Below are 52,446 nucleotides of genomic sequence, written 5' to 3' on the forward strand. Positions count from 1 at the left end.
ATGGCGTGCTCGCCTACGTGGGAGAGGAACATGCGGTGGCTGCCGCGGGGGTCCCAGCTGAAGCGGTGCGGGTCGCGCATGCCGATCGCGTAGATCTCGCCGAGGGCCCCGGTCTCGTCGACGAACGGGTTGGCGGGCGGGATGCCGTACTCGCCGTTCGCGCTGTCGTGGCCGCGCGGGTCGATGCGCAGGAGCTTTCCGTGCGGGAGGGCGCGGTTCTGCGGGTCGCCGGTGGAGTTGCCCTTGCCGCCGTCGCCGACCGCGATGTACAGGAGCCCGTAGTCGGCGTCGCCGGGCTTGGCCGTCGGGTTGAAGTCGATCTGCTGGACGCCGTGGACCTGGCCGTTGAAGCCGATGCGGAGCAGTTCGCGGTGGGTGCCGGAGAAAGTGGGGGCACTCGGGTCGTCGGCGATCCACTCGGTGACGATGCCGTGGAAGCCGTTGCCGCTCGGCTGGTCGAAGTCCGGCTTGGCGTCTGTCAGTTCGGGCTTCTCGGTGTGGACGGTGTAGAAGCGGCCGTTGTGCCGGAAGTCCGGGTCGAAGGTGACGTAGCCGAAGCCGGTGCCCAGGCCCCGGCTGGCGTAGTACGCGGAGGAGAACTCCTTGTACAGGTCCAGGTAGGGGCGCTGCCCGGAGCCGTCCTTGTTCAGGGAGTAGAACATGCCGTTCTGGTCCGCGACGGCGAGGCGGTTCGAGCCGTCGGGGAACGGTGTCAGGTAGTTGATGCGGTTGTGTCGGATCAGCCGGTCGTCCTCGACCGGTCCGGGGCGCGGCTCGGACTTCGGGAGCTGGGCGAACTCCTCCACTTCCAGGCCGAGTCCGGAGGTGACCGGCTTGCCGGGAATGGGGTCGGTGACGGCGGCGGACGCGGCGTCGACGGGCGCCTCGGCCGCGCCCGCCGAAGCGGTCGCCGCCACTGGTGCCGCCACCGGCGCCGCCGTGAGTGTCGCGGCGACCAGGGCGCCGGTGAGGAGTCGGACGAGGAGTGGTCTCCTGCGTGGCCGGACGTGCGGGGCCGATGGGGTCAAGACGGGTCCCTTCGTGTGGGGGTGCGGAAGGTGCGCTCGGCGGCGGCGAGAACGGACGAGTGGATCACGACGCGGGGCGTCCTCCGGTGCGGCGGTACTCGGCCATGACCTGGCCAGGGGTCGCGGCACGGTCCGTGAACAGCAGGTCGTCCATGCGGCAGTTGCAGGGGTTGGCCTCGCGCATGTTCTGCGGGAAACTCCCGCCGATCTTGATGCCGCGCGGGTCGGTCGGCGACGCGCGGTCGGGCTCCGGCTCTCCGGCGAGCGCCCACGGGTCGTCGTCGCGCACGTAACTGCCGGGCAGGGCACGCCCGTTGCGGTACAGCGCCATCTCGCCCGTGTCGAAGTCGAACGTCGCGGCCAGATGCACCCACTGACCGTCCGGCAGGTGGGTGCGCCAGTCGCCGTCCGCCGCGAAGGTCTGGGACGCGGCGCCATCCACGCGACGCCCCAGGGCCACGAGCCGCAACTCGCCGTCTACGTCGATGAGTTCGAGCAGGGCGCGCACGTCGTGCCCGTTGGAGTCCCCGGTGAGGAGGCCCGACAGGCCGATGGCGTTGTAGCGGTCGGCGGGGTCGGCCGAACCCGAATTCGGGCTCGGGTTCTGCCCGGTGGTGCGGAACCAGCCCATCACGGTGGCCTGGCGCGCCCCGTTGAACGCGTGCAGGGAGGCCGCGCCACCCGGCTCGTACACACCTGCCTTCCAGTCGTCGTTGCCCGCCGCCTCCGGGGCGACCTGCCGGGTCTGCAGGACGTGGCCGCGCCGCGGGTCGGAGTCGTCGCGCACGCGCATCGCCGCGCCGCCGTTGACGAGCGACAGGGTGGTACCGGACGGCCCCACGTCGCGTTCACGCGTGGCGTCCGCGGGGTCCGGATGCTCGAAGTCGTAGCCCGCGACCAGGCTCCCCCGGACGCCCACCCCGGTGATCGAGGCCCCGGCATCCGGCACGGACGCGCCCGCGGGCGGGGTGACGAGCGCGGCGGCGAGCAGAGCCGCCCCCGCGGCCGTCGCGAGGGGCCACGATCTCGCTCTCAGGTGCGGCGACCTCGCCCTTAAGGGTCTGCGCGGGCGTGACGGCGTGACTGCGCGAGGCGTCATGTCCCCTCCCGGGAGCAAGCGGTGAAAGCGCTTCCTATGTGATACCTGGTGCAACGTACAAACATCGGGAGCCTGCGACAAGGGTGCGGACAACGTTGTCGAAACTCCCTCCTGGGAACGGCTCCGCCGGGCGGCGGGCCCCGGTCCCGCCCCCGGTGCCTCCCACGCCTCACCGGGGCGGGACTGGCTCAGTCCTGCTGCTCGACAATGCCCTTCAGCACGCTCGTCGCTCCCATGCCGTTGGGCCAACCGGCGTAGAACGCCAGCTGCAGCAGCGCCTCCTGCAGCTCCTCGCCGGTGACGCCGTTCTGGCGGGCGAAGCCGAGGTGGAACTGCAGCTGCTCCATCTTCCCGAGCGCGGTCAGCGCGGCGACGGTGACCAGGCTGCGGTCCCGCTTGGACAGGCCCTCGCGCTCCCAGACCTCGTCAAAGAGCACCCTGTCGGTGTAATGCACCATCCCCGGAGCGAAGTCGCCGAAGGCGTTCTTTCCGCCGGTCCAGCCGGTGCCCGTGTTCTCAGCCATGGTGTCTCCCTGTCCGTGTCGACGTGCGTCCGTGTGCGTCCGTCGATCTCTGTAGGTGCGAGGCCCATGACATCGCCGCGCCTGCCGGGCGAGGGAGTCCCCGGTGAGGGGCGTACTGACAGGGCATCCCTCACAGCGGCTTCCCGGACTAGCGTGAAACGCATGGATCGCACGGACGCCAGGAACGAAGCACGGGAGTTCCTCATGTCCCGTCGGGCGAACCTCTCTCCCGAGCAGGCCGGCCTGCCGGTCTCCGGTCACCGGAGGGTCGCGGGCCTGCGCCGCGGCGAGGTGGCGATGCTCGCGGACGTGAGCCCGGAGTACTACGCCAAGATCGAGCGCGGCCAGCTGGCCGGTGTCTCCGACGCCGTCCTGGAGTCGCTCGCCCGGGCGCTCCAGCTGGACGACGCCGAGCGCGAGCACCTCTTCGACCTCGCCCGCGCGGCCAATGGCGCGGCCCGGCCCGTGCGCAGGCGCAGGTCGAAGAAGTGGGTGCCCAGGGACAGCCTGACCCGTGCGCTGGACGCGATCGCCCTCGGGCCCGCGTTCGTGCGCAACGGCCGGATGGACATCCTCGCCGCCAACGCCCTCGGGCGCGCCTTCTACGACGAGGTGTTCGACGGGCCGGGGCAGGGCAACCTGGCGCGGTACTGCTTCCTCGACGAGCGGGCCCAGGTGTTCTACCCGCACTGGGAGGCCGCTTCGGACATCACCGTGTCGATCCTGCGCACCGAGGCCGGCCGGGACCCCCGGGACAAGCAGCTGCACGACCTGATCGGCGAGCTGTCCACGTGCAGCGACGCGTTCCGTACCCGATGGGGCGCACACAATGTGCGCCGCCACGGCTCGGGCACCAAGGAGTTCCACCACCACGAGGTCGGCGACCTCACATTGACGTACGAGGGGATGGAGCTGACCGCCGAGCCCGGGCTCTCCTTCCTCATCTACACCGCGGAGCCCGGCTCACCCAGCCAGGAGCGCCTGCAACTGCTCGCGAGCCTCGCCGCGACAACAACCACCGCGTCCACCGCAGGACCACCCCGGAGAAAGCACGAGAACACGAGCACATGACTGCCAACGGATTCGACCAGATCTTCCCGCTCGGCGAGAAGAACGACGCCTACGCCCAGTACTTCACCGGCCAGAGCTACCTGGCCCCGCTCGCCGCGGGAAGCGTCCCCGTCAGCAATGTCTCCTTCGAGCCGGGCTGCCGCAACAACTGGCACATCCACCACGGCACGAGCGGCGGCGGTGACCAGGTCCTGATGTGCACGGCCGGCAGCGGCTGGTACCAGGCCGAGGGCGAGGACCCCATCAGCATGGAGCCGGGCACGGTCGTCCGCGTCCCGGCGGGCACGAAGCACTGGCACGGGGCGAAGGCCGACTCGTGGTTCTCCCACGTCGCCTTCATCACCCCGGGCGAAGGCGTCAGCAATGAATGGCTCGAGCCGGTCACCGACGAGGTGTACGGCGAGCTGCCGAGGAACGGAGCGAACGCATGACCATCCTGAACGAGACGTACACGCTGTCCCATGGCGTCGAGATCCCCAAGCTGGGCCTCGGCACCTGGTTCATCGACGACGACAAGGCGGCCGAGGCGGTCCGCGCGGCCGTGGAGATCGGTTACCGCAACATCGACACCGCGCAGGCCTACGGCAATGAGCGCGGCGTCGGCGAGGGGGTGCGCACCGCCGCCGTACCCCGCGACGAGCTGTTCGTGTCGACGAAGCTCGCCGCCGAGATCAAGGACTACGACGAGGCGGTCGCCTCGATCGACGAGTCGCTCAAGAAGCTCGGCCTCGACTACATCGACCTGATGCTCATTCACAGCCCGCAGCCGTGGGACGACTTCCGCGGCGGGGACTACGCGGACGGCAACCGTGCGGCATGGCGCGCGCTCGAAGAGGCGTACCAGGCGGGCAAGATCCGCTCCATCGGTGTGTCCAACTTCCAGCAGCGGGACTTGGAGAACATCCTCCAGAGCGCGAGCGTCGTGCCGCATGTGAACCAGCTGCTCGTGCACGCGGGCAACACCCCCGCGGAGCTCCTGGACTACTGCGCGGGCAAGGAGATCCTCGTCGAGGCGTACTCGCCGATCGCCCACGGCGCGATCCTGGACAACGCCGAGGTCCGGGCGATGGCCGAGAAGTACGGTGTGTCCGTGCCTCAGCTGTGCATCTGCTACACCCTGCAGCTGGGCACGGTGTCACTGCCCAAGACGGCGAACCCCGAGCACATGCGCTCCAACGCCGAGGTCGACTTCGAGATCTCCGGCGACGACATGGAAGCGCTGCGGGGCCTGCGGGACGTGGACTACGGGGAGCACACGGTGTTCCCCGTCTACAGCGGCAAGTAGCGCCGGACGAGCTCCGCCTGTCTGGACATGGGCCCGGGCCTGCCTGCGCGCGCATGGCGCGCGCAGGCAGCGCCACTCCTACGCGGTGGTCCTGACGTCGATGAGGACCTTGCCCACCGCACCGCCCTCGACGGCCTCGTGCGCCCGGGCCGTGTCGCCCAACGGGAAGCGGACGAACGGCAGTCCGGCCTCGGCGCCGTCCCGCAGCGCACCGGCCGCGACGGCCTCCGAGACGGCGGCGACGCCGTTGCGCATCGAGTCGGCCGGGACCGTGTAGAGGGACAGGCCGTGCCAGTCCAGGTTCTTGCCGAAGGTGGCGCGCAGCGGCAGGCGCAGTTCGTCGCCGCCGTTGTTGGCGTAGAAGGCGATCGTCGCGTTGTTCCTGGTCACCGCCAGGTCCAGCTCGGCGTTGACCGCGGGGGCGACCTCGGCGACGAGGTCCACGCCGTCCGGCGCAAGCTCCAGGACGGCCTTGGCGGTGTCCTGCGTACGGTAGTTGACGATGTGGTGGGCGCCGGCGGCCTTCGCCAGGTCGGCCTTCTCCGGGGAGCTGACGGTCGTGATGACCGTCGCCCCGGCCCAACGGGCGAGCTGGATCGCGGCGTTGCCGACCGCGCCCGCTCCCCCGGCGATCAGTACGGTCCACCCGTCGAGCGCGCCGGGCGCCAGCCGGTCCGGCCCGTCGGCGGCGAGGGTGAGGGCCCGGTGCGCGGTGAGCGCCGGTACGCCCAGCGCCGCGCCCAGGTCGTAGCCGGCCCCCTCGGGGAGCGGCACGGCACGCTCGGCCGGGATGGTCAGGTACTCCTGGGCCGTGCCGCCGGCCGGGCGCCCGGCCGCGGACAGGTACAGCCACACCCGCTCCCCGATCCGCGCGGAATCGACTCCCTCGCCGACGGCGTCGATCCGGCCCGCGCCGTCCTGGTTCGGCACCTGGCTCTCGCCGTCCCCGAGACTTCCGGACACACCTGCCCGGACCTTCCAGTCGGTGGGGTTGACGCCGGAGACATGGACTGCGACGCGGACCTCGCCGGGCCCGGGGTCGGGGACGGGGCGCTCCTCGAGCCGCAGGACCTCGGAGTCGCCGTTGCTGCTGTACACGATGGCCTTCATGTTGTGGCCAATCACTACTGCGCTCGTCGTATTCCCCACGCGCGGGTTCGTGCGGTGGGACTCCCGCACCGGGCCGGACGCTTGAGGGTGGCGCGGCTACCTCGGGCGTACGGCGTACGTCAGGTGTGTCACGCGCGGCGAGGACTCCGAACGGACGGGCTCCAGCGCGACCTTGGACGCGTCCACGCCCTCGAACAGGCGGATCCCGGAGCCGAACAGCACCGGCGACAGCGCGATCGAGAACTCGTCGACCAGCCCCGCGTTCACGTACTCCAGGATCGTCTCGCCTCCGCCCGCGATCCGGACGTCACGGTCTCCGGCGGCGGCGCGGGCCTGGTCGAGCGCGGCCTCGATGCCGTCGTTGACGAAGTGGAACGTGGTGCCGCCCGCCCGCTCCCAGGGGTCGCGCTTGGTGTGTGTCACGACGAAGACCGGCGTGTGGAACGGCGGGTCCTCGGGCCACATCTGCTCGCCGGCGTCGAACATCCGCTTGCCCATGACGCTCGCGCCGGTGCGCTCGAACGTCTCGCGCACGATGTCGTTGTCGCGCCCCTCCTCGCCACCCTCGCCCAGCTTCAGATTCTCCCGGAAGAACCGCTGCGGGAAGATCCACTGCTGCAGCTCCATCCACTGACGTCCCATCAACTCGCCTAGGGACGCGGGTGCGATGAACCCGTCGAGCGACATCGACACACTGAAGAACACCTTCCCGGCCATCAGCGCTCCTCCCCCTTCCCTGCGAGCTCGGTGACGTAGGCCGCGAGGTTGCCGAGGGTCTGCCGGCCGGCCTCGACGGCGTGGTACTTCTCGACCGCTTCGTCGCGCTGTTCCTTGGTGGGGAACACGGTGCGCATCTCGATCCGCGTCGCCGCGCCGTCCGGCTCGAAGGTCAGGACCGATACGAAGGAGTTCGGGTCGTCGAGGTACTCGCCGTGCAGCAGCTCGATCCGCTCCGGCGGCGCGATGCGCTGCCAGCGGATCCACTCGGGGTAGTCGGTCCCGTCCGGCCCGTGCAGTACGAAGACCCACTCACCGCCCTCGCGCAACTCGAAGGCCGACGTGGTGGTGGTGAACCCCTCCGGACCCCACCACCGCGACAGATGCCGGACCTCGGTGAACGCCTCGAACACCAGCTCCCGCGGAGCGTCGATCCCCCGGGAGATCACGACCTCCCGGTCCGCCGTCACCGATTCCGGCGCCGACGTCGACGCCGACTCCGACTCCGACTCCGACTCCGCCCGTGTGTCTTGCCTCGCCCTTGCCATCGGTCACTCCCCCTGCCGTGTCTGCTTGAGGTCCTGCACGTAGGCGTCCAGCCGGTCGAAGCTCTCGCTCCAGAACCGCTCGAAGCCGCCGACCCACTCGTGGACCGGCCGCAGCCCGCCGGCGTCCAAGCCGTAGAGGCGCTGCTTGCCCGCCTCGCGGACCCGCACAAGACCCACCTCCCGGAGCACCCGGAGGTGCTTGGACGCCCCCGGCTGGCTCAGCCCCAGCTCCTGGGCCACCTCACCCACCGGCCGCTCCCCCGCCCGCAGCAGCGCGAGGATGTCCCGCCGCTGCGGTTCGGCGATCGCGTTGAAGACGTCCGACGTCGTCGCTGCTCGTGCCATGACTTCATCGTATGCCGATATGGGAATACGTCAACCCTGCCGGTGCCCGCCGGGCGGCCGCCACACCGTGCGGACGGCTACTTGAAGAGGGTCCCGGTCTTGTCTCCGATGGCGCGCTTGCGTTCGAAGTAGTCGTTGATGACCGTTCGGAACAGGTCCGCGTCCGGGCGGGCCCAGTTGCGCATCAGTTCGCAGCCGAAGGCGAGGGACGTGATCGGCTGTGCGCCCGCCTGCGTCATTCGTTCGATCGCCGTGGCGTGCGTGACCGGGGAGACTCCGCCGACCGCGTCGACGACCGGGTAGATCTCGAAGCCCTCGCGGAGCATGTCCAGCGTGGGGAAGGCGAGGCAGACCTCCGTCCAGAGCCCGGCCATCACGATCTTCTTGCGGCCGGTCGCCCCGATCGCGGCGCGGAAGTCGGCGTCCTCCCAGGAGTTGACGCCGGTGCGGTCGATCTCGGGAACGTCCGGGAGCTGCTCCGTGATCTCCGGGACGGTCGACCGGTTGACACCCATGCCCACGGCCACCGTGGACAGCACCGTGGGGATCTCGTACGCGCGGGCCAGCTTGGCCAGGGTGACGGCGCCGAGGTCGATCTCCTCGCGGCTCGCCGAGCCGATCGTGGCGTACTGGCCCTCCTGGTAGTCGATGAAGACCACGGCACAGTTGTCCGGTGTGAGCAGATGGTCGGCGGCGGTGTCACGGACCGGCTCGGGGGCCGTCTTGACGTGTGCGGCATCGGAGGTCATGCCTGTCCCCTTCTCGAGTCTGGGCAGACCGAGCGTACCCACGGCCGGGCGGACCCGGCCGAAGGCTTCCCGCGGCGCGCCGACTTCGGCGGAGGGGGGACGGCTCCCGATTCAGCCGAGCCGGCCTCGCACCCAGGTCAGGACCTCCGGAGTCACCGCGTCGACGACGTCGGACGTCTCCTCTTGGCGCTTCTTGACGTACTTGGCCCAGTAGGGGCACACCGGGACCACGCGCTTGCCGGCGGCGCGGACGTCGGCCAGCGCCTCCGTCACCAGGGTCGAGGCCAGGCCCTGTCCCGCGAAACGGTCGTCGACCTCGGTGTGAAAGAAGACCCGCTGGTCGTCACGGTCGCGGTACTCGGTCAGGCCGGCCTGTTCGCCGTCGACCGTGATGACGTAGCGCTGCTCGTCGGGGCGGTGCTCCACGACCGGAGTGGTGGCAGATGTCATGACGCTTGTCTCCTTGTGTTCCGCGTGAACGGCGTTGGTGTGTCGGTACGTTGGCGTGTCGGTACGTCGGCGTGTTCCCGGAGCGTCAGCGTCGCGGGCGGTTGCCGCGTGACTTGAGGCGACTGTTGGGCAGTTCGGGGGCCGGGAGGCGCGCCCCGGGGTAGCCGGAGACCGTACCGAAGCGTTCCGTCCCGGCCTCCCATTCCGTTCGCGCCGCAACGACGTCCTCGTGACTGCGGCCGATGAAGTTCCACCACATCACGATCTCCTCGCCGAAGGGTGTGCCGCCGAGCAGCAGAAGGCGCGTCGGGCCGCTCGCGTCGTTGGCGAGGGTGAGCGTGTCGGCGCCTGGGGGCAGATAGCCCAGCTGCGCGGACGGCACGGCCGTGCCGTCCACCCGAACGGCCCCTTCGTCGACCAGGACGCCGTGCTCGAAGGCCGGGTCCACGGCGAGGGTGATGTGTGCGCCCGGTTCGAGTACGAGTTCCGCGCCGAGCAGCGGGGAGTGGGTGGGGACCGGGGAGGTGTCTCCGGCCAGTGTGCCGAGGAAGACCCTGGCCTCGGCTCCGTCAAGGGTGACGGTCGAGGGCGCGTGGTGCCGGAAGGCCGGGGCGGTGTCGCGGTGGGCGTCCGGGAGTGCGATCCAGAGCTGGATGCCGCGCAGGGTCGTGGTGTCCGGGGTGGAGACCTCGGAGTGGCTGATGCCCCGTCCCGCGGTCATCAGGTTCAGTTCGCCGGGCCGCACCATGGCGTGGGTGCCGAGGCTGTCGCGGTGTTCGATCTCGCCGTCGAACAGCCAACTCGCCGTCTGCAGGCCGGTGTGCGGGTGCGGCGCTACGTCCATTCCGCCGGTGTCGGCGACCGCGTCGGGCCCGTAGTGGTCGACGAAGCACCATGCGCCGATCAGGCTCCGCTCCCGCTGGGGAAGTGTGCGCCGTACGGTCATCGCCCGGGGGCCGCCGAGCGGCACCTCGCGGGCCGGGAGCACCTCCACCCGCCGCTCGTCCACGGTGTTCTGATGTGGTGTCACGGTCGCGCGTCCCGTTTCGGTCGGCGCCTGCTCGTGTGCGGACATGATGCCCTGCCCCCTCTTTTTCGATCTTCCCCGTCACAAGGTGATTGAAAGGTAAACTATATTGGCGTGGACCGCCACTCCCACCGGCGGCCACCGACGAGGGAGGGCTCACCCATGACCAGCAGCACCGCGACCACCACCGGCGCGCAGGACCGGCGCCGCGTCTTCATCGACAAGCAGTCCCCGGACGCGTACCAGGCCTTCAGGCAGGCCGCCGAGACGGTTCGCGCCACGGCCGTCGCGGCGGGCCTGGAGCCCGAGCTGCTGGAGTTGATCAACGTACGCGTCTCGCAGATCAACGGGTGCGCCTTCTGCCTCAACACGCACACCCGGACCGCCCTGCGCGCCGGCGAATCCCCGCTGCGCCTCGGCGTGCTGCCGGGGTGGCGGGACGCGGACGTGTTCACCGACCGGGAGCGGGCGGCGCTCGGCCTGGCCGAGACGGTCACCCACCCGGACGACGCCGCCGCGCAGGAATCGGCGTACGCCGCGGCCCGCGAGGTGTTCGACGACGCCGAGATCTCCGCGGCGATCTGGGCCGCGATCACCATCAACGCCTTCAACCGGGTCTCCATCCTCAGCAAGCACCCGGTGCGCCGGGCGGCCGCCGTGCCGAGCCCCGCGGTCCAGTGACCTGATCCGCTCCACTGCGTCAAACTACGCAAAAGACACTCACGACACGGAGGGCCCACGATGGCCATCGAGATCACCGACTCCCCCGACGCCAACCGCTACGAGGCCCGGGTCGACGGGCAGCACGCGGGATTCGCCGAGTACATGCGCACCAAGGAGAGCGGGCTCGTCGTCTTCACGCACACCGAGGTCGACCCGGAGTACAACGGGCAGGGCGTCGGTTCGGCGCTGGCGCGCGCCGCACTGGACGCCGCCCGGGCCGACGGGCTCAGGGTGCTGGCCGTGTGCCCGTTCATCTCCGGCTGGATGGCCCGGCACCCCGACTACCAGGACCTCGCCTACCAGAGCCGCAGCAAGGTCGAGGACTGACCCTTCTGTAGGCGCCCGGTCAGGGAGCGGACCGCAGTGGTGGTGCCGGCTGCGTCATGCTGGGCGGCTGGAGCAGCGGCGAGGGCTCGGGTCCCGGGTCCTCGCTGTCGACGACTCCGGCGGCCGCCCGGTCGAAGCCTTCGGGCCAGCGGGTGTGCTCGCTGGCCAGCGCGCCGGTCAGACGTGCCTCGGCGAGCTCGGCCGTGCTCAGGTCGGTGCCGCGAAGGTCCGCCATGCGCAGGTCGGCGCGGCGGAGGACCGCGCCGCGGGCGTCGGCCTTGCGCAGGTTCGCCTCGCGCAGGTCGCTGCCGGTGAAGTCGGCGTCGCGCAGGTCGACTTGGACCAGCTTCGCGGCCCGTAGGTCGGCCAGTACGCAGCGGGCCCGGCGGAGGGTTCCCGTCGTGAGGTCGGCGTGCCGCAGGTTGACCGAGACCAGGGAAGCCTGGGCCAGGTTGGCGCGGTACAGGCCCGCCGCCTCCAGGCAGGCGCGGTCGAAGTTGACATCGGGGAACCACAGTCCGTCGCAGTCGGCCCGGCGCAGGTCGGTGAGGCTGAGGTTGACCCAGGAACTCTCCCGGCGCCGACACAGCACACCGAGCCCGGTCAGCGCCACCTGCGCGTCCGCGGCGCGCGTCTCCAGGGGCGCGATGTCGTTGATGGGTGTGTCCGCCGCGGGTGCCTCCGGGGCGGTGGGCGGCCAGGGCAGGTGGGTGCGCAGATATGCGGCCTGGATGGAGATGACCGCCTCCCGGTCGCGGTCCGACTGCTCCGCGATCCGCCACAGCGCGTGCAGCCCACCGATGCGCACATCCAGCTTGTCGCTGCCGAGCTGGTCGACAGCGCGGCTGAACCGGTCGGTGACGTAGCCCTCCTGCGTGGCACGCAACCCGTCCTGGCTCACCCGCAGTTGGCGCCAGGTGGCGTACGCGCCGAAGAGCAGGACCAGGCCGCCGACCACCTGCAGCAGTGTCGTACGGACATCGTTGACCGCCTTCAGCCGGTCCTGCGCGTCGACCTTCGCCCCGCCGAGATCGTGGCCGACCACCACGCCCGGCAGCACGACGAACATCGCGCCCAGCACGGCCAGCCCGGCCACCACCAGCAGACCCGCACCCACCCGACGTACGAGAGGCCCGCCTCTCCACGCCCGGCGCCCATGGTCCGGCTCCCCCATCCCCATGAACAGGAGACCTTAGGCGCCGCGCAAGAGTCGATCAAGAGCGTGAACCCGCGGCGGACGCACCGCAGTTGCTGTGCGGCCGCCCCCGCACTCCGCCGGCGTCCGGAGGGGTCGCTGCGCATACTGGGCAGGAACCAGCAGCGGTGCCGTCCCGCCGCCTGCCCCGCCCCGTAGAGTCCATGATGGAGGGATTCCCGCGTGACATCCGACGACAGGGCCGCGCACACCATCATGGGCGGTTCCCCGCAGGACATCGCCCGTATCGCCGCCACCGAAGGACTGGAGCAGCAATGACGACGACACGGACAGTCCAGGAGCACGTGGTCACCGACGCCGCCGGCGGCCCGTACGCGATCACCAACGGCCCGGACGGGGCCCTGTGGTTCACCTTGGTGCACAGCGGCCGCATCGGCCGGCTCGTCCCGGGGCAGGAGCCGGTGTTTCACCAACTGGACCCGGACAGCGGCCCGACCATCATCTGCACCGGCCCGGACGGCGCCCTGTGGTTCACCCTGTACCGCACGCACCGGATCGGCCGGATCAGCACCGCCGGGGAGGTGACCGAGTTCCCGCTGCCGACCGCGCAGTGCGGCCCGTTCGGCATCGCCGCCGGCCCTGACGGCGCGCTGTGGTTCACCGAGACCACCGCCGACCGCGTCGGCCGCATCACGACGGACGGCTCGGTCACCGAGTACCCGCTGCCGGGCACCGGCACCTTCCCCTCCGCGCTCGCCGCGGGCGAGGACGCGATGTGGTTCACGATGAACCAGGCCAACGCCCTCGGCCGCGTCGACATGGACGGCCGTGTCACGGTGCACGAGCTGCCCACGGAAGGGGCGGCGCCGGTGGGTGTCACCGTGGCCCGCGACGACACCGTCTGGTTCACGGAGATCGCGGCCGGTCAGATCGGGTGCAGGACACCCGACGGCCGGATCACCGAGTACCCGCTGCCCGACCGGTCGGCGCGGCCGCACGCCGTCACCACCGACGCGGACGGCACCGCGTGGTTCACCGAGTGGGGCGCCAACCGGGTCGGTTCGGTCACCTCCGACGGCACGATCACCGTCCACGACCTGCCCACCCCGGCCTCCGAACCGCACGGCATCACGGTGGGCCCGGACGGCGCGCTGTGGACCGCCCTTGAGACGGGCGCGCTGGCCCGCCTCGACCCGAGCGCGACGGACGCCTGAACCGCCAACGGCCATCGGATACCAGGTCGACGTTCACGACGTTGAGTCGACCCCCCGTCACGAGGTGTCACCCGTCACTGATTGAATGGGACATGCCACATACGGCAACCGGCCATTCACGGGGAACAACGGGGATTTTGATGAACAACACGCACGTCCTGTCCGCCCGCCGCACCGCCACCGCGCTCGTCTGCGCCGCCGCGCTGCTGTCGCTGACGGCCTGCAACAGCGGTTCGGACAAGGCCTCGGACGGCGACGGCAAGCCGTCGGCCGCCACCGACAAGCCGGCCAAGGCCGACGCCAAGCCGAACGGTGTCGACAAGCTCGCCGCGGCCGAGCTGCGCGCCAAGGGCCTGGAGACGAAGGCCGCCGCGGGCTCGGTCCACGAGGTCATGTCCCGCTCCGACGCCAAGGCCGACCTCCGCCTGTCCGCCACGGAGTGCGTCGGCACGGTCGACCTCAAGGACATGGGCTCCTTCGAGGTCATCCGCAAGGGCAACGACGTCTGGGGCAAGGTCGACGCCACCTTCTCGGCCTCGGCCAAGAAGAACGGCGCCGGCACGGTCAAGGCCGGCCAGTGGATGCACGGCTCGCCCACCACCTCCCTCACGAAGGTGCTCGTGAGCTACTGCCACGGCGAGCAGTTCGGCGCGCAGGAGAAGCCCTCCATCAAGCTGACGAAGGGCTCCGCCGCCGAGGTGGCGGGCCAGCCCGTCGCCACGGTCATCGGCACGGGCACGGCCCCGGGCAAGAAGGCCACGTACAGCGTCGCCACCACGGGCAAGCCCTACCTGGTGCAGCAGGAGACGCCGTACACCGACGGGACCGGCGACCAGACCATCACGTGGTTCGACTTCGGCGCGCCCGTCGGCGCGAAGGCACCGTCCGGCAAGGTCACGGCCGCGCCGAACATCTGATCCGTCGCGCCTCAAGCGCCGCTTGGCCGCGGGCTTCTGACGGTCAGTCGGGTACAGGTGTCCCGTTCACTCGGGCGCAGGTGTCTCGCTCAGTCGGGCGCAGGTGTCCCGTTCACTCGGACACTGGGGGCTCGTCCACACCGATCGCCGCCGTCGGACACATCGCCGCCGCCTCCCGTACGGAGGCGTGGTGTGCCGGGGCGGGGTCGGTGGTCAGAAGTGTCACGATGCCGTCCTCGTCGCGCTGGTCGAAGACGTCCGGCGCAGACAGGACGCAGGCGCCGGCGCCGCAGCACCTGTCCTGGTCGACGGTGAGTTTCATGGTGTCCGTCCGCTCCTCTCCCGGTCCGCGGGTCACCAGCTGACCGGGACTTCGCTCAGTCCGCCGACCAACAGGCCCTCCGTCTTTCGCAGTTCGGCTGCGGGAACCGCGAGGCGGAGGCTCGGCACGCGGGCCAGTAGGACCTCCAGGACGACCTGGAGCTCGGTGCGGGCCAGTGCCTGGCCCAGGCAGGAGTGCGGGCCGACACCGAAGGTCAGGTGGGGGTTCGGGGTGCGGGCGAGGTCCATGGCGTCGGCCCCGGCGAAGGCGCGCTCGTCGCGGTTGGCGGCGGGCATGCTGCACACCACCGTGCTGCCCGCAGGGACGGTCTCGCCGCCGATCTCCGTGTCCTCGCCGAGGTAACGGCGCAGCCCGAAGCCGAGGTTGCTGTCGAAGCGCAGGGACTCCTCCACGGCGGTGCGCACCAGCGACGGGTCGGCCAGGAGCCGCTCCCACAGGGCGCGGTCGGCGAGCAGCAGGGAGATCATCTTGCCGATGCTGTTGGCGGTGGTCTCGTGGCCCGCGACGAGCAGGCCCATGCCGGTGGAGACGAGTTCCTCGTCGCTCAGCCCGCCGCCCTCGACCTCGCTGCCGGCGCCTCCCGCCTCCTCGCTCTGCGTGATGAGGACGCTGAGGAGGTCGTCCGCCGGGGCTGCCCGCTTGGCGGCGATGTGCGCCGACATGTAGGCGACGAACTCCTCCTGGGCGGTACGGATTTCGTCGGCGCTGTAGCGGGTGACGCTGAGGAAACTGTCGGACCAGCCGGAGAAGCGGTCCCGGTCCTCGGCCGGCACCCCGAGCAGATCGCAGATGACGTAGACGGGGAACGGGAACCCGAGGCTCGCCCGCAGATCGGCGGGGGCTCCTTCGGCGAGCATGGTGTCCACGAGTCCCTCGGCGAGGCGGGCCATGCCGGGGCGCAGGGCGGTCATCCGCTTGGCGGTGAAGTAGCGGCCCACCTGGCGGCGCCAACGCTGGTGCGGTTCACCGCGGTTGGGGGTCCTGATGGCGGAGCTGCCGGTGGCGGCCGCTCCCCCGGCGCCCTCGGGTGCCATCCGGGCGGCGTTGTCCTGCTCGGTGGGGCGGCCGAATCGTGGGTCGGAGAGCAGGCCCCGGACGTCGTCGTACCGGGTCAAGTAGACGGCGGTGTCACCGCTGGGCAGCGTGGCGTGGGCGACGGGGCACCGCGCGCGCAGCTCCTCCCATACGGCGGGCGGCTCCAGCGGGGTGTCTCCGGACAGCGGCAGGCGGACGGGCGGCTGGACGTAGGGGTGTTCGGCCTGGTCGGTCATGGTGTGCGTCTCCTCGTGGGGGTGGAGGCGGCAGGTGGCGACGATGGGAGTGACTGCGACGGAAGGGGCGGCACGGCACGTTGCGGCGCACCGCAAAGTGCATCATGCACTTCCTGTGCATGATGCACTTTCCATGCATGGCGCACAACAGCGCATGATGCTTCAATCGCGTACCGGACAACGGCGATTGACACAGGGGGAGGTCGGCGTGGACGCACAGCGGGCGGGCGGCCGTATCGAGCGCGAACTGCTGATCCTGACGCGGCACTTGGAGCTGACCTCGCCGCGCCGCGTCCGCCTGGACCACAACGCCCTCGACCGCAGCGCCTACGTCCTGCTCAGCCGCCTGGAGGCGCAGGGGCCGATGTCCGTGCCCGACCTCGTCGACGCCTTCGGCCTGACCCCGTCCACGCTCACCCGGCAGACGACAGCGCTGCTGCGCGACGGTCTCGTGGAGCGGACCCTGGATCCGCGCGGCGGCATCGCCCGGCAGTTCCGGATCACCGACGAGGGGCGCGGGCGGCTGCGCACGGATCGCGACGCCATCGCGGCCGGCCTCGCCGACGTCCTGGGCGACTGGCCGGCGGACCGGCGGCGGCGGTTCGTCGAGGATCTCGAGCGGTTCAACACGGACATCGAGGAGCGCACGGGGCGCCCGTGGCCCCGCTGAGCCACCGGAAGCAATCCACCCCCTCTTGTCGAACCCTCCATTCCTGTGCGTAAGGTATGCCTCACCTTTCCTTTGAATGTTTGATAACTGCTCCGGGGGCACCATGCTTCTCCGACGGCGCGGCACTGCCGCGGCCTCGATCGTTCTTGCGGGTCTGCTGTCCCTGACGGCATGCGGCGGGTCCGGTGACGGCTCGGCGGGCGGCGGCGAGACCGCGGCCGCCGGCGGCGGCAAGGACTCGAAGTCCGTCGCTCAGGGCGGCGAGGACTTCGGCGACGCCGCCAAGAAGACCGCCGCGATGGGCACCGATGCCAAGCCCGGCCAGTGGCCGCGCACCGTCAAGCACGCCATGGGCAGCACGGAGATCAAGCAGCAGCCCAAGCGCGTGGTCGTCCTTGATGTCGGCGAGCTGGACAACGTCGTGTCGCTCGGCATCAAGCCCGTCGGGCTCGCGCCGAGCGAGGGCTCGCCCGAGCTGCCGTCCTACCTCAAGAAGGACGCGGGCCACCCGAAGAACGTCGGCACCATCAACAGCCTCAACCTCGAGGCCATCGCCGCGCTCAAGCCGGACCTGATCGTCGGCAGCCAGCTGCGCGCCGCGAACTCCTACGACGAGCTGTCGCAGATCGCGCCGACCGTCTTCTCGATCCGCCCCGGCTTCACGTGGAAGGAGAACTACCTCCTCAACGCTGCCGCCCTGGACAAGACCGCGCAGGCCAAGAAGAACCTCGCCGCGTACGAGAAGCGCGCGAAGGACCTCGGGGCGAAGCTCGGCGACGACAAGCCGACCGTGACGATGCTGCGCTTCATGCCCGAGGGCCTGATCCGCCTCTACGCGAACGACTCGTTCATCGGCACCATCCTCAAGGACGTCGGCATCCCGCGGCCGAAGAACCAGGACATCTCCGACCTGGCCGCCGAGGTCAGCGCCGAGAACATCGACCAGGCCGACGCCGACTACATCTTCACCGGTGTCTACGGCAAGCCCAACGCCACCGAGAAGGCCACGGTGCAGAAGAACCCGCTGTGGAAGAACCTCAAGGCGGTCAAGGACGGCCACGCCTACGATGTCCCGGACGAGACCTGGTACCTCGGTCTCGGCACGATGGCGGCCGACGCCGTCCTCGACGACCTGGGCCGGCACCTCACCAAGTAGCCCGTTTTTGACAGACATCTGAAAGACAAGAGAGTGAGCGCGGCACATGGCGCGAGCTACCCGCCGCCGTATCGCCTGGCTGCTGGGGTCTGCGGCGCTGCTGCTGATCGCCGTCCTGCTGAGCCTGGCCGTCGGCAGCCGCCCCATCGCACCGGGTGAGGTGGTACGGGCGCTGGTGCAGCAAGGCACCAGCCCCGACGCCCAGTTGGTGCGCTCCCTGCGGGTGCCGCGCACCGTCATCGGCATCCTCGCCGGGGCGGCCCTCGGGGTCGCCGGGACGGTCATGCAGGGCATCACCCGCAACCCGATCGCCGAGCCGGGCATCCTTGGCGTCAGCCAGGGTGCCTCGGCCGGTGTGGTGTGCGCGATCGCGTTCCTCGGTGTGCACGGCCTCACCGGGTACATCTGGTTCGCGTTCGCGGGCGCGGCGCTTGCGACGGTCGTGGTGTACGCCGTTGCGGCCGGTGGCTACCGCGGGGCCTCGCCCGTCAAGCTGGCGCTGTCCGGCGCCGCGATGAACGCGTTCCTGGCCGCGATCGTCTCCGGCGTCGTGACCACCGACGCGCACGCGCTCGACGAGTTCCGGTTCTGGCAGGTCGGCTCCATCAGCGGCCGGGACAGCGAGGTCATCGGCCAGATCTTGCCGTTCGTCCTCGTCGGCCTGGTGCTGGTCGCGGTCGCGGCCCGCGGCCTGGACGCACTCGCCCTCGGCGACGACGCCGCCCGCAACCTCGGCCACAACGTGGGCCTGCTGCGCATCCAGGGCGCGGTGGCCGCGACCGTTTTGACCGGCGCCGCGGTGGCCGCCGCCGGGCCGATCGCCTTCACGGGCCTGGCCGTCCCGCACATCGCGCGGGCCCTGGTCGGCACGGCACACCGGTGGGTGCTGCCGGTCGCGGCGCTGCTCGGCCCCGTGATGATCCTCGTCTCGGACGTGCTCGGCCGCATCGTCTTCCCGCCCTCGGAGGTGCCGGTGGCCGTCATGACCGCGATCCTCGGTGTGCCGTTCCTCATCGCGCTGGTACGCCGCCGGGCGGTGGTCGCCGCATGACCAGCACCACCACAGCGCCGAAGCGCCGGATCCGTCCGGCCGGACACACCGTGCTCCGCCCCGGCCGCTCCAGCTTCCTGGTCCACCGCAGGTCGGTCGTCGTCGCCGGCGCGCTCGCCGTGCTGCTCCTCGCGGCCGTCGTCGCCTTCCTGTGCGTCGGCGAGGCCTTCGTCTCCCCCGCCGAGGTCGTCAACGTCCTGCTCGGCAAGCCCAGTCCGGACCAGCTCGTCGTCGGGACGCTGCGGCTGCCACGGCTTACGGTCGGGCTGCTCGCCGGACTCGCCTTCGGGCTCGCGGGCGCCCTCGTGCAGACCGTCGCGCGCAACCCGCTGGCCAGCCCCGACATCATCGGCGTGACCCACGGCGCGGGCGCGGTGACCGTCGCGGCGATGAGCTTCGGCCTCGCCTCGTACACCGCGCTGCCCTACGTCTCGGTGGCGGGCGGCATCGGGGCGGCGCTGCTCGTCTACGTCTTCGCCTGGCGGCGCGGGATGCACGCCTCGCGTTTCGTCCTCATCGGCATCGGCATCTCGGTGGCGCTCGGCTCGCTGACCCAGCTGTTCCTCACCAAGGGTGACGCGCTCGTCGCCCAGCAGGCGAAGGTGTGGCTCACGGGTTCGCTCAACAGCCGCGGCTACGAGCAGGCGGCCCCGCTGGCCCTCGTCCTGCTGGTCGCGATCCCGGCGGTGCTGTGGGCGGCCCGTGCGCAGCGCTCGGCGTCCTTCGACGACGACACGGCCACGGCGCTCGGCATCCGTCTCAACCGGGTGCGGCTCGGCCTGACCGTGCTCGGTGTCGTGTTCGCCTCGATGGCGACGGGGGCCACCGGGCCGGTCGACTTCGTCGCCCTCCTCGCCCCGCAGATCGCCCGCCGGCTGACCCGGACCGCGCAGATCCCGCTGCTCTCCTCGGCGCTGACCGGGGCGCTCGTGGTCGTCGTCGCGGACCTGCTGGCACGGCAGCTGTTCTCGCCCGTCGAACTCCCCGTCGGCGTCCTCACCGCAGCGGTGGGCGCCCCCTATCTGATGTGGCTGATCGCCCGCGGCCGCAGCCGTTCCGGAGGCACCAAATGAGCCCGACCGACAGCCGTACGGCCGCCCCTGGCACCGTGCGTACGAGCCGGCTCACCGCCGAGTCCCTGACGCTGGCGTACGAGGACCGCACCGTCGTCGACGGCCTCGACCTGCAGGTGCCCGACGGCAAGGTGACCGTCATCGTCGGCCCCAACGCGTGCGGCAAGTCCACGCTGCTGCGCGCCCTGGGACGGCTCCTCAAGCCGCGCGCCGGCACGGTGCTGCTCGACGGCACCGAACTGGCCCGCACCCCCGGCCGCGACATCGCCCGGGCCATCGGCGTCCTCCCGCAGAGCCCGACCCCGCCCGACGGCATCACGGTCGCCGACCTCGTGGCCCGCGGCCGCCAACCGCACCAGAAGTGGTGGCAGCAGTGGTCGGAGGCCGACGAGCGGGCCGTCACGCAGGCCCTGGAACACACCAACACCACGGCACTCGCCGAGCGTCCGGTGGACGAGCTGTCCGGCGGCCAGCGCCAGCGGGTGTGGATCGCCATGGCCCTCGCCCAGGAGACCGAGCTGCTCCTGCTCGACGAGCCGACCACCTACCTCGACATCGCCCACCAGGTGGAGGTCCTCGACCTGGTACGCCGCCTCAACCACGAGCGCGGCCGCACCGTCGTCGCCGTCCTGCACGACCTCAACCAGGCAGCCCGCTACGCCGACCACCTCGTCGCCATGAAGGACGGCCGGATCGTCGCGGAGGGGCCACCGGCCGAGGTCATCACGGCGGACCTGGTCCACACGGTCTTCGGCCTGCACTCCGTGGTGGTCCCCGACCCGGTCACCGGCAGCCCGCTGGTGGTGCCGGGCGCCCCGTGGCGGGCGGCGGAGGACGCGGACGCCGCGCCCGTGTCCGGCTCGGTGCCCGGCCAGGGCACCAAGACCGGGAGCTGACCCGGCACACCACCGCGTCAGCTCGGGCAGGTCCCTCCGCTGCCCGGGCTGGTCCGGAACGGCTTCGGCGGCCGGTAGTCCTTCGAGCGCGGATACTCGAAGTTCTTGAGGAGCTCCGCCTTGGTGTTGGTGACGAAGTCGTCGTCGGCGCGCGAGTCCCACACGAGGAAGCCCATGCCGTTGCCCTGGTTCCGGTTGTTGGGGGCCGCCTTGTAGAACGTCCTGGCCTCGATGTTCGGGGGCTGAGGACTCCGCTGACCACAGGAATGTTCTTCTTGGCCAGGGCGCTCGGCGCGTCCTGCGAGTCCTGCTTGCTGTTGGGCGGCCCCATCAAAGCCACCAGCGAGGAGTCGTCCTCCTTCAGTCCGGGCCTCAGCCGCCGAGCACTCTGGTCAGGACCGGTCCGACGGTCTGCAACAGGACCTGCGCGGCCGCGGAGTTCGGCGCCGCCGCCGGCTGCGCGCGGATGCGGGCCGCGAGATTGCGCGTCTCGGGGCTCGGCGGCGCGCCGCCAGGACGGTCCCCCATGTCGTCGAATGTACCCCTCATCGGGTCCGGTCACCGGATCTGCGACACCTCAGGGGCCTCATAACTCCCGTGAACCACCGCGGAGTTGGAAGGCGCGAGGAGTCCGACGGACCTTCGACCATCCTGTCCCCCGGGTACACTCTGGCCACGAAGGTCACCGAGATCGGCAAGGTGCTGGAGCGGATGGCGAAGAACCCCCGCAACCACGCCTCACCGACCGCCCCCGCATAGGAGAAGGTCCGTGTCTCAGCCCGGCGAGCCGGCACCGGTGCAGCCCGTCCCCACCACCGCCGACGAGGCCCTGGCCGCCGCCCGGTCCCGGTTCGAAGTGCTGGACCTGGAGGGGAACCCGGCGTCGCTGCACGTGGTGGAGTTCGACATCGGCTTCCTCGTCCACGCTGTCATGGCCCCGCCGCCGCCCGGCGTCCCGGCACCACCCGGCGGCAGCCACATGGTGATCTCCAAGTCCGACGGAGCCGTCACCCACGTCCCCAACTTCCCTCCGGAATCCGCGATCGACCTCTACCGCAGCATGCGCCGGACCCACGGCTGAGGCGCGCACCCGAGGGCGGCCGGCCTGCAAGGCCGGGACGGTGTCGCCCGGAGAAGAGACAATTCCGAGGGTGAGCCCTGTATGGGTGAGGTCGTATCGCACGACAAAGAAGGTCGACTGATCCAGCTGCAGACGTATGTCGACGGAGTGTCGACCGGCCCGTACCGCCGGTGGTGGCCTGACGGGTCCTTGAAGTCAGAGGGAACACTCAGCCTGGGGGCTCACGTTGGCGAATGGCGTTCATGGCACTGTAATGGCCAGTCGGCAAAGCACGTCTACTCCGAACGCGGCTTGGACGTAAGCGGCCGCCAATGGGACAAGGAAGGCAACCTTGTCCAGGAGCACGGTGACTTTCACGAGGACGCCACCAGAGCCCCCGGAATCGTACGGCGCGATTGACGACGGGCCCAGGAGTGGCCGAACGTGGCCGGCGGCCTGCACTTGCCCGTGACCAGGTCGAACTCCTGAACAAGCACCTCACGGCTCTGCTGGCCCTCGGGGTTGAGCCACCTCTCGGCGGTCGCGAGCGCCTGCTCCTGGCTGATCACGGAGTTCCCTTCGGCGATTCGAGTCTTTCGAGACTACGGACGGGCGACGGCGGCGGCGCCGCGCCGGGTGGCCCGCTGTCAGGCGGTCGGGCGGGCATCGGCCGCAGGCTCGGGGGCCGGCTCAGGGGTCGGCTCGGGCCGTGCCGGGCGGATACGCAGCGCCTTCACGGCGCCCTCCGTGGCGACCAGGAGGATGCCCTCGGCGGAGAGGTCGGTTCCCGTGAGGGGTGTGGCGGAGACCAGGGCCGTGACGAGTTGTTCGTCGCCCTTCTGCGCGCCGCGATGCCACACGCGGACGTAGTCGGTGCCGCGGCTGAACCCGAGTGGCGCCGCGGCGCGTTCGTCGTCCGAGGGGCGTTGGATCCGGGTCGGGTCGGCGTCGTCGATGACAGCGCCGGTGGTGAGGTTCTGCACCAGTACGGCGGGGGAATCGGGGTCGTCCGACTTCAACGGGCTTGCGCCCGGCGTGCCTTGAGGCACCACGCTCACGGCGACCGGGATCGGAGCCTCGTCGACGCCGTCCGCCCCAGCCGTGGCCAGCTTCCCGACGGTCACGCCGGTCACGCCGGTGACCGGCACGCTCCACAAGGTGTGCCACGGAAGCTCCGGCAGCGACTGGCGCAGCACCGCCGCGTATTCCGGCAGCCCGTCCTCGACGAACGCGGTCTCCAGGAACGCCGCCCGCAGCATGGCGGGCGCCTGCGTGCGGGTGAGCAGCGGGGCGGTGCGCAGGTACGTGCGCCCCGGCGCCGCCAACTGCTCGTACGGCAGGGCCTCCACCGCGGCGCGCAGCAGCACCGGGTCGGCCTGGGCGAACAGGTTGGGGTCGGTGAGGAGCCGGGGCAGCAGTCCGGCCTCCAGGGTGTGTCCCGCGATGCGGTCGCGTACGTACTCGCCGGCCCTGGCCCAGTCCTGGTCGGGCACGGCCTCCAGCAGTTCCATGGCGATACGTGCCTGCGCCCCGGACACATCCGCGATGCCCGCCCGAACGGCCTCGCCGATGCCTGGGTGCTGGAGAGCCACGAGGGTCTGTTCGCCCTCGGGGATGTCCTCGCCGTCCCGCTCGACGGGGCGGATGAAGGGGGCGGCGAGCCGCAAGCCCCGCGCCATGTCCTCGCTCATGTCCCGCTCGGCGACGGCGGAGGCGAGTGGTGTCAGCAGGTGCACGGGCAGGCCTTCGCCCTCGGCGAGGGCGAGGGGCGCGAGCAGCTGCCGCAGGGTGCGGGGGTGGGCGCCGAGCCGCTGGGCGTGCAGGTCGAGCGCTTCGCCCACGCTGCCCGGCAGTTGGCCCGCTTCCACTTCGGCCGCCGGGTCGAAGCCTTCCGGGTGCGTCAGGATCGACTGCACGGCGAGGTGCACGGTGAGACGGCTGCCCGCACCGTCGCCCGCGTGCCGGGCGATCGCCTCGGCGAGGGCGCGCCGGGCGGCGGGCTCGGTCGTGAACGGCAGTGCGGGCGCGCCGAATTGGGGGTTGAGGAGGGCCTCGGCCTGCAGCACGAGCCCCTCGGGGTCGAACCACTCGGGGGCGTCGAGGTCGATGATCCGGGCGACGCCGGCGGGCAGCCCCTCGGCGAGTTCGGCGGCCAACTCGCGGGGCACGTCGGCGAGCAGGCGTACGGATTCCACGGCGGCGAGAGGCTTGAGCACGTCCCGCACGAGTCGCGCGGGCTCTCCGGCTCCCCGCACCGGCCCGGCCTGGTCGACATCCGGCACCACGATCGTCACCGGCCGCCCGGACGCGGCGAGTTGGCCCAGTTCGGGGTAGATGTCGGCGGCGCGGGTCGCGGACAGCTCGTAGTGGTCGGCGAGCAGCCACAGGGTCTGCGCCGCCGTCAGCCCCGCGACGCTGGGCACCGCGGGCGCGGGCAGGTCCGGCGGCACGGTCGCCGGGTCGAACGCGTCGAGGTCGAGCCCCTTGCGGTACTCCGGGTCGCAGAGCATCAGGAAGCCCGTGAGCAGCCGCGAGCACCCGGTGCCCGGGCTGCCCGTCAGGATGACGACCCGGGGCGCGCCCGGCCACTCCATCCGCCACGCGGCGAGCACCCGCAGCGCGGCGTTGCGTCCCCCGATGTACGGGTGCGGCTCGTAGCCGGCATGGGCCCGCTCCGGGGCCTGGGTCGGGCTGGTCATCGTTCCCCCGTTGTCCTGTCCGTCCGACACCGTCACGTCGTGTTTGACCGTACGGCGTTCATCCTACGAGGGCCGCACGGGCCGAACCACGCCCCGTCCGTCGCTTGTTACCCAGGTGTCGCGCTCACCTGCCGCCCGGACGCGGGCCGTTGCGGGTCCGCGGCCGGGGCCGTGCTCGATCATGGGTGGATGACTGCCTTCTACCATGTGTGTTTCGTCGTCCCGGACATCGAGCGGGCGATGCGGGACTTCCGGCGCTCTGCCGGGGTCGAGTGGAGCGAGCCCGCGTCCGACCGGCTCGGCGAGTGGGACTACGGATCGTGTTCACCACGGGCGGGCCGCCGTTCATCGAGCTGATCGAAGGGCCGCCGGGCAGCCCCTGGGACGCGCCCGAGGGGGCCCGGTTCGACCACATCGGCTTCTGGACCAGCGATGTACGGGAGGGTTCCCGGCGGCTGGAGGCGGAGGGCCTGCCCGTGGACTTCTCCGGCTGCCCTTACGGTCGGCCCTTCGCCTATCACCAGGTGGACAGCATCGGCGCGCGGATCGAACTCGTCGACCTGGCCAGGCAGGCCCCCTTCCTCGACCGCTGGCACCCGGGCGGGGAGGCGATGCCCGCCGTCGACGAGGACACCCGAGGCTGACCCCCGACAGGTGTCACCCTTCGGCGTCGGGACCGAAGAGTGTGGCGAGGGCTCGGTCGACGACCGACTCCACGTCCTCCTTGCCCGCCGGCACGAGCGCGTACGTGCCCAGCAGGAAGCGCCGCAGGACCGAGGTGTCGAACTGGACGACGGCCATCCCCTGCGGCGCGTGCAGCTCGACGACGGTACGGGCGCGGCCGCACGGCCACACATGGACGTCCCCGGTCCCGGTCGGCAGGCGCAGGCCGTCGTCGAGGAGGGTGCGGGCGAAGGCCCATGTCACCTCGATCCCGTCGAGGGTGGCCTCAGCCGGGAACACCAGCTGGAGGGCGAGGGGGTCGGCGGACTTGTAGCGCAGGGTGACGGTGACACTGCGCTCGGGACCCTGACCCTCGGCCACGACGAGGCGGGCGCGGGCGGACTGTTCGAGCGTGACGGGCAGCGTGGTCGGCATGGCAGGCCCCTTTCAGTGCTGCGTGTTCCAGGTGCCCGTTCGACGCGGCGGCGGGGTGCGGGATTACGGCGTTTGCGAAAAACCTTGTTGTGACCTGTGCCACTCACCCCTCCCATAATCCGACATTTGTGGCTTACGGTTTCAAACTCCTCCTCATTTGCCTCATTCGCCTCATTCTCGTCGCCCTCCTCGTTCCCCTCGCCCGATCCGCAGTCGGGCGGAGGCCCGGATGTGCATCTGACCGAATGAGCGCCTGAATGAGCAACGCCGACGTCGGACGGAACGGAAGACTCCTGCCATGACCGACGGCCCCGCCGCCGCGCCGATGCCCCCCGCCGCCACGGAGGGCGGCCTCAGCCCCGCCGCGTACGCGCGGATCTACGAGGCGGAGCAGCCGCACCTCGTCGCGTACGCCCGCTCGCTCACCGGCAACGCCTGGCTCGCCGACGATCTCGTCGCCGAGGCGCACTTCCGGGTCTGGCGGCGCCTCGCGGCGGGGCACGACATCGACAACGTGGCCGCGTACCTGACGACGACCGTGCGGAACCTGGCGGCCTCGGCCGGGCGCGGGGCGGCGCGCGAGACACCCCTCGATCCGCACGCAGGACTCGAACCGATGCAGGTGTCGAGCGACGCGTACGGTGCCGGGGCCTACGGCGACCAGGACCCGGCCGCCCGCGCCTCCGCCGTGGACCTGCTCTCCCAGGTCCTCGGGCAGCTGCCGAAGCGCTGGGTGAAGGCCCTGTGGCTCTCCGAAGCGGAGGGTCAGCCGCTGGAGGCGGTGGGCCGGGGCATCGGCGCGGGCAGCGGGGCCACGGCCGTGCTGCTGCATCGTGCCCGGGAGGGCATGCGGCAGGGGTTCCTGCGCGCGCACCCGGGGACCCCGGACGATCCGGCGTGCGCGAGCCACTGGGACCGGATGCCCGCGCATGTGCGCGGCAGCGCGTCCGCGCGCCAGTCGGAGAAGCTCCTCGCACACACCGACGACTGCGACGACTGCCGGGCGCGGCTCGCGGTCCTGCTGCGCGCCAACGACCGGCTGCCGGCCCTGGTGGGTCCGGCGCTCCTGATCTTCGTGCTCGGCGGGGCGGGGAAGTTCCTGGTGCCGCTCATGGCCGGTGCCGGGGCCGGTGCCACCGGCGCCGCCGCGGGCGGACACGGCACGGGTACCGGGCTGCTGCACGGCGTACGACATGCACTGACCGGCGGGGCGAAAGCGCAGGGAGCCGTCGCCGGGGTGCTCGGTGTGTCGGTGGCCGGTGCCGCCGTCGCGGCCGGTCTCATGCTGACGGGGAACGGTGACACGGTGCCGCCGCAGCGGTCGGCGGCGGTGCAGAGCGAGACACCCGGTGGGCGGGATGATGCTCCGTCGTCTCCGTCGTCCCCGTCGTCCCCGTCCTCGCCCTCCTCCTCGCCCTCCTCCTCACCTCAGCCCTCGTCCCCGTCGTCGGAGCCGTCAACTTCCGGTTCGCGTGAGCCCGTTGCTCCGGAGGACCGGTCGCAGCGGGCGGCCGGATCGGGGGCGGAGGCGGAGGTGGCGCCGGAAGGCTCTGAGGGCACGGAGAAGCCCGCCGCTCCCAAGGCACCGGCCGAGCCGCAGGACACCGAGGCCCCGAGCGACCCGGCCACGCCGACCACTCCCCCGGATCCGCCCGCCGCCGAGCGGGCGATACCGGAGGACGCTCCGGCCGAGCAGCGGCCCGACACACCTACGCCGACTCCGACACCGACACCGTCCACGGATGCGCCGACTCCGACTCCGACGACCGAGCCCACCACGCCGACGAGTCCCGCACCCACCACACCTGAGCCCACGGAGCCTGCCGAGCCCACCACCCCCGCCCCGCCGGAGACCAGCGCACCCTCCCCCACCTGCACCCGCTGGCTCGGCCCGATCTTCATCTGCCACACCCACTGACACCGGGGTCAGCCGAGCAGCCCTGCCTCCTGCGCCAACACCGCCGCCTGGACCCGGTTCGTGCAGTCGGTGCGGGTGAGGATGCTGCTGATGTGGGCCTTCACCGTGCCGGAGCTCAGGTGGAGTTGGGCGGCGATCTCGGCGTTGGACAGGCCGGTGCCGAGCAGCCGCAGAATGTCACGCTCGGCGGGTGTCAGGCCGGCGATCCGGTCTGCCGCCGCGTCGCCGGTGCGGCCCATGCGGGTCCGGAAGTCGACGAGTTGGCGGGTCACCTGCGGGGCGAGGACGGGGTCGCCCGCGGCTGCACGGCGTACGGCGTCGATGAGTTCGCGGGGGCCGGTGTCCTTGAGGAGGTAGCCGTAAGCTCCGGCACGCAGGGCGCTGGTGACGGTCGGCTCCTCGCCGAAGGCCGTCAGCATGACCGCGCGGGTGCGCGGCGCGTGGCGGGCGATCTCGGCGACGGCGGTGATGCCGTCCCCCGGCATGCGGATGTCGAGGAGGGCGACGTCGATGGTGTGCACGCGGCAGGCCTCGACGGCCTCGCCGGCGTTCTGCGCCTCCGCCACGATGCGGATCTCGTCGTCGTGCTCGAGGACCAGCCGGACCCCGGTGCGCATCAGCGCCTCGTCGTCGGCGATCAGGACTCGGATCATCGGCTCAGTCTAGAACGGCCATGATCAACAGGGCGATGGTGCCGCCGATCGTCGGCAGCAGCACCAGCAGCGCCGCGCAGCCGCCTCCCAGGATGCGGGGCCATGTGAGGACTTCCGTGGAGAGCGGGGGCCGGGAGCCCGCTCCGTCGGACAGTGGCTTCGACGAAAGGGCGTACGCGGACTGCGCGTCGGGCCGCACGGGTATCCGGGCGGAGAGGGCGAAGCCTCCGTCCGGGCGTGGACCGGCGTGCATGGTGCCCCCGAGCAGGCTGATCCTTTCGTGGAGGCCGACGAGTCCGCTGCGGTTCCCGGCTCCGGGTGAACGGGGCGTCGGCGGGGCGCCGTTGACGACTGTGATCACCACCGTTTCACCCACGCCCCCGCCCCTTCCCCTGCCCTGGCTTTCACCTTCGCTGCCGTCTTCGCTCTGGAACGTCACGCGTACACGCGCACCAGGCGCATGCTTCAGCGCGTTGGTGAGTCCTTCGCGGGTGACGCGGTGGACGGCCTGCCGGGTGCGGGCGTCCGCGTCCGGCAACTCGTGGCCGTTCCAGTGCAGTTCGACGTCGACGCCCGCGTTCCGGGATTCCACGACGAGGGCGGAGAGGTCCTCGCGGGTTCCTCTCTCGCCGATGTCCTCGCCTGACCGGTGGCGCAGGACGCCGAGGATGCCGCGCAGTTCGTCCATCGCGGTTCCGGCGGTGGTGTGCAGCAGTTCGGCCTGCGGGGCGAGCGGGGGTGCCTGCTTCTCGGCGGCGAGTTGGAGGGCTCCCGCGTGCACGGAGATGAGGCCGATGCGGTGGCCGAGCAGGTCGTGCATCTCGGCGGCGATGCGCGTGCGTTCCTCCATACGGGCCGCCTCGTCGGTGAGGAGGCGAGCCTGTTCGAGGTAGGCGTTGCGCTCCCGCAGCAGCCCCAGCAGCGGGCGCCGGTGCCCCATGACCCTGCCGGACAGCGCGGGCAGCAGGACGAACAGTGCGGCGAGGCCTGCGCCGGTGACCAGGTACGGCAACGCAGGCAACTCGCTCTGTGCCTGACCGACGACCGCCAGGAGCACGGAACCTGCCGCGGTCGCCCCGACCGCCGCCCAGGCGCGCCGCGCGGAGGGGATGCGGCGTACGGCGGACCACACGACACACGGCACCACCACCGTCGCCCACACGTTCTCCCCGGCGAGCACTGGCATGCAGCCAAGGACCGCGAGGGTCGGGTACCTGCGCCGCGCGGGCACGAGCAGCGCCGCCCACACACCAACGAGGGCCACAGGGACGGGGTGAGCCGGTGGGATCAGAGGCACCGGCACGAGCGAGCACACCAGGACCAGGCCGGCGAGTACCGACTCGATCACGACCGTTCGCCGGGGCGCGGCCCGCACCGCGTTGCGGATCGCGGCGGCCTCGCGGCGTACCCGCGCCCACGACGGTCGCGTTACCGGGCTCATGACTTCCTCCGTGCCAATCCGCACGAATCCGCGCGAATCCGTGTGGGCCGCTGTGAATCACTGTGAATCCGTACGGATTCCGTTCTCAACGGCTGATCGTTTCACAGGTGTTGGCGTCCACTCCGGCCTCAGGCGGGCCGTGCCGCTCCGCCGGGCACCCGGAGCTCCGGCTCCGCACGCAGCCCGTCGACGTCCACGCCGCTCTCGGTCAGCACCCGCTCGATCTCCGCCGCGGACCCGGCGTCCGTCCCGGTCTCGTCGAGCAGCGCCGCCAGGAGGTGTGTCGTGCCGACGGTGGGCGAGCCGTGGTGGGAGGCGGTGAACTGGGTGACGTGCAGGAGCCGCCGCTCGAAGTCGGCGGGGCCGCTGACCTCCGCGGGTTCGCCCTCCTCGACGCCGGTGGTGGGCAGCAGGACACGGGCGAGGGTGTCCTGCCGGGCTCCGTGCCGGCGCAGGAGTTCCGCGCCTCGGTTCGCCGACCGCAGCTGCTCGGGCAGCTCACGCCCCGCGACGCGCAACGACCGGTCCAGCGCGAGGATGCCCAGCAGTGTGTCGACGGCCCGCGTGTGCGGCTCGCCCCGCCGCACCGTCACCCGTGGCGCCTCCGAACGCACCGCGCCCACGAGCGCGGAGCCGAACCCCGCGCCGCCGCCGAAGACCCAGGCGGCGAACTTCCGGGCCAGCGGATTGCCGCTCTTCCCGAACGTCCCCGCCTTGCGCAGGATGAACACCGCGGTGGGCTCCGGCACTTCGTCGCTCCCCCGCAACGCCTCCAGCGCGATCGCGGCGGCCGCGACATCCAGCTTCTCCACGACCATGGCCTCGCGGGCGCGCGTCCCGGGCAACTCGACCAGGGCGTGCGCCACATGACGTACGCGCACCGAAACCGTGCCCTCGTCCCGTGCGGCCTCCAGTGCCTTCCGCAGACAGGATCGCAACGCGCCGGTCATGGGCGGGAGTTGAACGGGCCCCGGGACCCACCCCTCCTTCTCCTCCTTTGCCTCCTTCCCCTTCCTCTCCTTCTTCGCCTTCTTCTGGTTCTCCCGACGTCGCCGTTTGGCCTCCTCGTGCCGGACCTCCCGCCACAGGGCGTCGATCTCCCGCTCGTCGTCCGGGCTCCCCGCCGCGCCGTCCCCCACGTCGGCACTGACCCACACGGACGTCCCCCGGCACCCGATCGACCCGCCGAGCGAGCCGGAGGCCCGCATCCCGGGGGCGATCGCGGAGCCGACGGCCGAGTCGCCCGACACGAGCGCGTACAGGACGCTCTCCGTGCCGAGGTCCTCGCGTTCCTGCCTGGCCGCCGCGCGCACCGCCTCCAGCAGCAGATTGAAGACGTCCTTCTCGAACTCGGTGGCCAGGCCGATGTCATGGGTGGACGTTCGCTGGTCCATGGTGGCTTCCCCTCCGTGGCGTCACTGGTGGCGACGGTGGTGTCTGCGGTGTCGCCTGCTGAGAAGGACGCTAGCCCGGGGTTCTCCGGCTCCGCGTCGGCCGACCGTCCAGGGTTCCGGTCCGATCGGCCGGGATGTGCGAGCCACCCATGGGCCCATCGGCCCGGGGGCGGCTCAGCCCATGTCCGCGTCGGCGGTCACCGCATCGACCACGTCCCTGAGTTGGGCGCGCGCGGTGATGCCGAGCTTCGGGAACGCACGGTAGAGGTGTGAGCCGACGGTGCGCGGGGACAGGTAGAGCTTCTCGGCCACCTCGCGGTTGGTCAGGCCCCGCGCGGCGAGCCGCACGATCTCCTGTTGCTGGGCGGTGAGTGTCGCGAAGGCGTCCGGCTCCGCCGGTCCGCTCCGGTCTCCGGCGGCCCTGAGTTCGGACTGGGACCGCGCCGCCCATGGCTGCGCGCCCAGCCGCCGAAACACGGCCTCGGCCTCGACGAGCGGCTGACGGGCGTCGGCGATCCGCCGTCGGCGGCGCAGCCACCGCCCGTACGCCAATCGGGCCCGGGCCTGCTCGAAGGGCCGGCGGCCGAGCGCCGGGTTGTCCAGGGCGGCGGCGAAGTGCCGCTCGGCGTCGGCCTCCTCGTCGGCGGGGGTGAGCACCGCCCGGCTCAGCTGGACGAGGGCACTCCTGCGAGGGGCGAGAGCACCCGCGTACGCCAAGGACTCCTCGACTCCGTCGACGATCCCGGTGGCCTCAACCTCGTGGTGTGTCCGGGCCGCGGCGGCCGCCAGCTCGAGCAGTGCCGGGTACGAGAGGTGGTAGTGCGCGGCGGTGCCCCGGCCGTCGAAGAGCATCCGGTAGTGCTGGTAGGCGGTTTCGTGGTCGCCTTCGGCGGTGGCGGCGGTGCCCAACGCGCGGTGGGCGAGGACGAGGACGGAACGGCTCTCGTTCGGGTCGACCAGCGACAGGGCGTGCCTGGCCCGGTCGCGGGCTCCGGTCACGTCCCCGCGCAGGGCCCGCAGCAGCGCCTCGGTCGAGACGGCACAGGCCACGGCATGGTCGAGGCCCGCACCGGACGCCACGGCTTCGAGGTCGGCGCAGGCGCTTTGGGCGCGGGCCCAGCGCCCCTGTTCCAGGTAGGCGAGGGCGGCGACCCCTCCGAGGCCGTCCGGCAGCGGTTCCTGCGACTTCCAGGAGGCGAAGGCGTCGTCGAAGGTCCGTGCCGCCGTGTCGGTCTCGTCGAGCAGCCAGGCCGCGACGGCGAGCAGGGTGAGCGTCTCCGGCTCCTTGCGGGCGGCCACGGCCAGGGCGGGCAGTTGCGATACGAGGTGCGGGTCGGCCGCCTGCGGGTGTGCGACGGTTCCGGCCCAGGCCGCGAGGAGGCACTCCCGGTCGCCGGACTCGGGGCCGGGGTGAACGGGCAGCAGGCGTTCGATCTCGTGCAGCTGGGCCGTGTCACCGGAGTAGAAGCGGACCACCGCGGCGGCGGCGAGAGCTTCCAGCGCCGCTCCGGAGGCCCCACGGTCCGCCAACACGGCGGCGGGGCGCATCAGTTGACCGAAGGCGGCGCTGTGCGAGGCGGTCAGGGACATGAGCCGGCCGACCTGGAGGTCCGCGAGGGCCGCGGTCTTCGGATCGTCGGTGCTGGAGCGGGTGCGGGCGGCGAGCCGTTCGACCGCGTCGAGTCGGCCGGTGAGGACCGCCGTCGTGGTCGCGGCGGTGAGCAGCCGGGTGCTCTCGCGCCGGTCGGGGTGGAGTTCCGCGGCCCTCTCCAACATGTGCGCGGCGGCCGCGTGGCCACTGCGCCGTCGCGCCCGGTCCGCGCCGGCCTCGAGTGCGGCCGACACCCGCGCGCTCGGTCCGGAGGTGGCGGCGGCGAGGTGCCAGGCATGCCGGTCGGGGTCCTGCTCGCGGAAGAGCTCGGCCAGTTCGAGGTGTGCCGCTTGCCGCTCGTGCGCGGGGGCCGCCTGATAGACAGCGAGGCGGGACAGCGGATCGCCGTGCCGCAGCCGTCCCCCGCCCCGCCGTACGAGCCCGGCCTTCTCGGCGGGAGTCCACACCGGGTCGGCGACGTCGGGCAGCCAGGACCGCACCGCCTGTACGGGGTCCTCGGTGTGCGCGGTGGCGAGGCGGACCACGGCGCGGCGGGTCGCGTCGGGGAGGGCCGCCAGCTCGTCGGCGTAGAGCCGCTCCAGCCTGTCGCTGACCGGCAGCGGGCCGTCGGGGCCAGGCACACCGTCGTCACCGGCGGTGGCACCGGTGGTGGCGCGGGCCAGTTCCACCAGCGCGAGCGGGTTGCCCTCGGCCTGGTCGAGGACGCGGTCCCGGACGAGTCCGGCCGGCACCCGGGGCTGGAGGTCCAGCAGCCGCGCCGCCGCGCTCCGGTCGAGCGGTGCCAGTTCGAGGACCGTCTCCCTCGCGGTGGTGTCTCGCGGCACACCGTCCCGCGCGACCAGAAGGGTCACGGGTTCGTCTGCGGACAAGCGTCGAGCGGCGAAGGAGAGGGCGTCGAGCGAGGCCGGATCGACCCACTGCGCGTCGTCCACGACCACCAACAGCGGCTGTCGAGCGGCGAGTTCGGACAGCAGGGCCAGTACGGCGATCCCGATGAGCATGGGATCCGGCGCCCGGTCCGTATCCGCCTCCCGCTCCGCCAGACCGAAGGCGGCATGCATGGCTTCGCGCTGCCGCGACGGCAGTGTCTCCATGCCCTCGCGAACCGGACGCAGCAGCTGGTGCAGGCCGGAGTACGGCAGGCCGCTCTCGGACCGACTGCCGTGTGCCCGCAGCACCCGTCCGCCGTCCGCGGCGAACCGCTCCGCGACGGCTTCCAGCAGGGTGGTCCTGCCGCTGCCGGGCGCTCCCACCACGGTCACCAGCGGGCCCTTCGGCCCCGGATTCCGCACCGCCGCGAGCAGCGTGCGCAGCTCCGCGTCCCTGACCACGTCGTCCACCAGCCCTCTCCGCCTCCCCCACATCGTACGAAGACGGGCCCAGTACAGGTGCAAGTGCAAGTGCAGTCAGGTGACCGATACCGCCGAGGCATCCCCCGCCCGCAGGGTGGACGGCACCCAAGGCCACCACGGCGACGAGCCACCCGAGCCACCCGAGCCACCAAGGAGAGCCATGTCTCCCCACGCCTCCCCCACGACCGGCACCGCAGCACCGACAGTCACCACCCTCGAACTGGGCGACGTTCAGATCCACCGCGTCATGGAGTTCTCCGACACCACCCCGATGACGACCGATGTCTTCTTCCCCAACAGCAGGCCGGAGGAATGGCAGCGACACACCGACCTCCTTGCACCCCACCACTGGGACCCGCGGAGCGACCTCACCCGTGCTGCCACCCAGTCCTGGGTGCTGCGCAGCGAGGGCCGGATCATCCTGATCGACACAGGCGCGGGCAACGACAAGTACCGTCCGCTGCAACCGATCTGGTCCTACCTGAACACCGGATACCTGGAGAATCTCGCCGCCGTCGGGGTGCGCCCGGAGGATGTCGACCTCGTCGTCAACACCCACCTGCACGACGACCACGTCGGCTGGAACACCCGGCTCGAGGGCCGGGACTGGGTTCCGACGTTCCCCAACGCGACGTACCTCATGCCGCGCCGCGACTTCGAGTACTGGAAGCCGGAGAACCTCCACAACACCGTGTTCGGCCGGGGCAATCAGAACGTCTACGAGGACAGCGTCGAACCGGTCGCCGACGCCGGCCTTGTGGAGACCTGGGACGATTCGTACACCATCGACTCCCACCTCCGTCTCGAGTCGGCCCCCGGCCACACACCGGGCACCTCGATCATCCATCTGGAGTCGGCGGGCGATCGGGCGATCTTCGCGGCCGACCTTCTGCACGGTGCGATCCAGGTGCACGAGCCGCACATCAACAGCTGCTTCGAGGAGGACGAGGACGGCGCCCGCGCCAGCCGTGCGCGCATGTTCGCGCACGCCGCCGACACCAACGCCCTCGTCCTCCCGGCCCACCTGCCCGGCCACGGCGCGTTCGAGGTGCGCCATGAGGGTTCCGGTTTCCGGCTCGCCAACTGGGCGCCCTTCTCCCTCACTTGATCAGCGGTCAGGCGCCTACTGCGGGCCGACCTCCGGGGCGACCGCGCGGCTCACGCAGTCGCGGAGCAGGGCGCGCCGCTGGTCGTGCACGCTCGCGGGTTCCTCGGCGGAGGCGGCGTAGACGTTGCTCACCGGGGACCAGGCCATGGACATGGCGATGACCATGGCCATCACGTCGAAGGGGTCTCCCTGGCGGATGCGCCCGGCGGCCTGGGCCTCCGCGATGGCGCCGAGCTTGCGGTCGTCGTACTGGTCGTGGTCCGCGACGAGGTGCCCGGTCGGGCGCCGCTCCAGGCGGGCCCAGGTCGCGAGCCGGATCAGATCGGGGCGGCCGAGGTACTCGTCGTAGAGGCGCACCGCCCAGTCGGCGAGGTCCGTGGCGTCGATGGCGACGACATTGGTGATCCGCTCCAGTGAGGCGAAGAAGATCGCGTCGAAGAGCTGTTCCTTGTTGCCGAAGTAGCCATAGAGCTGCGCCTTGTTGGTGCGCGCTCCGGCGATGATCCGCTCGACGCGTGCGCCGGCGATGCCGTACTGGGCGAATTCCTGTGTGGCGACGTCGACGATGCGCTGGTACGTCGCCGCTCCGCGGCTGCTGGATGGCTGGTCGGGCATGACCGCACCGTAACAGACAGACTCGTCTGTTTGCTTCTCGGCCCGCATGCACCTATTGTCAAACAGACCGAACAGTCTGTCTGAGGGTCTGGCCAAGGAGTGTGCGATGCGTTCCACGACGGGATGGCGAGCGGACGGCGCGACGCGGACACTGCGCCGCGCGCCACTGGAGCGCCGGGACCTGCGCCCGGACGACATCGCGATACGCGTCGACTACTGCGGCGTCTGCCACACGGATCTGCACGCGCTGCGGGCGCACGGGAGCGACGCGAAGGAAGTGCTCGTGCCGGGGCACGAGTTCACCGGCGTGGTGAGCGAGGCCGGCAGCGCGGTGGCCGACTTCTCCCCGGGCGATCCGGTGGCCGTCGGCAACATCGTCGACTCGTGCGGCGAGTGCCGTATGTGCCGGGCCGGCCAGGAGAACTTCTGCCGCGAGTTCCCGACCCTGACCTACGGCGGAGCCGACCGGCAGGACGGATCGACCACGCTGGGCGGGTACGCCCGCGAGTACGTCGTGAACCATCGGTTCGCCCACCGCCTCCCGGCCGGGCTCGACGCGGCCGCCGCGGCACCTCTGCTCTGCGCCGGCGTCACCGTCTGGGAGCCGCTGCGGGCGCTCGGCGTCGGACCGGGCAGCACGGTCGCCGTGGCCGGACTGGGCGGCCTCGGACACCTCGCGGTCAAGATGGCGGCCGGGCTCGGCGCCACGGCCTCCGTCATCAGCCGGTCCCCGGAGAAGGCCGAGGAGGCGCGCGCCCTCGGCGCGCAGGGGTTCGTCGTGTCCACCGATCCGGAGCGGATGGAGGCGGTCCGCGACCATTTCGATGTCGTCATCGACACCATCTCGGCGCCCCACGACCTGGCCCCCTACCTGCGCGTGACCGCCATGGATGGCACCCTCAGCCACCTCGGTCACCTCGGACCGGTCACCGTGGACACTCTGGATCTGCTCATCGGCCGCAAGAAGCTCAGCTCGGCCGGCAGCGGCGGTCGCCCGTCCACCGCCGCCATGCTGCGCTTCTGCGCCGAACACGGCATCACCGCCGACATCGAGCTGCTGCCGTCCGCCCAGGTGAACACGGCCCTCGAACGCCTGGAGCGGAACGACGTCCGCTACCGGTTCGTGCTCGACATGTCCGACCTGGACTGAGGGCTATCCGGCGGGCAGTTGCCGGTACTCGTCGAGCAGGCGCCGCAGCTCCCGCACCATGAACTCGTAGTACGTGTGCATGTCGCGCAGCCGCGCCTGCTGCACCTTCGGCATGCCGGCGCCCCGCTCCTTCGCGGCCTCGGCGAGTTCGAGCAGCTGCTCGGTCTGGGCGAGCTGGTGCTGGAGGCAGCCGCTCCACGCGTCGTCGCGCCATACGTAACCGGCCTGGCGGACGCCGGGCACCTTGACCCGCTCGACCGTGCCGTTCGCGATGAGCAGGCGGGTCATCTCCGATGTCGACCCCTTGCTCGCCCCCAGCACTTCCTGGAGTTCAGACAGCGTCATGGGGTCGGGGCTGAGCATGAGGACGCCCGCCAGCCGTCCGGCGATCGGAGGCCATCCCATCGCGCGCCCGATCCGCCGGCCGAAGTCCTCGACGAGCGACCCGTCGCCCATGGCTGAGCCATTGTCGGCGGTTGGCGGCACCGATCCTCCCCGTACGGAAAAAACTGAAAATTCATTCTTGACTGAACTTTCCTTGGTGCGACACATTACCAGCATCCGCGCGGCAGTCACCGGTGCGGGACGCTCCCGCATCAAGGAGTAGACATGTCACAGCACCAGAAACCTCAGGGCGAGCAGACTCAGGGCGGGAAGGCTCAGCAGGCTCACGACCTGATCGTCGTCGGCGCGGGCTCCTCGGGTGCGGCGCTCGCCGTCCGCGCCGCCGCTCGCGGCCGGCGGGTCCTCCTCCTTGAGGCGGGCCCCGACTACCGCTCGGCGCAGCTGCCGGAGGCGTGGCGTTCCCCCAACCCCGTGGTCGCCCTCATGGATCCCGCGGCCTCCGAACACCTCGTGTGGAACGGCCTGAACTCCTCGCGGACCGAGAAGCAGCCGCAGGCCCCGTACTGGCGCGGCCGTGGTGTGGGCGGCAGTTCGTCCGTCAACGGCCAGATCGCGATCCGGCCCCCGATGGCGGACTTCGAGGAGTGGGCCCGGCTGGGCTGCACCGGTTGGGCACCCGAGGACGTGCTGCCGTACTTCGCCAAGCTGGAGGACGACGACGCGTTCGGCGACCAGCCGTACCATGGCCGCGGCGGGCCGACCCCGATCCACCGGACCGCGAAGGACGACTGGGGAAGCATCGACCGGGCGCTGGCCGACTCGGCGCTGGCTGCCGGGTTCGACTGGGCACCCGACGTCAACGCCCCCGGCGCCCATGGTGTCTCGCCGTACCCGATCAACTCCCGCGACGGGCGCCGTGTCAGTGTCAACGACGCCTACCTCGAAGCCGGGCGCGACCTGCCCGGTCTCACCATCCGCGGCGACGCGCTCGTGGACACCGTCGTCTTCGAAAACGGCCGCGCGGTCGGTGTGCGCGCGGTGATCGACGGGGCTCTCGTCACCGAGTACGCGGACGAGGTGATCCTCAGCGCGGGGGTCATCCACTCCCCCGCGATCCTGCTGCGCTCGGGCATCGGCCCCGCCGCCCAACTGCGGGCGCTGGGCATCGAGGTGCGCCAGGACCTGCCGGTCGGTGTCGGCATGCAGGACCACGCCATGACGGTGCTCTCGCTGCCGCTGCGGCCCGAAGCGGCCATCAAGTCGCCGCACGACCGACACACCAACGTGTGCGTACGCTGGTCCAGCCGGACGGGGACACACTCCGACGACCTCATGTTCGTGTCGCTCAACCAGAACGTCCTGGCCATGGCGACCGCGAACACCCAGGCACACGCAGGTGCCTATGGTGTCTGGCTGAACCGGACCCACTCGCGCGGTGAACTCACCCTCGTGTCCACCGACCCGTCGGTGCACCCGCACGTCGCCCAGCGCATGCTCTCCGACGCACGCGACCTCGCCCCGATGCGCGAAGGGGTGCGCGCCCTCGTCGAGTTGAGCAGAAGCGCGGAGACGGTCGCCGTCCTCGGCGGATCGGTCGAAGAGGCGAACGGCCCACTCTTCGCGGCCCTGGCGGACGACAGCGCCCTCGACGACCACCTGCTCGCCACGGTCCTCGACGCCCAACACGGCACGAGCACCTGCCGGATGGGCGCGCCCGACGCCGCCGGGACGGTCGTCGACCCGGCGTGCCGGGTGCGGGGCGTCCGGGGCCTGCGGGTCGTCGACGCCTCGGTCTTCCCGTCCGTGCCCCGGGCCAACACGAATCTCGCCGCCATCATGACCGGCGAGCTCATGGCCGACCGGCTCGACGCCTGACACCGCCTCCCGTGACGCGCAGAACTCCGTACCGCACAGAAACGGCCCCCACCATGGAAACCCTCCAGAACTTCATCGGCGGCCGGTGGGAGGAACCGGTTCCGGCCGGCGGGGACGACGCCGTCGTCCCCGCCGTGGCCTTCGATGTGGTCAACCCCGCCACCGAGGAGGCCATCGCGCGCTTCCGAGCGAGCGGCGCCGCCGACGTCGACCGCGCCGTGGCCGCGGCGGGCTCCGCGCAGCGCGCGTGGGCCGCGCTCCCCGTGGCGCGGCGCGTGGCACACCTGCACGCTTGGGCCGACACGATCGCCGCCCACGCCGCGGAACTGGCCGAACTGGAATGCCGGGAGATGGGCAAGCCCGTCGGAATCGGGCACACGTTCGTCGAGGGCGCGGTGGCCGGGCTGAAGGCCGCCGCAGACCAGGCACTCACCTACCCGTTCGGCGAAACGGTGACCGGTCCGAGTACGGGTGGGAGTGCGGGCCCGGCGGGCGGGCGGACCGACATCGTCCGCCATCCGCTCGGTGTCACCGCCGTGATCACCCCGTGGAACTTCCCCGTCGCCATGGTCCTCGGCGCGCTCGGGCCGCTGCTCGCCGCCGGGAACACCGTCGTGGTCAAGCCCTCGGAGCGCTCCCCGCTCTCCACGGTGCGGCTGTTCGAGCTGGCCGCCTTCGCCGGGCTGCCCCCGGGCGTGCTCAACCTGGTTCTCGGCGACGGCCGCACCGGCGCGGCGCTGGCGGAGCACGAGGACGTACGACTCGTCCACTTCACCGGTTCGGTCGCGGCGGGCCGCGCCGTGGGGGCGGCGACCGCGGGACGCCTGCACCGCTGCGTGCTCGAACTCGGCGGCAAGGACGCCGTCGTGGTCGACGCCGGGGTCGACCCGGTGGCCACCGCGCAGGCCGTCGCGTTCGGCGCGTTCATCAACACCGGCCAGATCTGCACCTCCATGGAACGGATCTACGTCCATGAGCGGATCGCGGACGCGTTCGTCGAGGCCCTGGTCGCCGCGGCGCACACCTTCACCATCGGCGACGGCCTCGACCCCGCCACCGTGCTCGGCCCCCTCGTGGACGCCCGGCAACGCGACACCGTACGGCGCCATGTCGAGGACGCCGTCACCAAGGGCGCCACCGTGCACACCGGCGGGGCCGTGCCGGAGCGTCCCGGCTACTTCTACCCGGCGACCGTGCTCACCGGGGTCGACGACACCATGCTGGTGATGACCGAGGAGACGTTCGGGCCGGTGGCGCCCGTCACCGTCGTGGCCGACTTCGAGGAGGGCCTCGCCCGCGCCGCTTCCTCCCGCTACGGCCTCGCCGCCACGGTCTACACCGACGACCCCGAGCACATCACGGCGGCCGCACACCTGCCCGTGGGTGTCGTCTGGGTCAACCAGTGGCAGGGCGGTGGCCCCGAGCGGCTCTACGAACCCGCCCGCGACAGCGGCATGGGCGCCACCGGGGCACGCGCCGCGTACGACGCCGCGACCCGGCCCGCCGCCGTACACATCGCCGCCAACTCCCCGGCGGTGGCCCGGTGATGGCCGCCAAGGAGACCGCGGCACGGCACATTCGTGACGCCGAGGACAGCCTGATCGCCCTGTCCCACCGCATCCACGCCCACCCTGAGTTGGCGTTCGAGGAGCATCGCGCCAGCCGCTGGGTCGCCGATGCCCTCAGCGACGCGGGGTTCGCGGTCCGGCACGGGTACTGCGACCTGCCGACCGCCGTGGAGGCGACCATCGGCACCGGTCCGACACACATCGCGATCTGCGCGGAGTACGACGCGCTGCCCGACATCGGACACGCCTGCGGCCACAACATCATCGCCGCGGCGGCGGTCGGCGCCGGGATCGGGTTGGCCCCCTTGGCGGACGAACTCGGCCTGACCGTACGGGTGTTGGGCACGCCCGCCGAGGAGGGCGGCGGCGGCAAGGTGCTGATGCTGGAACGCGGCGCGTTCGACGGCGTGCACGCGGCCATGATGGTGCACCCGGCCGCGGTCGAGATGGCGGCGATGCCGGGCCTGGCCGTCACCCAGCTCGACGTGACCTACCAAGGCAAGCCGGCACACGCCGGCGCCTATCCCGAACGGGGCGTGAACGCGGCGGACGCCATGACCCTCGCCCAAGTGGGCATCGGGCTGCTGCGCCAGCAGACCGCCGCCTCCGACCGGATCCACGGCGTCGTCACGCAGGCCGGTTCCGCCGCCAATGTCATCCCCGATGCCAGCCGCGGTCACTGGATCGTGCGCAGCGACACCCTGGACGCACTGCAACCGCTGACGGAGCGGGTGTACCGCTGTTTCGAGGCCGGCGCACTGGCCACGGGCTGCGACCTGTCCACCGTGCCGGTCGGCCCCGACTACGCCGACCTGCGCCCGGACCAGGCACTCCTGGACCTGTGGGTCGCCAACGCGACGGCGCTCGGCCGCGGCTTCCCCGAACTGCCGAGCAGCGTCGCGGGCGCCGCCACCGACATGGGCAACGTCTCCCATGTGGTGCCGACCATCCACCCCATGCTCGGCCTCGACTGCGCGCCCGCGGTCAACCACCAGCCGGAGTTCACCGCCGCGTGCGTCACACCGGCGGCGGACCGGGCCGTGCTCGACGGGGCGACCGGCATGGCGTGGACGGCCATCGACGTCGCGCTGGCGACCGCACCAACCAAGTGACCGACTAACTGTCCAACTGACGCAGGTTGTCCCTCGCCCAGTCCTCGAAGCTGGTCAGCGGAACACCCAGGGCTCGCGCGAACTCCGGGCGGCCCGGCTGGCTCGCGGCGTTCATGAAGGCACCGGAGGCGCCCATGGGCGGCATTCCGGCGGCGAGCGCCTCCTCCAGGGTCAGGTCCGGCGCGGTGATCGGCCGGTCGAGTACGCGGCTGAGGATCTCGGCGACCTCCGCCATCGACCGGTACTCACTGGCCAGTTCGAGCTCCACCTCGTGGAAACGGTCCGGGTCCGTCAGGGCGGCCGCGGCCGTGGTGCCGATGTCGGTGACCGCGGTGAGGGAGAGCCGGGTGTCGGGCTTGATGAGTGTGATCAGGCCGCCGTCGATACCGTGCGGAAAGAGGTAGGCCATGGAGGGCAGCAGGTTCTCCATGAAGAAGCCCGGCTTGATGAGGGTCCAGCGCGCGAAGCCCGCCTTGCGGACCAGGTCCTGGATGGCGGCCTTGGTGCCGAGGGCGGGTGCCATGAAGTCCCAGTGCCCCTCGGCCCAGCCGGGCACCTCGGTGTGCTGCCCCGCGCCGGCGACGGAGGTGTGCACGAACTGCTCCACGCCGGCGGCACGGGCACCGTCGACGAGGTTGGCCGCCTGAGCCAGTTCGTTGTCGAAGTCGACGCCCTCCTTGGTGAAGAGCGGCATCTGGACCGAGAAGACGGCGCGGGCCCCCTCTGCGGCGCGGGTCACGGAGCCACGGTCCAGGAGATCCCCGGTGACGAGCCGCGCGCCGAGCGCGGCGACGGCGCGGGCCCGTTCGGTGCCGGGGTCCCGGACCAGGGCGCGTACGGGGACGCCCGCCGCCAGCAGCGCCCGGGCGGTGGCGCCGCCCTGCCGCCCGGTGGCGCCGGTGACGAGCACGGGGTCATGAAGCTGCGTCGGATCGACATGCGGAACAGACATGAGTGAACTCCCTCGACAAGATAAACGGCGGGGCCCGCCACTTCTGCTCGGCTACGATATGGCGGACCCCGCCGTTTAGCAATCCTGGAGCTGATGACATGGTCGAGCGGCAGCGCGCCGACGCCCGGCGCAACTACGAGCGGATCCTCACCGTGGCCGAGGAAGAGGTCGCCGCACACGGCGCGGACGCCTCGCTGGAGCAGATCGCGCGCGTGGCCGGGGTGGGCTCCGCGACCGTACGCAGACACTTCCCGACCCGGCGGGCACTGCTGGAAGCGGTCTCCCAGCAGCGGATCGAGACACTGTGCGCACGGGCACACGAACTCGACACCCGCGACGACGACGGCCGGGGCGCGCTACTGGAGTGGCTGGGCGAGGTGCTCGCCTACTGCGTCACCGCGCGCGGGCTCGCGGCCGCGCTCTCGTACGACGCGGACCACGATCCCGTAGGCGGCAACTCCTGTGCGGCGGCGCTGATCGAGGCGGGCGAGCCGCTGCTGCGCGGCGCCGCGCGGGAGGGCGCGGTGGATTCGCGGGTCACGGTCGAGGACCTGATCACGCTGGCCGTCGGCCTCGCCCTCGCGACGGAACACCACCCCGATCCCACCGCCCGCGCCGAGGCACTGCTCGGCCTCGCGGTGGCGGGGATCAGCCCGGAACGACACTGACCGACACAGACCGGCACAGCCCGGCCGACCGTACCGCCGACCCGAAGCCCATGGGACTCCGTACCCACCCGCGCACACCTATAGAGTTGCGCAAACAAGCAAGGTACGAACGCGAACGGAGAACGACCAACTCATGGGCATCATCAGCTGGATCATCCTGGGCCTCATAGCCGGAGCCATCGCCAAGGTTCTGCTCCCCGGCCGTGATCCGGGCGGCCTCATCGGCACCACACTCATCGGCGTCGCGGGCGCCTTCGTGGGCGGCTGGCTGTCGTCCCGTTTCCTCGACCGCCCCATCACCAAGGACTTCTTCGACCTGCCCACGTGGATCGCCGCCATCGCGGGCTCGCTCGTCCTTCTCATCGGCTACCGGGTGCTGTTCGGCAACTCGCGGGACTGACACGGCTTCTCACCCGATGCTCAGCGCCAGGCAGAAGTCGATGCGGTCGCGCAGAGTGGCGAGGCTGTGGCCGGTCAGCTGCTCCACCCGCTGGAGCCGGTAGCGCAACGTGTTGACGTGGATGTGGAGTTGCTCCGCACAGCGCTGCCACGAGCCGGAGGCATCGAGGAACGCGCTGAGCGTGGCCACGAGTTCGCTGCCGTGCGCGGCGTCGTAGTTCTCGACGACGCCGATCAGGCGGTCGCGGTAGAAGCGGCGCACGTCGTCGGGGACGGCCGCGAGCAGGAGCTGGTAGGAGGAGAGCGAACCGGTGTCGGCGGTGCGTACGGTGCCGGTTTCGAGGACCGCGACGCGGAGCGCGTTGCGGGCCTCGTCCAGGGAACGGCGCAGGCCGGTCGTGCCCGTGGCCGGCTCCCCCGTGCCGATGGCGGCGTGACCGTCCGCGAGGAGCGGGGCGAGCCGCTCGGCGGCGCCTGATGTGTCGTGCTCGCCCTCGGGGACGAGCATGAGGTACGAGCCGTCCTCGGCGGGTATCGGCACCGAGCTGCCGGGCAGCCGTTCGGCGACGTCCTCCAGGACGGTGGCGGCGAGTTCCGCCCCGTACGGGCCCCCGGTGGTGCGCACGTACAGGGCGCTCAGCGGCGCGCCGAGGTCGAGGCCGAGGCTGGTGAGCCGGGCGGCGGCCGCCTCCTCCCGGCCGGCGGCGAGCAGGTCGACGGCCTCCCGCAGGAAGCGCGCCTCGACGCGGCGGCGCTCCTGGGCCGCGGCGCCGTCGAGCGCGAGCAGCGCGCACACCTCCCACGCGGCGTCGGCCACGCCCGGCGCCCAGTCCCGGTAGTCGCCGAAGGAGGCGAGATACGCGGAGGGCGGGCGGCGCGCGGCCGGTGACTCGACGGGGAACAGGGTGAGTTCGCCGCGGCCGGAGACGGTGCGCACGGCGGGGAAGCCGCCCGCGCCGAGTGCGTCGTGGTGGGCGCGGGCGAGTTGCCGCTCGCTCACCATGGGGACCCCGCCCGCGCGCGGCGCCCCGGTCGCGGAGAGCACCGCACACCACACGCCGGTGGCCCGCGCGAACACGTCGATGAGTCCCTCGGCCCCCTCCCCCGCGGCCATGCTGGCGACAAGTCCGCGGTGCAGGTTCACGGAAGGCGCGCGACGGTGGCCGCCCCCGAGCGCGGCGTGCACGGTCTCGGTGAGCGCGGCGAACGACACGTCGTCGTCGATGGTGAGCAGTGTCAGGCCGTGCCGGGTGCAGGCGTCGGCGAGCGGCACGGGCACTGTGCCGACGTCCGCGGTTCCGGCGACGAGCGCGGCGACACCCGCGCCCGCCAGGGCGGCGACGAACACATCGGCGTCGCGCGGCTCGTGGTACCAGGTGGTGCTGGTCAGGACGAGTTCCCCGCCGTCGAGGTAACGGCCCGGGTCGGGCAGGTCGGTGGTGTAGACGCCCCGGATGCGCGGGCTCTCGACGGGGGACGCCACGACGGACCGCAGCCCGAGTCGTGGCATCGCGAGCAGTTCGGCGAGCTCCACCGGTCGGCCTCCTCCGCACCGCCCACGGGAGGGGCGGGCGACTCGTGTTACAGGCATGCACACCGGCGTGCAAGGGGTTTGGAGCATAGTACGGGCCCACCGCGCGAAATGGGCCGCTCGTCTGGAGAGATCTGCAATCCCGCGAGCGCCGCGACGCCGGTTCACTGAGACACGCGACGACCGGTTCACGCATCGACCGAGTCGCGCGACGAGCCGCATGTCCCGCACCTGCACCCGCACCCGCACACCCGCACCACCCCGCTCCGTACTCCCGTCCTGTCCTGGTGAGGAGCCCACCATGCGCGCCGCCCCCGAACGTCCCACCTCCGATCGCCCCTCGGCCATCGAACGCCTGGGAGCCGAACCCGTGCCGCTCACGCGGCGGCACGGCCGTCCCTGGTCGCTGTTCACGCTGTGGTTCGGCGCGAACGTGCAGTTCGCGACGCTCAGCGTGGGCGCCCTGTCGACCTCGGTGTTCGGCCTCGACCTGCTGCCCGCCGTCCTCGCGATCGTCACGGGCACGCTGCTCAGTTCGGCGCTGGTCGGCCTGTTCTCGACGCGCGGGCCGCTGACGGGTGTGCTGCAACTCGTCCAGTCGCGCGGCCCGTTCGGCCGGCTCGGGAATCTGCCGTCCGCGGCGTTCACCGTGGTCAACGGCGTCGGTTGGTGTGTCGTCGACTCGCTGCTCGGTGTCTTCATCCTGCGCGATCTGACGGGCATGGGCTTCGGGCCCGCGCTCGCGTTGATGGCGGTGGCGCAGCTCGGCATCGCGGTCGTGGGGTACCGGCTGATCCACACCGTGGAGCGGGTCCTGGCCGTGGTTCTGGTCGTGGTGTTCGCCGTGATGTCGGTGTACGGCTTCGGCGCGGCGCACGCGACCGCTCCCGTGGCACCGGCCGACGGCTCGGCTTCGGCGTTCCTGCTGGTCGTCGCCGTGACCTCGGCGCGCGTGCTCGGCTGGTCCGCGTACGCCTCGGACTACAGCCGCTATCTGCCGGCGCAGAGTTCGCCGCGGCGGGTGTTCCTCGCGGCGGGCGGCGGGGGTGCGCTCGCCGGGGTGTGGATCGGTTCGCTCGGCGCGGCCCTCGGCACGGTGGGCGCGCTCGACGATCCGAGCGCCATGGTCAGCGGCCTGCTGCCGCACGCCCTCGGCACCGTCGTGCTGCTGTGCCTGCTCCTGTCCACGCTCGCCTCCACGGTCATCGACCTGTACTCCGGTGCGATGGCGGCGCTCGTCGCCGGGTTCAGCATTCCCCGCTGGGTGTCCGTCCTCGTCGTCGGCGGCCTCGGCACGGCGCTCGCCTGGTACGCGGGGCACGGCGACTTCGCGGCGCAGCTCAACGACTTCCTGCTGATGACGGGTTACTGGCTGGCGCCGTGGGGCGCGGTGATGATCGTCGCGTACTGGGGCCGCGGGCGGCGCGCGCTCGCCGATCCGTACGACACCCGGCACCGCTTCGGCCGGGGCCTGCCGTGTGTGCTCCTGGCCGTCGCGGCCGAGCTGCCGTTCATGAACCAGTCCCTCTATACGGGGCCGCTCGCCGAGGCACATCCGGTGCTCGGTCCGTTCGGCCTGTTCGTCGGGTTCGCGGTGGCGGGGACCGCGTACACCGTGGTGTGTCCGCGTCCCCGCGCGTCCGACCGACCCCAACCAGCCACGCCGCACGAGAAGTTGAGGAGCCAGGCATGACCATCACCACCGCGCCCACCACGCAGGACGAGACCTTCCTGCGGGCCGCCATCGCCGCGGCGGCGAAGTCCCGCGCCGGCGGCAACCATCCCTTCGGCGCGCTGCTCGTCCTGGACGGCGAGCAGGTCCTGGAGGCGGGCAACACCGTCGTCTCGGAGCGGGACGCCACCGGGCACGCCGAGACCAACCTGGTGCGCCTGGCGACACGTACCTACGACCGCGACACACTCGCCCGCGCCACCCTCTACACCTCCACCGAGCCGTGCGCGATGTGCACCGGAGCCGTCTACTGGAGCGGCATCGGCCGGGTCGCGTACGCCCTCGGCGAGGACGAACTCCTCGCCCTGACCGGCGCGAACCCCGAGAACCCGACGATGGCTCTGCCCTGCCGGCAGGTGCTGGCCGCCGGGCAGCGGCAGGTGACTGTCGTCGGCCCCTGCCTGCACGCGGAGGCGTCCTCGGTCCACGAAGGGTTCTGGGCATGACGCACACACACCACGGGCGGGCTCGCACACTGATCCACAACGGCATCGTCATCCCCTGCGACGGCACGAGGACGGTCCTGGACCCCGGATCCGTCCTCCTGGAGGGCGACCGCATCATCGCCGTCGACCGCCCAGAGGCCTTCGCCACCACCGACGCGCACATCGTCGACGCCACCGGCCACGCCGTGATCCCCGGCCTGCACAACACCCATCTGCACTCGGGCCTGTTGCGCGGCACCGCCGAGTCCAAGTCCCTGTGGGACTGGCTGCGCGACTACGTGGATCCGGCCCACAAGGCCCTCACCCCCGAGATCGCGGAGGCCGCCTCGCTGCTCTGCTACACGGAGTCGCTGCGCGCGGGCACCACATCCGTGATGGACATGTGGCGCCACATGGAGGGCTCCGCGCACGCCGCCGAACAGGTCGGCATCCGCGCCACGCTCGTCCCCTACGTCGCCGATCTCCCCGGCTACGACTACTTCGAGACGCTGGAGACCAACCGCCGCCTGCTGAAGGAGTACCGCACGTACGCCCACGGCCGGGTGCGCTCCTGGGTGGGCCTGGAACACCTCTTCTACTGCAGCGAGCAGGCGTTCCGCGCTGCGGCGGCCCTGGCCGACGAGTTCGACACCGGCCTGCACACCCACTCATCCGAGACGGCGTGGGAAGTCGAGGAGTCACTGCGGCAGTTCGGGCGCCGCCCGGTGGAGGAGTTCCACCATCGCGACATCCTCGGACCGCGCACGGTGATCGCCCACTGCGTGTGGCTCGACGACCGCGAACTCGATCTCCTCGCCGAGACGGACACGAGCGTCGCGCACTGCCCCTGCTCCAACATGAAGCTGTCGTCGGGCCCCGCCCGGGTCGCCGACATGCGCCGCCGGGGCATCGCCGTCGGCATCGGCAGCGACGGTGAGAAGGAGAACAACAACCTCGACCTGCTGGAGGAGATGAAGTTCGCCTCCCTGCTCCAGAAGGTGACCTCGCTCGACCCGACCACCGGCGACCCGTGGGACATCCTCGACATGGCCACCCGCGACGGCGCCCGCGCCCTGGGCCTCGACGATGTCACGGGTTCCCTGGTGCCGGGCAAGCGCGCCGACGTCGTCACCGTGGACCTGCGCGCCCTGCACACCACTCCCCTCCTCCACGGCCCGGACTTCAACGCCGTCCCCCACCTGGTGTTCTCCGCATCCGCCGCGGACGTCGACCACGTGTGGGTCGACGGCGAGATGCGGGTGTCCGGCGGGAAGGTGCTGAGCGTGGACACGGACGGGGTTCGGCGGCGGGCGCAGAGCGCGGCGGAGGAACTGTTCCGGCGGCGGGCGGCGCTTCCGGTCGGGCGGTAGGGGCGGGGATGCGGGGCGGGTGTCGAGCCCCCGCCCCTCATCGCCGCCCCCTTCATCCCCGCCCCCTCCGTCAGCCCTCCAGCACTCCCGTCGCCGCCACCCCCGCATACCACCGCGCACTCGCCTTCGGCGTCCGCGTCCCCGTCGGGTAGTCGACGTGGACCATGCCGAAGCGCTTGCTGTAGCCGTAGCCCCACTCGAAGTTGTCCAGCAGGGACCACAGGAAGTAGCCGCGGATGTCCGCGCCCGCGGACAGCGCGCGGTGCACGGCGGCCAGGTGGTCGCGGACGTAGGCGATGCGCTGCGGGTCGTTGACGTTGCCCTCGGGGTCCGCGTAGTCGTGGAACGCGGCGCCGTTCTCGGTGATCACCATGGGCAGGCCGGGGTGCTCGGCGCCGAGGCGGAGGAGGAGTTCCTCCAGGCCCGAGGCGTCGATCGTCCAGCCCATCGCGGTCCGGTCACCGGGTGTGGAGTGGAAGGCGACGCGGTCCGCGCCCACCCAGGGGCTGTGCTTGCTGGCGCCGTGGCCGTCGTTGCCGTGGGCCGGGTCGCCCTCGGAGACCAGGGTCGGCGAGTAGTAGTTGACACCCAGGAAGTCCAGCGGCTGGTTGATCTCCTTCAGGTCGCCGTCCTCGACGAAGGACCAGTCGGTCAGCGGCGCCGTGTCCTTCAGCAGGTCGTCGGGGTACTCGCCGCGCAGCATCGGGCCGGTGAAGACCCGGTTGGCGAGGGCGTCGATGCGGCGGGCGGAGTCCACGTCCCCGGCCGCGTCGGTCAGCGGGCGCACGTGGTGGACGTTGAGGGTCACCGAGATCTCGGCGGCCGGGCGCAGTCGGGAGCGCAGCGCCTGAACGGCCAGGCCGTGGCCCAGGTTGAGGTGGTGGGCGGCGCGCAGGGCGGCGACGGGCTCGGTGCGGCCGGGGGCGTGCACCCCGGACGCGTAGCCGAGGAAGGCGCTGCACCAGGGCTCGTTGAGGGTGGTCCAGGTGTCGATGTGGTCGCCGAGGCCCTCGGCAGCGAGGGCCGCGTACTCGGCGAACCGCTCCGCGGTCTCGCGGGCCGGCCAGCCGCCCAGGTCCTCCAACTCCTGCGGCAGGTCCCAGTGGTAGAGCGTGGCGACCGGCTTGATGCCCTTCTCGCGCAGCGCGTCGGCCAGGCGCCGGTAGAAGTCGAGGCCCTTCTGGAGGGCCGGGCCGCGGCCGGTCGGCTGGATGCGCGGCCAGGCCAGCGAGAAGCGGTACGCCTTGACGCCCAGGTCGGCCATGATCTCGACGTCCTCGGCCCAGCGGTGGTAGTGGTCGCAGGCGATGTCACCGGTGTCACCGTTGAGGACCTTGCCGGGCGTACGGGCGTAGGTGTCCCAGATGGACGGTGTGCGGCCGTCCTCCTGAGCGGCGCCCTCGATCTGGTACGAGGCGGTCGCCGTGCCCCACAGGAAGTCGGCGGGGAACGTGAGCGCGGATGACATGGAGGACTCCTACGGGATGAACGGGCATTACGGGAAAGGGAGTTGACGCAGGGGCAGAGCGTCGGGCGGGCTGATCAGCCCTTGACGGCGCCCTGCATGATGCCGCCGACGATCTGGCGGCCGAAGACGATGAACATCGCGAGCAGCGGCAGCGTGCCGAGCAGGGCGCCCGCCATGATCAGGGACTGGTCGCGGACGTAGCCGGCGCTGAGCTGCGTCAGGGCCACGGGGACCGTCGGGTTGGTCATGTCGAGGGCGATGAACGGCCAGAAGAAGTCGTTCCAGGCGTGCACGAACGTGATCATGAAGATCACGGCCATGGGGGCGCGGGCGATCGGCAGCACGATGGACCAGAAGATGCGCAGCGAGTGCGCGCCGTCGACCCGGCCCGCCTCGACGAGCTCGTCGGGCAGCGCCTCGGCGAAGTACTGCCGCATGAAGAACACGCCGACCGCGCTGACCAGCGTGGGGAAGATGACGGACGGCAGCTGCTGGCCCCAGCCGAGGTCGCTCATCATCATGAACAGCGGGACGACGCCCAGTTGGGGCGGCACCATCATGGTGCCGATGACGACCATGAGGAGGGCGTTGCGGCCCTTGAAGCGGAGCTTGGCGAAGGCGAAACCGGCGAGTGTCGCGAAGAGCACGGTGGACAGCGAGATGGCGCCGGCCACGATGAACGAGTTCATCATCGCCTTGCCCATGGCGGCCTCGGTCCAGGCCCGGGACAGGTTGCTGAAGAGGTTCGGTCCCGGCAGGAACGGCGGTGGCGTCCGCGAGATCCGGGCGCTGTCCGTGGAGGCCGCGACCAGCGTCCAGTAGAGCGGGAAGAGCGAGACGAGGGCGGTCAGCCCGAGGAGGATGTAGGCGAGGGGCCCGGCGTGGTGCTGCTTGCCCGCGCCCTGCCGCAGGCGCCTGCGGCGGGCGGCGGGTGCGGGGCGTTCGACGGCCCCGCGGCGTGCGGCGCCGGTGCGGACCGGAGCGGTGTCGGTGGTCATGGCGTGGCTCCCCCGGTCAGTGCGTGCGGTTGCGCAGGCGCGAGATCACGCGCTGCAGGACGAAGACGAGGACGAGCAGCAGGAACATCGCCCAGGCCACGGTGGCCGCGCGGCCCATCTGGTAGTTCTTCCAGCCCTCTTCGTAGAGCAGCAGGCCGAGCGTCTGGTACTGGTTGTCGGTGCCGCCTGTGACGCCGTTGGGGCCCTGGCCGAAGATCAGTGGTTCGCCGAAGAGCTGGGTCGCGCCGATGGTCGACAGGACGATGGTGAAGACGATCGTCGCCCTGATGCCGGGGACCGTGACGGTGCGGAACTGCTGCCAGCGGTTGGCGCCGTCGATGGCGGCGGCCTCATAACGCTCCAGCGGCACGGCCTGCATGGCGGCCAGGTAGAGCAGGGCGTTGTAGCCGGTCCACCGCCAGATCACGATCGCGGAGATGGCGGTCTGCGATGCGCCGGTGGAGTTCTCCCAGTCGACCGGGTCGATGCCGATCAGACCGAGACCCCAGTTGATCATCCCGAAGTCGCGCTGGAAGAGCATCGTGAAGACGAGCGCGGCGGCGCCGACCGAGGTGGCGTACGGGGTGATGGCGGCGACCCGGAAGAAGGTCGAGCCGCGCATCTTGTAGTTGAGCAGGTGCGCGAGGCCCAGGGCCATGAGCAGCTGCGGCACCGTGGAGATCACGCCGATGGTGACGGTGTTGCGCAGCGCGTTCCAGAACCGCTCGTCGGCGAACAGCGCCGTGTAGTTGTCCAGACCCCGCCACGACATGACGTCGAAGGTGGACAGCTCGACCTGGTGGAGGGAGATCCAGGCGGTGTAGATCAACGGGTAGAAGCTGAACGCGGCGAAGATGACGAAGAAGGGCGCGACGAACGCGTACGGTGCGCCCTTCACGTCGAGGCGGTGCAGCAGCGGCACCTTGGAACGGGCCTTGTCCGTAACGAGAGTTGAGGCGGCCACCGGGATCCTTCCGTGGGGCGGCGGGCTGGCGGGCGAACGGTGCGGCGGGGGCGGGTGCGGCCGGGGGGCGGGGGGGGGCGGGGGGGGTCCCGCCCCCCCCCCAAAGGGGCCGTAACCGGCACCCCCCCCCAGAAATTACCCCCCCGCCGGGGTGTTAAAGAGCCGCGACCGGGGCAATGCCGAATAGAG

The 52,446-nt window shown here is 71.6% G+C and carries 56 protein-coding genes (1 of these 56 cut by a window edge); 27 read left to right on the top strand and 29 right to left on the bottom strand.

The window, feature by feature from the left end; genetic code table 11:
• The 3 genes from ACFV9W_RS07065 to ACFV9W_RS07075 form a co-directional block, all read right to left on the bottom strand.
• On the bottom strand, positions 1-1,028 hold the 5' portion of the coding sequence (locus tag ACFV9W_RS07065; RefSeq protein WP_385756394.1) for a PQQ-dependent sugar dehydrogenase. It extends 1,135 nt beyond the left edge of the window; 1,028 of the gene's 2,163 nt are visible here — the first part of the coding sequence; it begins with the start codon at positions 1,026-1,028; its stop codon lies beyond the left edge, outside the window.
• 64 nt (positions 1,029-1,092) lie between these two features.
• Positions 1,093-1,977, bottom strand: a complete 885-nt coding sequence (locus ACFV9W_RS07070) for a hypothetical protein (protein ID WP_385756396.1) — start codon at positions 1,975-1,977, stop codon at positions 1,093-1,095.
• A gap of 338 nt (positions 1,978-2,315) precedes the next feature.
• Positions 2,316-2,651, bottom strand: a complete 336-nt coding sequence (locus ACFV9W_RS07075; protein ID WP_385756397.1) for a carboxymuconolactone decarboxylase family protein — start codon at positions 2,649-2,651, stop codon at positions 2,316-2,318.
• Positions 2,652-2,813: 162 nt separating this feature from the next.
• Between ACFV9W_RS07075 and ACFV9W_RS07080 the strand changes: the two genes are divergently transcribed.
• From ACFV9W_RS07080 to ACFV9W_RS07090, 3 genes are read left to right on the top strand one after another with little or no spacing between them, the layout of a single operon-like run.
• Complete coding sequence (locus tag ACFV9W_RS07080) at positions 2,814-3,722, top strand: helix-turn-helix transcriptional regulator (protein ID WP_385756399.1); 909 nt, start codon at positions 2,814-2,816, stop codon at positions 3,720-3,722.
• Complete coding sequence (locus ACFV9W_RS07085; RefSeq protein ID WP_385756400.1) at positions 3,719-4,153, top strand: cupin domain-containing protein; 435 nt, start codon at positions 3,719-3,721, stop codon at positions 4,151-4,153. The genes ACFV9W_RS07080 and ACFV9W_RS07085 overlap by 4 nt, the downstream gene beginning before the upstream one ends.
• The gene (locus ACFV9W_RS07090; RefSeq protein WP_385756402.1) at positions 4,150-5,007 is read left to right on the top strand and encodes an aldo/keto reductase; all 858 of its coding nucleotides are present in this window, start codon (positions 4,150-4,152) and stop codon (positions 5,005-5,007) included. Before ACFV9W_RS07085 ends, ACFV9W_RS07090 begins: the two co-directional genes overlap by 4 nt.
• Positions 5,008-5,085: 78 nt before the next feature.
• On the opposite strand, the gene ACFV9W_RS07095 is transcribed toward ACFV9W_RS07090, so the two are convergent.
• The 7 genes from ACFV9W_RS07095 to ACFV9W_RS07125 form a co-directional block, all read right to left on the bottom strand.
• A complete protein-coding gene (locus ACFV9W_RS07095; RefSeq protein WP_385756403.1) occupies positions 5,086-6,117 on the bottom strand; it encodes an NADPH:quinone reductase in 1,032 nt (343 codons plus the stop codon).
• A 96-nt stretch (positions 6,118-6,213) separates the two neighbouring features.
• Entirely contained in the window at positions 6,214-6,834 is a 621-nt protein-coding gene (locus ACFV9W_RS07100) for a dihydrofolate reductase family protein (protein ID WP_385756405.1), read from the bottom strand.
• A complete protein-coding gene (locus tag ACFV9W_RS07105; RefSeq protein WP_385756406.1) occupies positions 6,834-7,382 on the bottom strand; it encodes an SRPBCC family protein in 549 nt (182 codons plus the stop codon). The genes ACFV9W_RS07100 and ACFV9W_RS07105 overlap by 1 nt, the downstream gene beginning before the upstream one ends.
• 3 nt (positions 7,383-7,385) lie before the next feature.
• Positions 7,386-7,727: an ArsR/SmtB family transcription factor gene (locus ACFV9W_RS07110; protein ID WP_385756407.1), complete on the bottom strand. Its 342-nt coding sequence runs from the start codon at positions 7,725-7,727 to the stop codon at positions 7,386-7,388.
• Positions 7,728-7,804: 77 nt separating this feature from the next.
• Entirely contained in the window at positions 7,805-8,476 is a 672-nt protein-coding gene (locus tag ACFV9W_RS07115) for a hydrolase (protein WP_385756409.1), read from the bottom strand.
• Positions 8,477-8,587: 111 nt separating this feature from the next.
• Complete coding sequence (locus tag ACFV9W_RS07120; RefSeq protein ID WP_385756411.1) at positions 8,588-8,926, bottom strand: GNAT family N-acetyltransferase; 339 nt, start codon at positions 8,924-8,926, stop codon at positions 8,588-8,590.
• A gap of 85 nt (positions 8,927-9,011) precedes the next feature.
• Entirely contained in the window at positions 9,012-10,001 is a 990-nt protein-coding gene (locus tag ACFV9W_RS07125) for a pirin family protein (protein ID WP_385756413.1), read from the bottom strand.
• A gap of 114 nt (positions 10,002-10,115) precedes the next feature.
• Here ACFV9W_RS07125 and ACFV9W_RS07130 point away from each other — a divergent pair, with 114 nt between their 5' ends.
• Both ACFV9W_RS07130 and ACFV9W_RS07135 read left to right on the top strand, forming a co-directional pair.
• Positions 10,116-10,634 (top strand): carboxymuconolactone decarboxylase family protein, encoded by a 519-nt coding sequence (locus ACFV9W_RS07130; protein WP_385756414.1) that lies wholly within the window; start codon positions 10,116-10,118, stop codon positions 10,632-10,634.
• Between the two features lie 60 nt (positions 10,635-10,694).
• Complete coding sequence (locus ACFV9W_RS07135; protein ID WP_385756416.1) at positions 10,695-11,003, top strand: GNAT family N-acetyltransferase; 309 nt, start codon at positions 10,695-10,697, stop codon at positions 11,001-11,003.
• Positions 11,004-11,022: 19 nt separating this feature from the next.
• Here the strand turns inward: ACFV9W_RS07135 and ACFV9W_RS07140 are convergent, their stop codons facing one another.
• Positions 11,023-12,072 carry a pentapeptide repeat-containing protein gene (locus ACFV9W_RS07140; RefSeq protein ID WP_385756562.1) on the bottom strand — a complete coding sequence of 350 codons (1,050 nt, stop codon included), beginning with the start codon at positions 12,070-12,072 and terminating at the stop codon, positions 11,023-11,025.
• 401 nt (positions 12,073-12,473) lie between these two features.
• Here ACFV9W_RS07140 and ACFV9W_RS07145 point away from each other — a divergent pair, with 401 nt between their 5' ends.
• Together ACFV9W_RS07145 and ACFV9W_RS07150 are read left to right on the top strand one after the other, a co-directional pair.
• Positions 12,474-13,373 (top strand): virginiamycin B lyase, encoded by a 900-nt coding sequence (locus ACFV9W_RS07145; RefSeq protein WP_385756418.1) that lies wholly within the window; start codon positions 12,474-12,476, stop codon positions 13,371-13,373.
• A gap of 140 nt (positions 13,374-13,513) precedes the next feature.
• Complete coding sequence (locus tag ACFV9W_RS07150) at positions 13,514-14,290, top strand: hypothetical protein (RefSeq protein WP_385756419.1); 777 nt, start codon at positions 13,514-13,516, stop codon at positions 14,288-14,290.
• A 112-nt stretch (positions 14,291-14,402) separates the two neighbouring features.
• Here ACFV9W_RS07150 and ACFV9W_RS07155 read toward each other — a convergent pair whose 3' ends face one another.
• Both ACFV9W_RS07155 and ACFV9W_RS07160 read right to left on the bottom strand, forming a co-directional pair.
• Positions 14,403-14,612 carry a ferredoxin gene (locus tag ACFV9W_RS07155; RefSeq protein WP_385756421.1) on the bottom strand — a complete coding sequence of 70 codons (210 nt, stop codon included), beginning with the start codon at positions 14,610-14,612 and terminating at the stop codon, positions 14,403-14,405.
• A gap of 32 nt (positions 14,613-14,644) precedes the next feature.
• Positions 14,645-15,904 carry a cytochrome P450 gene (locus ACFV9W_RS07160; RefSeq protein ID WP_385756423.1) on the bottom strand — a complete coding sequence of 420 codons (1,260 nt, stop codon included), beginning with the start codon at positions 15,902-15,904 and terminating at the stop codon, positions 14,645-14,647.
• Positions 15,905-16,112: 208 nt separating this feature from the next.
• On the opposite strand from ACFV9W_RS07160, the gene ACFV9W_RS07165 reads away from it, so the two are divergent.
• The 5 genes from ACFV9W_RS07165 (at position 16,113) to ACFV9W_RS07185 (ending at position 20,750) form a co-directional block, all read left to right on the top strand.
• Positions 16,113-16,574 (top strand): MarR family winged helix-turn-helix transcriptional regulator, encoded by a 462-nt coding sequence (locus tag ACFV9W_RS07165; protein ID WP_385756424.1) that lies wholly within the window; start codon positions 16,113-16,115, stop codon positions 16,572-16,574.
• Between the two features lie 103 nt (positions 16,575-16,677).
• Positions 16,678-17,730 (top strand): ABC transporter substrate-binding protein, encoded by a 1,053-nt coding sequence (locus tag ACFV9W_RS07170; protein WP_385756426.1) that lies wholly within the window; start codon positions 16,678-16,680, stop codon positions 17,728-17,730.
• A 46-nt stretch (positions 17,731-17,776) separates the two neighbouring features.
• On the top strand, positions 17,777-18,781 hold the full coding sequence (locus ACFV9W_RS07175; protein WP_385756428.1) for a FecCD family ABC transporter permease: 1,005 nt from the start codon (positions 17,777-17,779) through the stop codon (positions 18,779-18,781).
• Entirely contained in the window at positions 18,778-19,854 is a 1,077-nt protein-coding gene (locus tag ACFV9W_RS07180; RefSeq protein WP_385756430.1) for a FecCD family ABC transporter permease, read from the top strand. The genes ACFV9W_RS07175 and ACFV9W_RS07180 overlap by 4 nt, the downstream gene beginning before the upstream one ends.
• On the top strand, positions 19,851-20,750 hold the full coding sequence (locus tag ACFV9W_RS07185; RefSeq protein ID WP_385756432.1) for an ABC transporter ATP-binding protein: 900 nt from the start codon (positions 19,851-19,853) through the stop codon (positions 20,748-20,750). Before ACFV9W_RS07180 ends, ACFV9W_RS07185 begins: the two co-directional genes overlap by 4 nt.
• A 17-nt stretch (positions 20,751-20,767) precedes the next feature.
• Here ACFV9W_RS07185 and ACFV9W_RS07190 read toward each other — a convergent pair whose 3' ends face one another.
• Both ACFV9W_RS07190 and ACFV9W_RS07195 read right to left on the bottom strand, forming a co-directional pair.
• On the bottom strand, positions 20,768-20,926 hold the full coding sequence (locus ACFV9W_RS07190) for a hypothetical protein (protein WP_385756434.1): 159 nt from the start codon (positions 20,924-20,926) through the stop codon (positions 20,768-20,770).
• A gap of 196 nt (positions 20,927-21,122) precedes the next feature.
• A complete protein-coding gene (locus ACFV9W_RS07195; RefSeq protein WP_385756436.1) occupies positions 21,123-21,278 on the bottom strand; it encodes a hypothetical protein in 156 nt (51 codons plus the stop codon).
• Positions 21,279-21,347: 69 nt separating this feature from the next.
• Between ACFV9W_RS07195 and ACFV9W_RS07200 the strand changes: the two genes are divergently transcribed.
• Positions 21,348-21,509 carry a hypothetical protein gene (locus ACFV9W_RS07200; protein ID WP_385756437.1) on the top strand — a complete coding sequence of 54 codons (162 nt, stop codon included), beginning with the start codon at positions 21,348-21,350 and terminating at the stop codon, positions 21,507-21,509.
• Between the two features lie 10 nt (positions 21,510-21,519).
• A complete protein-coding gene (locus ACFV9W_RS07205) occupies positions 21,520-21,831 on the top strand; it encodes a hypothetical protein (protein WP_385756439.1) in 312 nt (103 codons plus the stop codon).
• A gap of 353 nt (positions 21,832-22,184) precedes the next feature.
• On the opposite strand, the gene ACFV9W_RS07210 is transcribed toward ACFV9W_RS07205, so the two are convergent.
• Positions 22,185-22,379, bottom strand: a complete 195-nt coding sequence (locus ACFV9W_RS07210; RefSeq protein ID WP_385756441.1) for a hypothetical protein — start codon at positions 22,377-22,379, stop codon at positions 22,185-22,187.
• 78 nt (positions 22,380-22,457) lie between these two features.
• On the bottom strand, positions 22,458-24,509 hold the full coding sequence (locus ACFV9W_RS07215) for an ATP-binding protein (RefSeq protein ID WP_385756443.1): 2,052 nt from the start codon (positions 24,507-24,509) through the stop codon (positions 22,458-22,460).
• Between the two features lie 189 nt (positions 24,510-24,698).
• Between ACFV9W_RS07215 and ACFV9W_RS07220 the strand changes: the two genes are divergently transcribed.
• Together ACFV9W_RS07220 and ACFV9W_RS07225 are read left to right on the top strand one after the other, a co-directional pair.
• Entirely contained in the window at positions 24,699-24,866 is a 168-nt protein-coding gene (locus tag ACFV9W_RS07220; RefSeq protein ID WP_385756444.1) for a hypothetical protein, read from the top strand.
• Positions 24,830-25,153 (top strand): VOC family protein, encoded by a 324-nt coding sequence (locus tag ACFV9W_RS07225; RefSeq protein ID WP_385756446.1) that lies wholly within the window; start codon positions 24,830-24,832, stop codon positions 25,151-25,153. The genes ACFV9W_RS07220 and ACFV9W_RS07225 overlap by 37 nt, the downstream gene beginning before the upstream one ends.
• A gap of 13 nt (positions 25,154-25,166) precedes the next feature.
• On the opposite strand, the gene ACFV9W_RS07230 is transcribed toward ACFV9W_RS07225, so the two are convergent.
• Entirely contained in the window at positions 25,167-25,607 is a 441-nt protein-coding gene (locus ACFV9W_RS07230) for an SsgA family sporulation/cell division regulator (RefSeq protein WP_385756449.1), read from the bottom strand.
• 298 nt (positions 25,608-25,905) lie between these two features.
• Here ACFV9W_RS07230 and ACFV9W_RS07235 point away from each other — a divergent pair, with 298 nt between their 5' ends.
• A complete protein-coding gene (locus ACFV9W_RS07235; RefSeq protein WP_385756451.1) occupies positions 25,906-27,525 on the top strand; it encodes a sigma factor in 1,620 nt (539 codons plus the stop codon).
• Positions 27,526-27,533: 8 nt separating this feature from the next.
• On the opposite strand, the gene ACFV9W_RS07240 is transcribed toward ACFV9W_RS07235, so the two are convergent.
• The 4 genes from ACFV9W_RS07240 to ACFV9W_RS07255 all read right to left on the bottom strand — a co-directional run bounded on the left by ACFV9W_RS07240 (position 27,534) and on the right by ACFV9W_RS07255 (position 33,965).
• Complete coding sequence (locus ACFV9W_RS07240) at positions 27,534-28,178, bottom strand: response regulator (protein ID WP_385756453.1); 645 nt, start codon at positions 28,176-28,178, stop codon at positions 27,534-27,536.
• A gap of 4 nt (positions 28,179-28,182) precedes the next feature.
• Positions 28,183-29,619 (bottom strand): sensor histidine kinase, encoded by a 1,437-nt coding sequence (locus ACFV9W_RS07245; RefSeq protein ID WP_385756455.1) that lies wholly within the window; start codon positions 29,617-29,619, stop codon positions 28,183-28,185.
• Positions 29,620-29,747: 128 nt separating this feature from the next.
• The gene (locus tag ACFV9W_RS07250) at positions 29,748-31,013 is read right to left on the bottom strand and encodes a hypothetical protein (protein ID WP_385756456.1); all 1,266 of its coding nucleotides are present in this window, start codon (positions 31,011-31,013) and stop codon (positions 29,748-29,750) included.
• Between the two features lie 174 nt (positions 31,014-31,187).
• Complete coding sequence (locus ACFV9W_RS07255; protein WP_385756458.1) at positions 31,188-33,965, bottom strand: ATP-binding protein; 2,778 nt, start codon at positions 33,963-33,965, stop codon at positions 31,188-31,190.
• A 172-nt stretch (positions 33,966-34,137) separates the two neighbouring features.
• Between ACFV9W_RS07255 and ACFV9W_RS07260 the strand changes: the two genes are divergently transcribed.
• Entirely contained in the window at positions 34,138-35,085 is a 948-nt protein-coding gene (locus ACFV9W_RS07260; RefSeq protein ID WP_385756460.1) for an MBL fold metallo-hydrolase, read from the top strand.
• 15 nt (positions 35,086-35,100) lie between these two features.
• On the opposite strand, the gene ACFV9W_RS07265 is transcribed toward ACFV9W_RS07260, so the two are convergent.
• The gene (locus ACFV9W_RS07265; RefSeq protein WP_385756462.1) at positions 35,101-35,700 is read right to left on the bottom strand and encodes a TetR family transcriptional regulator; all 600 of its coding nucleotides are present in this window, start codon (positions 35,698-35,700) and stop codon (positions 35,101-35,103) included.
• Between the two features lie 106 nt (positions 35,701-35,806).
• Between ACFV9W_RS07265 and ACFV9W_RS07270 the strand changes: the two genes are divergently transcribed.
• A complete protein-coding gene (locus ACFV9W_RS07270) occupies positions 35,807-36,850 on the top strand; it encodes an NAD(P)-dependent alcohol dehydrogenase (protein ID WP_385756464.1) in 1,044 nt (347 codons plus the stop codon).
• Between the two features lie 3 nt (positions 36,851-36,853).
• Here ACFV9W_RS07270 and ACFV9W_RS07275 read toward each other — a convergent pair whose 3' ends face one another.
• Positions 36,854-37,306, bottom strand: a complete 453-nt coding sequence (locus ACFV9W_RS07275) for a GbsR/MarR family transcriptional regulator (RefSeq protein ID WP_385756466.1) — start codon at positions 37,304-37,306, stop codon at positions 36,854-36,856.
• A 153-nt stretch (positions 37,307-37,459) separates the two neighbouring features.
• On the opposite strand from ACFV9W_RS07275, the gene ACFV9W_RS07280 reads away from it, so the two are divergent.
• From ACFV9W_RS07280 to ACFV9W_RS07290, 3 genes are read left to right on the top strand one after another with little or no spacing between them, the layout of a single operon-like run.
• Complete coding sequence (locus ACFV9W_RS07280; protein WP_385756468.1) at positions 37,460-39,070, top strand: GMC family oxidoreductase; 1,611 nt, start codon at positions 37,460-37,462, stop codon at positions 39,068-39,070.
• A 53-nt stretch (positions 39,071-39,123) separates the two neighbouring features.
• Entirely contained in the window at positions 39,124-40,617 is a 1,494-nt protein-coding gene (locus ACFV9W_RS07285) for an aldehyde dehydrogenase family protein (protein ID WP_385756470.1), read from the top strand.
• On the top strand, positions 40,617-41,750 hold the full coding sequence (locus ACFV9W_RS07290; protein WP_385756472.1) for a M20 family metallopeptidase: 1,134 nt from the start codon (positions 40,617-40,619) through the stop codon (positions 41,748-41,750). Before ACFV9W_RS07285 ends, ACFV9W_RS07290 begins: the two co-directional genes overlap by 1 nt.
• A 4-nt stretch (positions 41,751-41,754) precedes the next feature.
• On the opposite strand, the gene ACFV9W_RS07295 is transcribed toward ACFV9W_RS07290, so the two are convergent.
• Positions 41,755-42,702: an NmrA/HSCARG family protein gene (locus ACFV9W_RS07295; protein WP_385756474.1), complete on the bottom strand. Its 948-nt coding sequence runs from the start codon at positions 42,700-42,702 to the stop codon at positions 41,755-41,757.
• A 98-nt stretch (positions 42,703-42,800) separates the two neighbouring features.
• On the opposite strand from ACFV9W_RS07295, the gene ACFV9W_RS07300 reads away from it, so the two are divergent.
• Together ACFV9W_RS07300 and ACFV9W_RS07305 are read left to right on the top strand one after the other, a co-directional pair.
• Positions 42,801-43,370 carry a TetR/AcrR family transcriptional regulator gene (locus tag ACFV9W_RS07300; protein ID WP_385756475.1) on the top strand — a complete coding sequence of 190 codons (570 nt, stop codon included), beginning with the start codon at positions 42,801-42,803 and terminating at the stop codon, positions 43,368-43,370.
• 133 nt (positions 43,371-43,503) lie between these two features.
• On the top strand, positions 43,504-43,770 hold the full coding sequence (locus ACFV9W_RS07305; RefSeq protein ID WP_385756476.1) for a GlsB/YeaQ/YmgE family stress response membrane protein: 267 nt from the start codon (positions 43,504-43,506) through the stop codon (positions 43,768-43,770).
• A 9-nt stretch (positions 43,771-43,779) separates the two neighbouring features.
• Here the strand turns inward: ACFV9W_RS07305 and ACFV9W_RS07310 are convergent, their stop codons facing one another.
• Entirely contained in the window at positions 43,780-45,303 is a 1,524-nt protein-coding gene (locus ACFV9W_RS07310) for a helix-turn-helix domain-containing protein (RefSeq protein ID WP_385756478.1), read from the bottom strand.
• A 298-nt stretch (positions 45,304-45,601) separates the two neighbouring features.
• Between ACFV9W_RS07310 and ACFV9W_RS07315 the strand changes: the two genes are divergently transcribed.
• From ACFV9W_RS07315 to ACFV9W_RS07325, 3 genes are read left to right on the top strand one after another with little or no spacing between them, the layout of a single operon-like run.
• Positions 45,602-46,993 (top strand): purine-cytosine permease family protein, encoded by a 1,392-nt coding sequence (locus tag ACFV9W_RS07315; RefSeq protein WP_385756479.1) that lies wholly within the window; start codon positions 45,602-45,604, stop codon positions 46,991-46,993.
• Positions 46,990-47,478 (top strand): nucleoside deaminase, encoded by a 489-nt coding sequence (locus ACFV9W_RS07320; protein ID WP_385756481.1) that lies wholly within the window; start codon positions 46,990-46,992, stop codon positions 47,476-47,478. Before ACFV9W_RS07315 ends, ACFV9W_RS07320 begins: the two co-directional genes overlap by 4 nt.
• Positions 47,475-48,827: an amidohydrolase family protein gene (locus ACFV9W_RS07325; protein ID WP_385756483.1), complete on the top strand. Its 1,353-nt coding sequence runs from the start codon at positions 47,475-47,477 to the stop codon at positions 48,825-48,827. Before ACFV9W_RS07320 ends, ACFV9W_RS07325 begins: the two co-directional genes overlap by 4 nt.
• A 70-nt stretch (positions 48,828-48,897) precedes the next feature.
• Here ACFV9W_RS07325 and ACFV9W_RS07330 read toward each other — a convergent pair whose 3' ends face one another.
• From ACFV9W_RS07330 to ACFV9W_RS07340, 3 genes are all read right to left on the bottom strand, one after another.
• On the bottom strand, positions 48,898-50,295 hold the full coding sequence (locus tag ACFV9W_RS07330; protein WP_385756485.1) for a GH1 family beta-glucosidase: 1,398 nt from the start codon (positions 50,293-50,295) through the stop codon (positions 48,898-48,900).
• A gap of 74 nt (positions 50,296-50,369) precedes the next feature.
• Entirely contained in the window at positions 50,370-51,293 is a 924-nt protein-coding gene (locus ACFV9W_RS07335; RefSeq protein ID WP_385756487.1) for a carbohydrate ABC transporter permease, read from the bottom strand.
• 16 nt (positions 51,294-51,309) lie between these two features.
• Positions 51,310-52,263: a carbohydrate ABC transporter permease gene (locus ACFV9W_RS07340; RefSeq protein WP_385756564.1), complete on the bottom strand. Its 954-nt coding sequence runs from the start codon at positions 52,261-52,263 to the stop codon at positions 51,310-51,312.
• Positions 52,264-52,446 lie beyond the last annotated feature (183 nt).

The sequence above is a fragment of the Streptomyces sp. NPDC059897 genome (genome assembly GCF_042730865.1).
Taxonomy (GTDB): domain Bacteria; phylum Actinomycetota; class Actinomycetes; order Streptomycetales; family Streptomycetaceae; genus Streptomyces.

Coding starts and splice junctions, on each gene's coding strand:
- ACFV9W_RS07075 (WP_385756397.1), bottom strand. CDS start 2,651: ATGGCTGAGAACACGGGCACCGGCTGGACCGGCGGAAAGAACGCCTTC.
- ACFV9W_RS07080 (WP_385756399.1), top strand. CDS start 2,814: ATGGATCGCACGGACGCCAGGAACGAAGCACGGGAGTTCCTCATGTCC.
- ACFV9W_RS07085 (WP_385756400.1), top strand. CDS start 3,719: ATGACTGCCAACGGATTCGACCAGATCTTCCCGCTCGGCGAGAAGAAC.
- ACFV9W_RS07090 (WP_385756402.1), top strand. CDS start 4,150: ATGACCATCCTGAACGAGACGTACACGCTGTCCCATGGCGTCGAGATC.
- ACFV9W_RS07095 (WP_385756403.1), bottom strand. CDS start 6,117: ATGAAGGCCATCGTGTACAGCAGCAACGGCGACTCCGAGGTCCTGCGG.
- ACFV9W_RS07100 (WP_385756405.1), bottom strand. CDS start 6,834: ATGGCCGGGAAGGTGTTCTTCAGTGTGTCGATGTCGCTCGACGGGTTC.
- ACFV9W_RS07105 (WP_385756406.1), bottom strand. CDS start 7,382: ATGGCAAGGGCGAGGCAAGACACACGGGCGGAGTCGGAGTCGGAGTCG.
- ACFV9W_RS07110 (WP_385756407.1), bottom strand. CDS start 7,727: ATGGCACGAGCAGCGACGACGTCGGACGTCTTCAACGCGATCGCCGAA.
- ACFV9W_RS07115 (WP_385756409.1), bottom strand. CDS start 8,476: ATGACCTCCGATGCCGCACACGTCAAGACGGCCCCCGAGCCGGTCCGT.
- ACFV9W_RS07120 (WP_385756411.1), bottom strand. CDS start 8,926: ATGACATCTGCCACCACTCCGGTCGTGGAGCACCGCCCCGACGAGCAG.
- ACFV9W_RS07125 (WP_385756413.1), bottom strand. CDS start 10,001: ATGTCCGCACACGAGCAGGCGCCGACCGAAACGGGACGCGCGACCGTG.
- ACFV9W_RS07130 (WP_385756414.1), top strand. CDS start 10,116: ATGACCAGCAGCACCGCGACCACCACCGGCGCGCAGGACCGGCGCCGC.
- ACFV9W_RS07135 (WP_385756416.1), top strand. CDS start 10,695: ATGGCCATCGAGATCACCGACTCCCCCGACGCCAACCGCTACGAGGCC.
- ACFV9W_RS07140 (WP_385756562.1), bottom strand. CDS start 12,072: ATGTTCGTCGTGCTGCCGGGCGTGGTGGTCGGCCACGATCTCGGCGGG.
- ACFV9W_RS07145 (WP_385756418.1), top strand. CDS start 12,474: ATGACGACGACACGGACAGTCCAGGAGCACGTGGTCACCGACGCCGCC.
- ACFV9W_RS07150 (WP_385756419.1), top strand. CDS start 13,514: ATGAACAACACGCACGTCCTGTCCGCCCGCCGCACCGCCACCGCGCTC.
- ACFV9W_RS07155 (WP_385756421.1), bottom strand. CDS start 14,612: ATGAAACTCACCGTCGACCAGGACAGGTGCTGCGGCGCCGGCGCCTGC.
- ACFV9W_RS07160 (WP_385756423.1), bottom strand. CDS start 15,904: ATGACCGACCAGGCCGAACACCCCTACGTCCAGCCGCCCGTCCGCCTG.
- ACFV9W_RS07170 (WP_385756426.1), top strand. CDS start 16,678: ATGCTTCTCCGACGGCGCGGCACTGCCGCGGCCTCGATCGTTCTTGCG.
- ACFV9W_RS07175 (WP_385756428.1), top strand. CDS start 17,777: ATGGCGCGAGCTACCCGCCGCCGTATCGCCTGGCTGCTGGGGTCTGCG.
- ACFV9W_RS07180 (WP_385756430.1), top strand. CDS start 18,778: ATGACCAGCACCACCACAGCGCCGAAGCGCCGGATCCGTCCGGCCGGA.
- ACFV9W_RS07185 (WP_385756432.1), top strand. CDS start 19,851: ATGAGCCCGACCGACAGCCGTACGGCCGCCCCTGGCACCGTGCGTACG.
- ACFV9W_RS07190 (WP_385756434.1), bottom strand. CDS start 20,926: ATGGGCTTCCTCGTGTGGGACTCGCGCGCCGACGACGACTTCGTCACC.
- ACFV9W_RS07195 (WP_385756436.1), bottom strand. CDS start 21,278: ATGGGGGACCGTCCTGGCGGCGCGCCGCCGAGCCCCGAGACGCGCAAT.
- ACFV9W_RS07215 (WP_385756443.1), bottom strand. CDS start 24,509: ATGACCAGCCCGACCCAGGCCCCGGAGCGGGCCCATGCCGGCTACGAG.
- ACFV9W_RS07220 (WP_385756444.1), top strand. CDS start 24,699: ATGACTGCCTTCTACCATGTGTGTTTCGTCGTCCCGGACATCGAGCGG.
- ACFV9W_RS07230 (WP_385756449.1), bottom strand. CDS start 25,607: ATGCCGACCACGCTGCCCGTCACGCTCGAACAGTCCGCCCGCGCCCGC.
- ACFV9W_RS07235 (WP_385756451.1), top strand. CDS start 25,906: ATGACCGACGGCCCCGCCGCCGCGCCGATGCCCCCCGCCGCCACGGAG.
- ACFV9W_RS07240 (WP_385756453.1), bottom strand. CDS start 28,178: ATGATCCGAGTCCTGATCGCCGACGACGAGGCGCTGATGCGCACCGGG.
- ACFV9W_RS07245 (WP_385756455.1), bottom strand. CDS start 29,619: ATGAGCCCGGTAACGCGACCGTCGTGGGCGCGGGTACGCCGCGAGGCC.
- ACFV9W_RS07250 (WP_385756456.1), bottom strand. CDS start 31,013: ATGGACCAGCGAACGTCCACCCATGACATCGGCCTGGCCACCGAGTTC.
- ACFV9W_RS07260 (WP_385756460.1), top strand. CDS start 34,138: ATGTCTCCCCACGCCTCCCCCACGACCGGCACCGCAGCACCGACAGTC.
- ACFV9W_RS07265 (WP_385756462.1), bottom strand. CDS start 35,700: ATGCCCGACCAGCCATCCAGCAGCCGCGGAGCGGCGACGTACCAGCGC.
- ACFV9W_RS07270 (WP_385756464.1), top strand. CDS start 35,807: ATGCGTTCCACGACGGGATGGCGAGCGGACGGCGCGACGCGGACACTG.
- ACFV9W_RS07275 (WP_385756466.1), bottom strand. CDS start 37,306: ATGGGCGACGGGTCGCTCGTCGAGGACTTCGGCCGGCGGATCGGGCGC.
- ACFV9W_RS07280 (WP_385756468.1), top strand. CDS start 37,460: ATGTCACAGCACCAGAAACCTCAGGGCGAGCAGACTCAGGGCGGGAAG.
- ACFV9W_RS07285 (WP_385756470.1), top strand. CDS start 39,124: ATGGAAACCCTCCAGAACTTCATCGGCGGCCGGTGGGAGGAACCGGTT.
- ACFV9W_RS07290 (WP_385756472.1), top strand. CDS start 40,617: ATGGCCGCCAAGGAGACCGCGGCACGGCACATTCGTGACGCCGAGGAC.
- ACFV9W_RS07295 (WP_385756474.1), bottom strand. CDS start 42,702: ATGTCTGTTCCGCATGTCGATCCGACGCAGCTTCATGACCCCGTGCTC.
- ACFV9W_RS07300 (WP_385756475.1), top strand. CDS start 42,801: ATGGTCGAGCGGCAGCGCGCCGACGCCCGGCGCAACTACGAGCGGATC.
- ACFV9W_RS07305 (WP_385756476.1), top strand. CDS start 43,504: ATGGGCATCATCAGCTGGATCATCCTGGGCCTCATAGCCGGAGCCATC.
- ACFV9W_RS07315 (WP_385756479.1), top strand. CDS start 45,602: ATGCGCGCCGCCCCCGAACGTCCCACCTCCGATCGCCCCTCGGCCATC.
- ACFV9W_RS07320 (WP_385756481.1), top strand. CDS start 46,990: ATGACCATCACCACCGCGCCCACCACGCAGGACGAGACCTTCCTGCGG.
- ACFV9W_RS07325 (WP_385756483.1), top strand. CDS start 47,475: ATGACGCACACACACCACGGGCGGGCTCGCACACTGATCCACAACGGC.
- ACFV9W_RS07330 (WP_385756485.1), bottom strand. CDS start 50,295: ATGTCATCCGCGCTCACGTTCCCCGCCGACTTCCTGTGGGGCACGGCG.
- ACFV9W_RS07335 (WP_385756487.1), bottom strand. CDS start 51,293: ATGACCACCGACACCGCTCCGGTCCGCACCGGCGCCGCACGCCGCGGG.